General features: G+C 70.1%; 52 protein-coding genes (2 of these 52 running past the window's edge). 24 read left to right on the top strand and 28 right to left on the bottom strand.

The window, feature by feature from the left end:
- Positions 1-274: the beginning of a DUF6758 family protein gene (locus ACIN94_RS04915; RefSeq protein ID WP_400699761.1), read on the bottom strand. Its footprint begins 368 nt before the window's first position; only the first 274 of its 642 coding nucleotides appear in the window; its start codon is at positions 272-274; the stop codon falls past the left edge of the window.
- 89 nt (positions 275-363) lie between these two features.
- On the opposite strand from ACIN94_RS04915, the gene ACIN94_RS04910 reads away from it, so the two are divergent.
- The gene (locus ACIN94_RS04910; protein ID WP_400699759.1) at positions 364-768 is read left to right on the top strand and encodes an NUDIX hydrolase; all 405 of its coding nucleotides are present in this window, start codon (positions 364-366) and stop codon (positions 766-768) included.
- Here the strand turns inward: ACIN94_RS04910 and ACIN94_RS04905 are convergent.
- Together ACIN94_RS04905 and ACIN94_RS04900 are read right to left on the bottom strand one after the other, a co-directional pair.
- Positions 731-3769: a hypothetical protein gene (locus ACIN94_RS04905; protein WP_400699756.1), complete on the bottom strand. Its 3039-nt coding sequence runs from the start codon at positions 3767-3769 to the stop codon at positions 731-733. The genes ACIN94_RS04910 and ACIN94_RS04905 overlap by 38 nt on opposite strands.
- A gap of 352 nt (positions 3770-4121) precedes the next feature.
- On the bottom strand, positions 4122-5063 hold the full coding sequence (locus tag ACIN94_RS04900; RefSeq protein ID WP_400699753.1) for an HpcH/HpaI aldolase/citrate lyase family protein: 942 nt from the start codon (positions 5061-5063) through the stop codon (positions 4122-4124).
- Between the two features lie 159 nt (positions 5064-5222).
- Here ACIN94_RS04900 and ACIN94_RS04895 point away from each other — a divergent pair, with 159 nt between their 5' ends.
- Both ACIN94_RS04895 and ACIN94_RS04890 read left to right on the top strand, forming a co-directional pair.
- The gene (locus ACIN94_RS04895; RefSeq protein ID WP_400699750.1) at positions 5223-5792 is read left to right on the top strand and encodes a biotin transporter BioY; all 570 of its coding nucleotides are present in this window, start codon (positions 5223-5225) and stop codon (positions 5790-5792) included.
- A 63-nt stretch (positions 5793-5855) separates the two neighbouring features.
- A complete protein-coding gene (locus ACIN94_RS04890) occupies positions 5856-6221 on the top strand; it encodes a hypothetical protein (RefSeq protein ID WP_400699748.1) in 366 nt (121 codons plus the stop codon).
- On the opposite strand, the gene ACIN94_RS04885 is transcribed toward ACIN94_RS04890, so the two are convergent.
- Positions 6196-7143 (bottom strand): EamA family transporter, encoded by a 948-nt coding sequence (locus tag ACIN94_RS04885; protein WP_400699746.1) that lies wholly within the window; start codon positions 7141-7143, stop codon positions 6196-6198. The two genes, ACIN94_RS04890 and ACIN94_RS04885, sit on opposite strands and share 26 nt — an antisense overlap.
- Before the next feature lie 467 nt (positions 7144-7610).
- Here ACIN94_RS04885 and ACIN94_RS04880 point away from each other — a divergent pair, with 467 nt between their 5' ends.
- Entirely contained in the window at positions 7611-8753 is a 1143-nt protein-coding gene (locus tag ACIN94_RS04880; RefSeq protein WP_400699744.1) for an Mrp/NBP35 family ATP-binding protein, read from the top strand.
- A gap of 110 nt (positions 8754-8863) precedes the next feature.
- On the opposite strand, the gene ACIN94_RS04875 is transcribed toward ACIN94_RS04880, so the two are convergent.
- The 5 genes from ACIN94_RS04875 to sigE form a co-directional block, all read right to left on the bottom strand.
- Positions 8864-9223 carry a sec-independent translocase gene (locus ACIN94_RS04875; protein ID WP_400699742.1) on the bottom strand — a complete coding sequence of 120 codons (360 nt, stop codon included), beginning with the start codon at positions 9221-9223 and terminating at the stop codon, positions 8864-8866.
- Between the two features lie 105 nt (positions 9224-9328).
- The gene (locus ACIN94_RS04870) at positions 9329-10849 is read right to left on the bottom strand and encodes a S1C family serine protease (RefSeq protein ID WP_400699740.1); all 1521 of its coding nucleotides are present in this window, start codon (positions 10847-10849) and stop codon (positions 9329-9331) included.
- A 95-nt stretch (positions 10850-10944) separates the two neighbouring features.
- Positions 10945-11934 (bottom strand): sigma-E factor regulatory protein RseB domain-containing protein, encoded by a 990-nt coding sequence (locus ACIN94_RS04865; protein ID WP_400699738.1) that lies wholly within the window; start codon positions 11932-11934, stop codon positions 10945-10947.
- A gap of 35 nt (positions 11935-11969) precedes the next feature.
- Positions 11970-12500, bottom strand: coding sequence for an anti-sigma factor family protein (locus ACIN94_RS04860; RefSeq protein ID WP_400699736.1), 531 nt, complete (start codon positions 12498-12500; stop codon positions 11970-11972).
- 52 nt (positions 12501-12552) lie between these two features.
- Positions 12553-13185 carry an RNA polymerase sigma factor SigE gene (gene sigE, locus ACIN94_RS04855; RefSeq protein ID WP_400699733.1) on the bottom strand — a complete coding sequence of 211 codons (633 nt, stop codon included), beginning with the start codon at positions 13183-13185 and terminating at the stop codon, positions 12553-12555.
- Positions 13186-13356: 171 nt separating this feature from the next.
- Between sigE and ACIN94_RS04850 the strand changes: the two genes are divergently transcribed.
- Positions 13357-14007: an O-methyltransferase gene (locus ACIN94_RS04850; protein ID WP_400699730.1), complete on the top strand. Its 651-nt coding sequence runs from the start codon at positions 13357-13359 to the stop codon at positions 14005-14007.
- Here the strand turns inward: ACIN94_RS04850 and ACIN94_RS04845 are convergent.
- Both ACIN94_RS04845 and ACIN94_RS04840 read right to left on the bottom strand, forming a co-directional pair.
- The gene (locus ACIN94_RS04845; RefSeq protein ID WP_400699728.1) at positions 13997-15493 is read right to left on the bottom strand and encodes a leucyl aminopeptidase; all 1497 of its coding nucleotides are present in this window, start codon (positions 15491-15493) and stop codon (positions 13997-13999) included. The genes ACIN94_RS04850 and ACIN94_RS04845 overlap by 11 nt on opposite strands.
- A 176-nt stretch (positions 15494-15669) precedes the next feature.
- Complete coding sequence (locus ACIN94_RS04840) at positions 15670-15837, bottom strand: DUF3117 domain-containing protein (RefSeq protein WP_012894793.1); 168 nt, start codon at positions 15835-15837, stop codon at positions 15670-15672.
- A gap of 189 nt (positions 15838-16026) precedes the next feature.
- Between ACIN94_RS04840 and ACIN94_RS04835 the strand changes: the two genes are divergently transcribed.
- Both ACIN94_RS04835 and ACIN94_RS04830 read left to right on the top strand, forming a co-directional pair.
- Complete coding sequence (locus tag ACIN94_RS04835) at positions 16027-16809, top strand: PaaX family transcriptional regulator C-terminal domain-containing protein (RefSeq protein WP_400699725.1); 783 nt, start codon at positions 16027-16029, stop codon at positions 16807-16809.
- 12 nt (positions 16810-16821) lie between these two features.
- Positions 16822-17604: an enoyl-CoA hydratase-related protein gene (locus tag ACIN94_RS04830; protein ID WP_400699723.1), complete on the top strand. Its 783-nt coding sequence runs from the start codon at positions 16822-16824 to the stop codon at positions 17602-17604.
- 3 nt (positions 17605-17607) lie between these two features.
- Here the strand turns inward: ACIN94_RS04830 and ACIN94_RS04825 are convergent, their stop codons facing one another.
- Both ACIN94_RS04825 and ACIN94_RS04820 read right to left on the bottom strand, forming a co-directional pair.
- Entirely contained in the window at positions 17608-18171 is a 564-nt protein-coding gene (locus ACIN94_RS04825; RefSeq protein ID WP_400699721.1) for a DNA-3-methyladenine glycosylase I, read from the bottom strand.
- On the bottom strand, positions 18168-18581 hold the full coding sequence (locus ACIN94_RS04820) for a hypothetical protein (protein WP_400699718.1): 414 nt from the start codon (positions 18579-18581) through the stop codon (positions 18168-18170). Before ACIN94_RS04820 ends, ACIN94_RS04825 begins: the two co-directional genes overlap by 4 nt.
- A gap of 41 nt (positions 18582-18622) precedes the next feature.
- On the opposite strand from ACIN94_RS04820, the gene ACIN94_RS04815 reads away from it, so the two are divergent.
- Entirely contained in the window at positions 18623-18922 is a 300-nt protein-coding gene (locus ACIN94_RS04815) for a hypothetical protein (protein WP_400699716.1), read from the top strand.
- A gap of 15 nt (positions 18923-18937) precedes the next feature.
- Here ACIN94_RS04815 and ACIN94_RS04810 read toward each other — a convergent pair whose 3' ends face one another.
- Both ACIN94_RS04810 and dapE read right to left on the bottom strand, forming a co-directional pair.
- Positions 18938-19732, bottom strand: coding sequence for a TIGR00730 family Rossman fold protein (locus ACIN94_RS04810; RefSeq protein ID WP_400699714.1), 795 nt, complete (start codon positions 19730-19732; stop codon positions 18938-18940).
- A gap of 190 nt (positions 19733-19922) precedes the next feature.
- Positions 19923-20984 carry a succinyl-diaminopimelate desuccinylase gene (gene dapE / locus ACIN94_RS04805; RefSeq protein WP_400699712.1) on the bottom strand — a complete coding sequence of 354 codons (1062 nt, stop codon included), beginning with the start codon at positions 20982-20984 and terminating at the stop codon, positions 19923-19925.
- Between the two features lie 115 nt (positions 20985-21099).
- Between dapE and ACIN94_RS04800 the strand changes: the two genes are divergently transcribed.
- Positions 21100-21924: a hypothetical protein gene (locus ACIN94_RS04800; protein WP_400699709.1), complete on the top strand. Its 825-nt coding sequence runs from the start codon at positions 21100-21102 to the stop codon at positions 21922-21924.
- Here the strand turns inward: ACIN94_RS04800 and ACIN94_RS04795 are convergent.
- The 3 genes from ACIN94_RS04795 to fdxA form a co-directional block, all read right to left on the bottom strand.
- Positions 21921-22595, bottom strand: coding sequence for a DUF4178 domain-containing protein (locus ACIN94_RS04795; RefSeq protein ID WP_400699706.1), 675 nt, complete (start codon positions 22593-22595; stop codon positions 21921-21923). The genes ACIN94_RS04800 and ACIN94_RS04795 overlap by 4 nt on opposite strands.
- 11 nt (positions 22596-22606) lie before the next feature.
- Entirely contained in the window at positions 22607-23686 is a 1080-nt protein-coding gene (dapC, locus tag ACIN94_RS04790; RefSeq protein ID WP_400699704.1) for a succinyldiaminopimelate transaminase, read from the bottom strand.
- A 114-nt stretch (positions 23687-23800) separates the two neighbouring features.
- Complete coding sequence (gene fdxA / locus ACIN94_RS04785) at positions 23801-24127, bottom strand: ferredoxin (RefSeq protein WP_400699702.1); 327 nt, start codon at positions 24125-24127, stop codon at positions 23801-23803.
- Between the two features lie 426 nt (positions 24128-24553).
- Between fdxA and ACIN94_RS04780 the strand changes: the two genes are divergently transcribed.
- The 8 genes from ACIN94_RS04780 to ACIN94_RS04745 all read left to right on the top strand — a co-directional run bounded on the left by ACIN94_RS04780 (position 24554) and on the right by ACIN94_RS04745 (position 37174).
- The gene (locus tag ACIN94_RS04780) at positions 24554-25600 is read left to right on the top strand and encodes an ABC transporter substrate-binding protein (protein WP_400699700.1); all 1047 of its coding nucleotides are present in this window, start codon (positions 24554-24556) and stop codon (positions 25598-25600) included.
- 105 nt (positions 25601-25705) lie between these two features.
- Complete coding sequence (locus ACIN94_RS04775) at positions 25706-26482, top strand: class I SAM-dependent methyltransferase (protein WP_400699698.1); 777 nt, start codon at positions 25706-25708, stop codon at positions 26480-26482.
- Between the two features lie 110 nt (positions 26483-26592).
- Positions 26593-28473, top strand: coding sequence for a hypothetical protein (locus ACIN94_RS04770; RefSeq protein WP_400699696.1), 1881 nt, complete (start codon positions 26593-26595; stop codon positions 28471-28473).
- A 3-nt stretch (positions 28474-28476) separates the two neighbouring features.
- Complete coding sequence (locus ACIN94_RS04765) at positions 28477-30534, top strand: UvrD-helicase domain-containing protein (RefSeq protein WP_400699694.1); 2058 nt, start codon at positions 28477-28479, stop codon at positions 30532-30534.
- Between the two features lie 50 nt (positions 30535-30584).
- Positions 30585-32435, top strand: a complete 1851-nt coding sequence (locus tag ACIN94_RS04760; protein WP_400699692.1) for a sigma factor-like helix-turn-helix DNA-binding protein — start codon at positions 30585-30587, stop codon at positions 32433-32435.
- Positions 32436-32450: 15 nt separating this feature from the next.
- Entirely contained in the window at positions 32451-33836 is a 1386-nt protein-coding gene (gene cysS / locus ACIN94_RS04755; protein WP_400699690.1) for a cysteine--tRNA ligase, read from the top strand.
- 137 nt (positions 33837-33973) lie between these two features.
- Complete coding sequence (locus ACIN94_RS04750) at positions 33974-34450, top strand: GNAT family N-acetyltransferase (protein ID WP_400699688.1); 477 nt, start codon at positions 33974-33976, stop codon at positions 34448-34450.
- 201 nt (positions 34451-34651) lie between these two features.
- A complete protein-coding gene (locus ACIN94_RS04745) occupies positions 34652-37174 on the top strand; it encodes a penicillin acylase family protein (RefSeq protein WP_400699962.1) in 2523 nt (840 codons plus the stop codon).
- Here ACIN94_RS04745 and ACIN94_RS04740 read toward each other — a convergent pair.
- The 4 genes from ACIN94_RS04740 to mshB form a co-directional block, all read right to left on the bottom strand.
- Positions 37164-38135, bottom strand: a complete 972-nt coding sequence (locus ACIN94_RS04740; RefSeq protein WP_400699686.1) for an MBL fold metallo-hydrolase — start codon at positions 38133-38135, stop codon at positions 37164-37166. The genes ACIN94_RS04745 and ACIN94_RS04740 overlap by 11 nt on opposite strands.
- Positions 38136-38209: 74 nt before the next feature.
- Positions 38210-38644 carry a hypothetical protein gene (locus ACIN94_RS04735; RefSeq protein WP_400699684.1) on the bottom strand — a complete coding sequence of 145 codons (435 nt, stop codon included), beginning with the start codon at positions 38642-38644 and terminating at the stop codon, positions 38210-38212.
- Positions 38645-38658: 14 nt separating this feature from the next.
- A complete protein-coding gene (locus ACIN94_RS04730; RefSeq protein ID WP_400699682.1) occupies positions 38659-39138 on the bottom strand; it encodes a DUF6113 family protein in 480 nt (159 codons plus the stop codon).
- A 5-nt stretch (positions 39139-39143) separates the two neighbouring features.
- Positions 39144-40052 (bottom strand): N-acetyl-1-D-myo-inositol-2-amino-2-deoxy-alpha-D-glucopyranoside deacetylase, encoded by a 909-nt coding sequence (mshB, locus tag ACIN94_RS04725; protein ID WP_400699680.1) that lies wholly within the window; start codon positions 40050-40052, stop codon positions 39144-39146.
- A gap of 99 nt (positions 40053-40151) precedes the next feature.
- On the opposite strand from mshB, the gene ACIN94_RS04720 reads away from it, so the two are divergent.
- Positions 40152-42221: a prolyl oligopeptidase family serine peptidase gene (locus ACIN94_RS04720; protein ID WP_400699678.1), complete on the top strand. Its 2070-nt coding sequence runs from the start codon at positions 40152-40154 to the stop codon at positions 42219-42221.
- 63 nt (positions 42222-42284) lie between these two features.
- On the opposite strand, the gene ACIN94_RS04715 is transcribed toward ACIN94_RS04720, so the two are convergent.
- The 3 genes from ACIN94_RS04715 to ACIN94_RS04705 form a co-directional block, all read right to left on the bottom strand.
- Positions 42285-43694 (bottom strand): multicopper oxidase family protein, encoded by a 1410-nt coding sequence (locus ACIN94_RS04715; RefSeq protein ID WP_400699676.1) that lies wholly within the window; start codon positions 43692-43694, stop codon positions 42285-42287.
- Between the two features lie 199 nt (positions 43695-43893).
- Positions 43894-45639: an ABC transporter ATP-binding protein gene (locus ACIN94_RS04710; RefSeq protein ID WP_400699674.1), complete on the bottom strand. Its 1746-nt coding sequence runs from the start codon at positions 45637-45639 to the stop codon at positions 43894-43896.
- A complete protein-coding gene (locus tag ACIN94_RS04705; RefSeq protein ID WP_400699671.1) occupies positions 45636-47327 on the bottom strand; it encodes an ABC transporter ATP-binding protein in 1692 nt (563 codons plus the stop codon). Before ACIN94_RS04705 ends, ACIN94_RS04710 begins: the two co-directional genes overlap by 4 nt.
- A 108-nt stretch (positions 47328-47435) precedes the next feature.
- Here ACIN94_RS04705 and ACIN94_RS04700 point away from each other — a divergent pair, with 108 nt between their 5' ends.
- Together ACIN94_RS04700 and ACIN94_RS04695 are read left to right on the top strand one after the other, a co-directional pair.
- Positions 47436-47669 (top strand): RNA polymerase subunit sigma-70, encoded by a 234-nt coding sequence (locus ACIN94_RS04700; protein ID WP_400699668.1) that lies wholly within the window; start codon positions 47436-47438, stop codon positions 47667-47669.
- A gap of 2 nt (positions 47670-47671) precedes the next feature.
- Positions 47672-48250, top strand: a complete 579-nt coding sequence (locus tag ACIN94_RS04695) for a Clp protease N-terminal domain-containing protein (protein WP_400699666.1) — start codon at positions 47672-47674, stop codon at positions 48248-48250.
- Between the two features lie 84 nt (positions 48251-48334).
- Here the strand turns inward: ACIN94_RS04695 and ACIN94_RS04690 are convergent, their stop codons facing one another.
- Genes ACIN94_RS04690 through ACIN94_RS04680 form a run of 3 tightly spaced genes read right to left on the bottom strand, consistent with a single transcriptional unit; the run spans position 48335 to position 51803 of the window.
- Positions 48335-49072: a succinate dehydrogenase/fumarate reductase iron-sulfur subunit gene (locus ACIN94_RS04690; RefSeq protein WP_400699960.1), complete on the bottom strand. Its 738-nt coding sequence runs from the start codon at positions 49070-49072 to the stop codon at positions 48335-48337.
- Positions 49073-49116: 44 nt separating this feature from the next.
- Positions 49117-51039 (bottom strand): fumarate reductase/succinate dehydrogenase flavoprotein subunit, encoded by a 1923-nt coding sequence (locus ACIN94_RS04685; RefSeq protein ID WP_400699663.1) that lies wholly within the window; start codon positions 51037-51039, stop codon positions 49117-49119.
- A complete protein-coding gene (locus tag ACIN94_RS04680; RefSeq protein WP_400699660.1) occupies positions 51039-51803 on the bottom strand; it encodes a succinate dehydrogenase cytochrome b subunit in 765 nt (254 codons plus the stop codon). The genes ACIN94_RS04685 and ACIN94_RS04680 overlap by 1 nt, the downstream gene beginning before the upstream one ends.
- Before the next feature lie 197 nt (positions 51804-52000).
- Between ACIN94_RS04680 and ACIN94_RS04675 the strand changes: the two genes are divergently transcribed.
- The 4 genes from ACIN94_RS04675 to ACIN94_RS04660 all read left to right on the top strand — a co-directional run.
- Positions 52001-52933 (top strand): LysR family transcriptional regulator, encoded by a 933-nt coding sequence (locus tag ACIN94_RS04675; protein ID WP_400699657.1) that lies wholly within the window; start codon positions 52001-52003, stop codon positions 52931-52933.
- Between the two features lie 356 nt (positions 52934-53289).
- Positions 53290-54078: a hypothetical protein gene (locus ACIN94_RS04670; RefSeq protein WP_400699654.1), complete on the top strand. Its 789-nt coding sequence runs from the start codon at positions 53290-53292 to the stop codon at positions 54076-54078.
- A 9-nt stretch (positions 54079-54087) separates the two neighbouring features.
- The gene (locus ACIN94_RS04665) at positions 54088-55980 is read left to right on the top strand and encodes a fumarate reductase/succinate dehydrogenase flavoprotein subunit (RefSeq protein WP_400699652.1); all 1893 of its coding nucleotides are present in this window, start codon (positions 54088-54090) and stop codon (positions 55978-55980) included.
- A 2-nt stretch (positions 55981-55982) separates the two neighbouring features.
- Positions 55983-56156 carry the beginning of a succinate dehydrogenase/fumarate reductase iron-sulfur subunit gene (locus ACIN94_RS04660; protein WP_400699649.1) on the top strand. 588 nt of this gene lie beyond the right edge of the window, so 174 of the gene's 762 nt are visible here — the first part of the coding sequence; the start codon lies at positions 55983-55985; the stop codon falls past the right edge of the window.

Here is a 56156-nt window from a genome sequence, read left to right as displayed (position 1 = left end):
GACCGGAGACCGCGACCACGGTGGCCCTGATGCCGCTGCGCTCGTCACCCGCCTCGGCCAGCCCGGTGACCAGCCAGCCCTGGGGCAGGGGCCACGGCAACCAGACGGGGACAAGGGCGTCGCGGCTGATCGCTTCCACGGCGGTGACGGAGGGGCGTATCGGCGGCTGCAGTGGCAGGACGTCACCGTGCGGACCACATCGCCAGGCGCTTGACCAAGCGCTCGGCGGGCGGAGCGGGCCGAAACACCGCGGGCAGATAGGCGCGGCTCTCACGCCTACCTACGGTGCTTCGTCATCGGCCGGTCCGTCAAGGGCACACTGCGTTATCGAGCCGTAATCTTACCAATGTGCGCGTAAATTGTGTGGGAGCGATTGTCCGTGACGGCTCCGGCCGGTTACTCCTCGTCCGCCGTGGCCACCCGCCCGGCGAGGGTCTCTGGTCGCTCCCCGGCGGCCGGGTCGAGCCGGGTGAGCCGGACGCCGGAGCGGTGGCCCGCGAGGTGCTGGAGGAGACCGGCCTGACGGTCACGGCGGACCGTCTGGCCGGCACCGTCGAGCGTCCCGGCCCAGGCGGTGTCGTCTACGAGATCCGCGACTACCTGGCCGAGGTCTCCGGCGGCACGCTCTCCGCCGGAGACGACGCCGCCGACGCCCGGTGGTTCACCGGCGACGAGATCGCACGGCTCCCGCTCACCGCCGGGCTGCTGGACGCCCTCGTCGAATGGGCGGTCATCGAGCCGTGGTCAGAGTCGAGCGCCACAGCGTGAGATGGTCGGCGTTGTAGGTGGTGGACCTGCCCAGGGCCACCACCTGACCGCCGGAGACCGCGACCGCGCCGAGCCATTGGGCGCCGTCGCCGCCCAGGCTGCCCTGGGTGGGGGTGTGGGGCTGCCAGGCCCGGCCGTCCTCGGAGGTCCAGGCCACGCTGTCGCCCTCGCCGGGGAGTCCCTGCCAGCCGACCGCCACCACGCCCTCCGTGGTCGCGGCCAGATCCTGGACGGCAGCCGCGCCGTCCGCGGGGAACCAGGAGAACTCCCAGGTCGAGCCGTTGTCCGCCGACACCGCGCCGAAGGCCCGGAGCCCGTCTCCGGTCTGTGCGGTGCCGGCCGCGACGATGTGCCCGCCGTGCAGGACCACATGCCGCAGTCCGGCCGACGTCGCCCCCGGGGGCAGGACCGGCTTCCGCGCGGTCCATTCGACCCCGTCGGCCGAGACCCAGACCACGCCGGTCTCGTGTGCCGGACCACCGGTACCGCCGACGGCCACGTAGCCGGACGAGGTGACCGAGACGTCGTACAGCCGCACCCCGCCGCCGGCGGGAAGCTTCGCCGCCCTGGTGTAGTGCTTAAGGTCGGACGAGAACCACAGGACCGGGACGGTCCCGGCCGGGCCGCGGTCCTCACCGGCCAGGACATAGCCGGAGGGACCCGCGGCGACCGCGTGGGGGGCGAGGAAGTAATGCTCGGCGGCCGGAGCGAGCTGGCCCCCAATGGGCACTTTGCGCCAGTTCGTCCCATCGTCCGAGGTGACGAGCAGGGGCGACGTGGAGGAGGCGTTGGGCATGACGCTGCCCACGGCCAGCCAGCCTCGCCGGCCCTGCGCGACGTCGCCGAGCGACTGCCGCCACGGACCGCCGAGGACACGGGCCGGACCACTGGCCTTCCAGCTCTGGCCGTCCGCGCTGGTCCAGATCGCCGCGTCGCCGGACGCCGCGCCCACAGCGACGAACATGCCGTCCCCGGCGGCCACCCTGGCCGTCTCGCGGGCGGCCCTGGTGAGCCCGTCGATCCCGCCCAGGGGGACCGGACGCGCCTGTCCCCCCTTGGGCGCGGTGATGAGGACCAGGCGGTTGTCCACGTCGGCGGCGCGTTCGTCGCCGCCGACGACGAGCGTCCCCCCGTCCGAGACCGCGAGCGCCCGGAGCGAGCCTGGCACCTGCCCGAGGTCGGTGGTCCTGCTCCAACCGTGGCCGTCCTTACTGGTGTAGACGGAGTAGCGCTCGAAGCCCGACTCGGTGACGGCGGCCACTCCGTCCGAGGAGGAGGCCAGGCGCCTGACACCCGATCCGTCGGGGGCCAGGCCACCGATGGTGCCGCACCGGCTCCAGTCGTCGCCCTGGGACGAGCAGTAGACGGCGACCTCGCCCTTGTCGCTGCGCTGCTGGGTCGGGACGAGCACGAACCCGTCGGCCGCCACGGCCAGCGCACCCGGCTGGGGGATGACGCCGGCCAGCGCCGTACTGGTCCGCAGCCAGGTCTTCCCTCCATCGGCCGAGCGCAGGACCACCGAGGAGGAGCCGCTCCGGACCGAGTCGCCCAGCGCCACCACGGCGTCGCCCCTGGCGATGACCGCCTTGAGGCCCCGGACCTTGTCCGGCGGATCGATCTCCCCGCTGCTCAACCGGTTCCAGGCCCGCCCATCGGGTGAGATCCAGGCGACGGCACCGGCGCTACCGTCCGGAAGCACGCTCGTCCCCACGGCCACGAACCCCGAGGAGGTCCTGGCCAGGTCCATGATCTTGTCTCCGGCCGAGAACGCCTCCAGCGCGCCGGGATCCACCGCCTCCCAGCTGTAGCCGTCGGCACTCGCCCACAGGCCGTGTCCGGTGCCGAGGGTGTCGTTGCCCGCGGCCAGCCAGCGTCCGTCGCCGCCCGCCACCAGGCCCACGGTGGTCGGTCCCGCCTCGTAGCCCGCCGGTCCTGTCACCTTGCCCAGCTGCCAGGTCCCGCCCCCGTCCGGGGAGAACAGGAACAGCGGCCGGGGGACGGGGCTGGTGGTGTCGCTGCCGACCGCGACCATGGTGGAGCCCGCCGAGGCAACGGCGTTGAGCACCTGGCTCGATCCGTCACCGTCGGCGCCGGCCGGCGGCGCGAAGTTCGCGTCCCCGGAGCGCACCTCGCCGCCGACCAGCCGGAGGCCGGTGGTGAACGGCCCGCTCACCCACTCCCACAGCACCAGTCCGCCGCCGACCGCGACGGCCAGGACCAGGACCATCAGGAACGGGATGACCAGGCCACGGCCCCGCCCGCGCCTGGTCGGGCTGGAGCGGCGCGCGGCGGAGGGTGCGGGGGCCGCGCGGTGGTGCCGCCCGCCGTTCGGCCCCCGCCTGCCGGGCGGCCCCTGAGCGACCAGCAGGTCCGGGCGGGCGGGCCGGCCCCCGGGAGGGCGTCCCACCCGGCGCACCGGCTCGAAGTCGTCCTGAACCGGTGCGGCAGGCTCGGGCGTGGACTCCGGCGTCGCGGGAATCCGGGGTCCGGCCCCGGTCTCGTCTCCGGGCTCGTGCGGCGGCCCGGAGTCATCGGGAAGGCCAGGGCGCCGCTCCTCCCCGGGCTCGCGCGGCGGCCCGGAGGCGACCAGCAGGTCCGGCCGGTCCGCCATCCGCCGACGGGGTGAATGTTCGGACCCGGCGCTTCCGTCTCCGGCCTCGGGGGGCCGTCCGCGCGCGGGAGAAGGGGCGCCCGGGTCGTCGGGGGAGGAGGCGTAGGGCCGGCTGTGGTGGCGGCGCCGTTCGCCGCCCAGTCCCTCGGGACGGGCCTGCGGAGGGTCGCTCTCGTCCGGGGTGGGCGAGGCGAACGGGGGGAGCATCCACGGGGAGGCCAGCGGGAGCCCGCGGGGGCTGTCGTCGGAGGGTCCGGGCGGGAAATGCTGGATCGTGGGCGGAGACTCCTGAGTCTCCTGGGGCCCGGCTGCGGATGCCGCGCCGCCACGGACACCGTCGTTGTCCGCCGGCCACTCTCGCGAGCGCGGGTCGTGAGGGCCCGGGGCCACGCTCAGCACCTCCTGTAGGAAGCCCGTCTGCGCCCGGGGTCACCACCCCGGATCGTTCCAGTCAGCTCCGTGACACTCTGTCGCAACCCCCTACGGGAGCGGCAAATCGCACGCGACCCTACTCCTACCCCGTTCCGTTGAAACGATCACCTCCGGCGGAGGGGTGACCGAGGCCCGGTCTCCCACAGTCCAGAGCAACACGTCGGGACCTCGATGACGAGACCTCTCTAGTCAGATTTATCGATGCAGCGCCGGAATTATCAATGTTTTCTCCCATAATTCCGAAATTGCTGGCCAGCCGGAACCGGGCTCCGGCGGACCTCGGCGCCGTGGTTCTCCGCCGCGACCGGCGTCACGCCGTGGGCGGGGTGAAGGCGGAGGTGCGCCCGAGACCGGCCGCCCGGCCCTTGGCCGCCACCACCAGCGCCATCTTCCTGGACGCCTCATCGATCATCTCGTCGCCGAGCATGACCGCACCGCGCCGCTCGACCGTCGTGTAGTACTCATACGCGTCGAGGATCAGCTCAGCGTGGTCGTAGTCCTCCTGGGAGGGCGAGAACACCTCGTTGGCGGCCTCCACCTGGCTCGGGTGGAGCACCCACTTGCCGTCGAAACCGAGCGCCGCGGCCCGCCCGGCCACCCGGCGGTAGCCGTCCAGATCCTTGATCGCCAGGTACGGGCCGTCGATGGCCTGCAGGCCGTGCATGCGGGCGGCCATCAGAATCCGCATCAGGATGTAGTGGTAGGCGTCGCCCTCGGTGTAGCCGGGAGGCTGCTCGCCGACCACCAGGGTCCGCATGTTGATCGAGGCCATGAAGTCGGCCGGGCCGAAGACCAGCGTCTCCAGCCGCCGGGACGAGCCGCCGATGGCATCCACGTTGACCAGGCCCCGGGCGTTCTCGATCTGAGCCTCGATGCCGATCCTGCCGACCGGGAGGCCGTTGGCCTTCTCGATCTGGGTGAGCAGTGTGTCGAGCCAGACCACCTGCACCGGGTCCTCCACCTTGGGCAGCATCAGGCAGTCGAGGAACTCCCCCGCGCCCTCCACGACCTCGATGACGTCCCGGTAGGTCCACTGCGTGCTCAGGTCGTTGACCCGCACGACCCTCGTCCTGCCCGACCAGTCGCCCTCGCGCAGGGCGGCCACGATGTTCTTGCGCGCCCCCTCCTTGGCGAGCGGGGCGACGGAGTCCTCCAGGTCGAGGAAGACCTCGTCGGCGGGCAGTCCCTGGGCCTTCTCCAGGAAGCGGGGGTTGCTGCCGGGCACCGCCAGGCACGAACGTCGCGAGCGCATGGCCACACGCTATCGGCCGGTCCGGCCCCCCACGGCAGGCCGGGTCCGTCTATGGCGCCCATACAAAGAGGGGGACATGTTCTTGGCGCCGATCTCGTACGGCTCCTGGCCGGCGTATCCGAACAATGGGTATCAAGCATTGGTAAGGAGACATTCACGATGGTAAACGCATCCTCGGTGGCCCGGCCCGCCGTACTGTCCGACCTCATCCCGGGTTCCCGCGTCCGCGACATCGCGCTCGTGCTCGGCGGCGCCGCCCTGACGGGCCTGTCCGCGCAGCTCACCTTCCCCATGTGGCCCGTCCCGGTCACCGGCCAGACCTTCGCGGTCGTGCTGGTGGGCGCGGCGCTCGGGATGAACCGCGCGGCGCTGAGCATGGTCCTCTACACGCTCGTCGGCATCGCGGGCGTGCCGTGGTTCGCCGGCGGCGCCTCGGGCTTCGGCGGCGCCACCTTCGGCTACATCCTCGGCTTCATCGCGGCCGCCGCCCTGGTCGGCAAGCTCGCCGAGCACGGTGGTGACCGTACCGTCCTGCGCACGGTCGGCACGATGGTCTTCGGCAACCTGGTCATCTACGCGTTCGGCCTGCCGGTCCTGATCGCCGTGACCGGCCTGGACCTGGGCACCGCCCTCGTCGAGGGCGCGGGCAAGTTCCTGATCGGCGACGCTCTCAAGATCGCGGTCGCGGCCGGACTGCTGCCGGCGGCGTGGAAGCTCACCCGCCGCTGACCCCGGCACCGTGTACGGCCTGCGCCCTCCGGCATATGAGGACGCAGGCCGTACATTCGTCTCATGGGTGTGATCGAAGAGGGTGCCAAGAAGTCGGGGATCCTGTGGCTGTCACTGGACCGGCCCCGGCTGGCCTGGCACGCGTGGCACGACGGTGCGATCTACGTGGTCACCGGCGGCGGCGAGCAGTCGCTGCCCGGCCTCGCCGGCTCCGGCCAGGTCCAGGTGACGCTCCGGAGCAAGGACAACGGCGCACGGCTGATCACCTTCGAGGCCTCCGTCGAGGTGGTGGACCAGACGGAGGCCGCCGAGGCGGTGGCCGCGCTCGCCAAGGAGCGGCTCAACGCCGTCGACGGCGCGGGCCTGACGGAGCGCTGGGCCGCCCACTCGCAGGTGGTACGGCTCACGCCACGGGGACCGGCTCTCTGACCTCCGCCACCGCGGCGGGCGGCAGTCCGGCCGTGGCCCGCTGAGCCAGGTAGGCGCCGGACAGGACGATGAGGCCACCCGCGATCTGGAAAGGCCCGAGGGCCTCCCCCACCAGGACCCAGGCGACCACCGCACCGGCGATGACCTCCAGCGAGGCCACCGTGGAGCCGATCGCGGCCGACAGGCGGCGGACCGCGGTGACGCCGAGGATGTAGGCGAGGACCGTGGCGACCACGATCATCCAGATCACGGCCACCAGCGCCGGCAGCGCGAGACCACCACCGGGCGCCACGGTCCGGGTGAACGCCGTCCACGGGATGTTCCACGGCTGGGAGAACGGGACGAGCACCGCGGCCGCGCCCAGCAGACCCCAGGCGATCAGGCCGAGTGGATCGACGTCGTCCCCGAAACCGTCACTGAGCAGGAAGTATCCGGCGCAACACGCCGCCGCGCCGAAGGCGAGCAGCAGCCCCACCGGGTCCAGGGCCATGCCCGCCCAGACCTCGACCACGATGCCGAGCCCGATCACCGCGACCACGGCGCCGACGAAGGCCGCGCGCGGCAGCCGTACCCGGCGGACGAACCGCACCCAGAGCACGACCAGCACCGGCGAGGTGAATTCGATCAGCAGGGTGACGCCCACCGGCAGCCGGGTGATCGCCGCGAAGTACAGTGCCTGCACCCCGGCTACCGCGACCACCGCGTAGGCCAGGAAGAATGGCAGCCGTGCGCGCGGGATGCGCAGGGCCCGGGGCCTGACGGCCGCGAGAACGCCGATGAGCAGCAACCCGGCGCCCGCCATCCGCACCCAGACCGCCTCCAGCGGGGCCAGCCCTGCGGTGTCCAGATACTTGGCCATCGGCCCGGAGAAGGCGAAACACCAGGACGACGCGAACGCGATCAGCAGACCGGCGCGCCTCATAGAACACCCCCCTGTAATTACCGTTTAAGCGTTTTGATGCTGTCATGATAGGGCGGACCGGAGCAAGAGGGCGTCCGAAATGTGAGAGTGCCTTGAAGCGGTGATCCAGGCAGGCCACCTACTTCCAGCGGCTGCCGCGCGAACCTCCGTCCGCCCCGCTCGGCGGCATCCTGCCTGCCGGGGGTGAAGGCCCGCGTTCAGGTAGCCTTAGAACGTTGCACGCGCATCTACACAGCGAATTGTCCGGACTCTGCTCCGACAGCGAGGTTCCGGAATTCCTCGCGGGATCCCCGGGTTCTTACCATGGGGCCGTGACTCCTCCGCTCTCCCGTGGGGAGCGGCTTCTCGCTCAGCCACAGGGGCGCTGCGACGGACGAGCCCTGCCCGTAGAACGCCTGGACACATAGACAAGGAGGGACGGCATCCTCCCGTCGCCTCAGGGTGACGGTGCAGGTGCCGACACTTCGATGGCACCCACACCGGAACTGGTGACGGCCGCTCTGTCGACCGTCAACGACCCTGAGATCCGTCGGCCGATCACCGAGCTCGACATGGTCAAGAGCGTCGACATCTCCCCCGACGGGATGGTCCGCGTCGGGATCTTCCTCACGGTGTCGGGCTGTCCCATGAAGGACACCATCACCCGTGACATCACCACCGCGGTCTCCAAGATCGACGGAGTCAGCGGTGTCCAGGTCGAGATGGACGTGATGAGCACCGAGCAGCGCAAGGCGCTGCAGACCAAGCTGCGCGGCGCCAAGGGCCCCGAGAAGGAGATCCCCTTCGCCCAGGCCGGCTCGCTGACCCGCGTCTTCGCGGTCGCGTCCGGCAAGGGTGGCGTGGGCAAGTCCTCCGTCACCGTCAACCTGGCCGCCGCGATGGCCGTGGGCGGCCTCAAGGTCGGCGTCGTGGACGCCGACATCTACGGCCACAGCATCCCCCGCATGCTCGGCGTCTCCGAGCGCCCCACCAAGGTCGAGGACATGATCATGCCGCCGGTGGCGCATGACATCAAGGTCATCTCGGTCGGCATGTTCAAGCCGGAGGGCAACACCCCGGTCGTGTGGCGCGGCCCGATGCTGGACCGCGCGCTGCACCAGTTCCTCGCCGACGTCTACTGGGGCGACCTCGACGTCCTGCTGATGGACCTGCCTCCCGGCACCGGTGACATCGCGATCTCGGTGGCGCAGCGGATGCCGTCGGCGGAGATCCTCGTGGTGACCACCCCGCAGCAGGCCGCCGCCGAGGTGGCCGAGCGCGCCGGGTCGATCGCCGTGCAGACCCACCAGCAGATCGCGGGCGTCATCGAGAACATGTCCTGGCTGCCCTGCCCGCACTGCGACGAGCGGATCTCCGTCTTCGGTGAGGGCGGCGGCCAGACCGTGGCCGACGCGCTCACCCGCACCCTCGGCGCCCGGGTGCCGCTCCTCGGCCAGGTGCCGATCGACACGCGGCTGCGCGAGGGCGGCGACGAGGGCAAGCCCCTCGTGCTCACCGACCCCGACGCCCCGGCCGCCGCCGAGCTGAGCCGTATCGCCGCAGGTCTGAGCAAGAAGTCGGGCAGCCTCAGGGGCATGCAGCTCGGCATCTCCCCCACCAGGGGCCGCTAGGTCCCCGTCTTCTGGGACAACGGACGACAGGCGCCCTCCTCCACGGAGGGCGCCTGTCGTCATACAGCGTTCAGGCCCCTTCCGGGCCCTGTGGCGGAGTCTCGCGGGGGTCAGGTGGCTTCGGGGTCATAGGGCGGGATCTCGCCGTATCCGAGCTCACCGGCCGCCTCAGCCGCGTAGGAGTCGACATGGACCGGAGGGTCCGCCGAGTCGCGGTTCCAGTCGTCCTCCAGTGGACCGGTGAGGTGCTTGCGGACGAAGTTCTTCGGGTTGAGGTCGGCCGGGTCGAAGTCGGAGAACTCGGGGCCCAGGCCGGCCTGCAGGTCATTCTTGGCGTTGTTGGCCATCTGGCGGAGGTTCCGCAGTGTCTTGCCCGCCTGAGCGGCGGCCTGGGGAAGTTTCTCCGGACCGAAGACGAGCAGGGCGATGACCACCAGCGCCACGACCTCCAGCCAGCCGAGTCCGAACACGGTGATCTCCTACCGGGACAACGCTAGGGCGGCTCCCCGGGCGTACACCCGGAGAGCTTCCAGACTAATGCCCTCAACCCCAAGCATGCGCCCGCACATCGCGGGTCAGGAGGGCCTGGGCGTGGGCTGCGTGGGCGCGGCGCCCACGGTCACGGTGGCCGTCTGCTCCTGGCCACCCCGCTGGAACTTGATCGTCAGCTTCTCGCCCGGAGCCTTGTTCCGGATCAGCGCGATCAGTTCGGTGCTGTCCTGCACCACCGTCCCGTTGATCTCCAGGATGACGTCGCCGGGCTTCAGACCCGCCTTGTCGGCGGGGCCGCCCGGCTCGACCGGGCGGGTGCCCTGCTTGACCTCGCTGTCGATGCGGACCCCGGCGCCCTGGTAGGTCTGGTCGATGGTGACGCCGATCCGCGACTTCTTGGCGACCCCGGTGGTGACCAGTTCCTCGGCGATCCGGCGTACGTGGTTCACCGGGATGGCGAAGCCGAGACCGATGCTGCCGCTCTGGACGCCGACCGACCTGCCGAGCGTGGCGATCGCCGAGTTGACCCCGATGACCTCACCGGCGACGTTGACCAGCGGGCCGCCGGAGTTGCCGGGGTTGATGGCGGCGTCGGTCTGGATGGCGCTGAGCCAGGTGGTGTCGGAGCTGTTCTCCTCACCCGCCTGAACCGGGCGGTTCAGCGAGCTGACGATGCCGGAGGTGACGGTGCCGACGAGGCCGAGCGGGGAGCCGATGGCGACGACCGGGTCGCCCACGACCACGTTGTCGGAGTTGCCGAGGCTGATCTCCGGGGCGCCGAAGGTCTCGTCGGGCTTGACCACCGCGAGGTCGGACTCGGGGTCACGGCCGACGATCCGGGCCGCGGTGGACTTGCGGTTACTGAACTGGACCTTGATCTCACCGCCCGGCGCAGCGGCGGCGACCACGTGGTTGTTGGTCACCACGTAGCCTCCCTTGATCAGGAAGCCGGAGCCGGTGGCCGCGCTGGCACCGCCCTCGACGGCCAGCGACACCACGCTGGGCAGGACCTTGGCGGCCACTCCCGCTATCGAGTCCGGAGGCCGGGAGTTGGAGCCACTGGGCGGGTTCCCCAGCGCGAAGGAGGCATCGTGGCCGGAGACAGGCGGGCGGGTGAGCAGGTAGGTGCCGACGCTCCCCAGCGTCGAGGCCAGCAGCGCGATTATCACCGCGAGGAGGACCAGCGTTCTGGTATGCGGCCCGCGCGGAGCGGGAACGGCCATTCCCGGGAAGCCCCGGGGAGGGGGTGCCCAGCCGGTGCCCATGCCGAACGCCTGGGAGGGCGGAGGCGGCGGACCGGCCGGCGGACCGAAGACCACCGTGTCCTGCCGCACCCTGCCCGACGGATCGCCCCAGCCGCTCCCGCCGGGCTGCCCGGTGTCGTTCTGGTTCCCGGCCTGGCTCCACCGCCCCTGACCCGGCTGCTCGCCGAGCTGGCTCCAGCCGTCGTTCCGGGGCTGCTCACCGGGGAAGGGTGCCGCCTCGTCGGCGGGCAGGAAGTCCGGGCGGGAGGGGGGCGGGACATGGCCTCCGTCGTCGGTGAAATCCGACGGCGTACGCCCCTGCGCGCCCTGCGCCTCGTGGGTACGGATCTCGTCGGTCATCGAAAATTCACCACTCCCTGCCTCGTGCGAGGCCGCTCACTGGGATGCCCCGGCAATCTTCCTCTGCGCGGGATACGAGAGATGTAAAGCGCGCCTTACCTGAAGAAGCCGGCCCAGGCCAGAAGGCGACTCGCCCCTCGGCCGAGCCGTGTCCACAGATTGGGCGCGGGCTCGTGCGGCAGAACCGCGACGGCGGCGTCGACCATGTCGGCCGGAGCGTCCGCGAAGACGGTGTAGACATGACCTCCACTCGCCCAGATCGTCTCCTGCTCGGCTGAGTCCCGAATCCAGATCGTATGCCCGTTAAGCCGCCGAGCATGCCAACCACGGAGCCGCTCCTCATCAAGCACACCAGACTGAATGAAAAGGGACACGACTGAGAGGCCATCCGAATATCCCAGATACAAGTATCCAGGAGATGTGGCGTGCACGGCGAACAGCTCAAGGCGGCCGGGCAGCGTCTCGGGAAAACGCCAGCCCAGGGCACGCAGCCCGGGCATCTCACCCAGGTCGGACCCACCGGGGTCCGGCACGTGGGCGGAGGCCTCCCGCGCCGGATCGAGGGCCAGATCGACGAAGGCACCGGCGTGGACGACCTTGCCCTGACCGTCGAGGATCTCGCGGCGGAGCACCGGCCCCCCGGCCTCGTCGAGCCAGTAACGGGCGGCGACGGTGCCGTCCGGGCGCACGACGTCCACCAGACGGGCCGGCCGGCCGCAGGCACTCCCCTCACCCGCGGCCACGACCCGGTAGTTGCGGGCGAGCACCGTGAGCATCATCTCGGACGGGGCGGACATGCCGCCGGCGGGACTGCCGGGATCCACCAGCTGGACCTGACCCGACGGCTGGGCGCGCACGGTCAGCCCCTCACCGGGGACATTACGGACCTCCAGCACCGAGGAGACGGAGCCGGAACGGCCCCAGGCGGTGACGTACTGCGTGCCGGAGTATCCGCGGGTACGGCCCGCGACCGCCGCCTCGCGCAACAGGTGCAGGCCGGTGTCCTCGCTCTCGGACTCGTCCGGCGGCCCGGCGTGCGCCGGGCCGGCGGACGCCGGACTGCCCACCACCAGCCCCAGCAGCATGACAGCGACAAGAAGGACGGTGACGGGCAGCCGGATCACGGAGTGGGGAAGGAAGTCGGCGTCGCCGACCCTCCGTAAGGCGCGGTGTTCCTGTGCTGGTTGGCGAACATGTCGACCGGCGGCACGACACGCGGGCCGGGGTCGGAACCGCCCGCGACGAAAAGGGTGCCGATCGCCACGGCCGCTGAGGCGACGCTCACCGCGACGTAGCCCGCCTTCCTGGCCCGGCGGGGCCCTCCGGCACGCCCGCGGGGCCGGTTGTCCAGTGGCGCGACGCTGTGCATGCTCGGGATCGGCACCCCTCCGAACGTCCGCGAGGCCGGAAAGGGCCGCTCACGCGGCGGCAGCGGGCCGCCTGGCTCGGCCATCCGCAGCAACGACATCGTCAGGTCGGCGGGCATCACGGGGCCGTCCAGCGATCGCAGGCGGTTCTTCAACGCACGCATGGCGTCGACCTCGGCCCGGCAGCCGGCGCAGAAAGCCAGATGGGACAGGGCACGGTCGCGCTCGTGGTGGTTCAGCTCACCGTCGACCAGTGCGGAAACGCGCTCTCCGAGATGACTCATGCCCACTCCTTGCCAGACGGCGCGTCGTGACATTCGTCATGACTGTGGTTTCTCATGCGATTCCCTCCCCGCGGGTGATGGTCGGGGGGAATTGGTCGCCACGCGGCGCCCGGTGCTCCAGCGCGTCACGCAGCTGAGCCCGGCCGCGATGGATGCGGCTGCGGACCGTACCGAGCTTCACGCCCAGCGTGGCGGCGATCTCCTCGTAGGACAGCCCCTCGATGTCACACAGCACGACCGCCGCGCGGAACTCCGGCGCGAGCGCGTCGAGCGCCGCCTGGATGTCCGGCTCAAGGTGGGTGTCGTCGTACACCTGGGCGGGAGACGGCTCACGTCCGCGTAGCCGCTCGGCGGCGTCGTCGGCGAGCCCCTCGAACCTGATGCGCTGCTTGCGCCGCGCCATGTCGAGGAACAGGTTGGTGGTGATGCGATGCAGCCAGCCCTCGAACGTGCCGGGCGTGTAGTTCGACAGGGACCTGAAGACCCGGACGAAGACCTCCTGCGTGAGGTCCTCGGCATCGTGCACGTTGCCGGTCAGCCGATAGGCGAGCCGGTAAACACGCGCCGAGTGATTCCTGACCACCTCCTCCCAGGTGGGAGGCGTCCAGTCAGGCATGGGAGCTTCTACCTGGTGGTCGGACTCCTCCACCAGCACTCCTCTCTCCGGGACCACCGCTATCGCCATAGTGCCTGGTTTCGTCCCTTCGTGCGCGTTCACTGTCTTCAGGACCGGCAAAGGCCGCTTAAACCGTGCAACGCACCGGGCGCGACATGAGTTCCCGATCGGGCCTGCCTCCCTTAGGCTGCGACCCAGTGCCTATATGACTGTGTACGGAGAAAGCGGGAGGAGAGGCCGATGGCAGAGACGCCGACAAGTCCGTTGGAGGCCACTCTGGCCTATGCCGAGGAATTCCACACGGAGGACGAGATTCTGCTCACCGCGCGTCAGCACGGTGCGGAGGTGGGAGCGCCCCCGATCCTGCCCGGCGCCGGCGCCGCCCTCTGCTTCCTCGCCACGGCCATCAGCGCCCGTGCGGTTGTGGAGATCGGCACCGGCTGCGGAGTGTCAGGACTGTGGCTGCTCCGCGGCATGCGCCAGGATGGCACGCTGACCAGCGTGGACGTGGAACCGGAGCACCAGCGCCTGGCACGGCAGAGCTTCGCCCAGGCGGGTTTCTCCGGAGGCCGGACCAGGCTGATCACCGGCCGCGCCCTGGACGTCCTGCCCCGCCTGTCCGACGGCGGTTACGACCTGGTCTTCTGTGACGGGTCCACGCAGGAGTACGGCGACTATCTGGCCGAGGCCGTCCGCCTGCTACGCCCCGGTGGCATCGTGGTCTTCGACAACGCCCTGTGGCACAACCGGGTCGCCGACCCGGCGCAGCGCGACCCGGACACCGTCGCCATGCGGGAGCTGGGCAAGCTGGTCCGTTCCGACGAACGGCTCCGCCCGCTGATGATGCCCCTGGGCGACGGCATCCTGGCCGCCATCAAACTCACCGGCTAGAGAGCCATTCGAGCAGCAGGCGCACGCCGTAACCGGTGGCGCCCTTGCTGAAGATGCCCTCGTCCGCGCTGCTGCGGCCGACGCCGGCGATGTCCAGATGGGCCCACGGCCGCTTGCCGGTGAACTCACGCAGGAACAGCGCGGCGGTGATGGAACCGGCCCCGTAGGTCGAGCCGGCCTCGATGTTGGCCAGGTCGGCCACGGTGGAGTCGAGCGCCGGGGTGTAGTCGTCGATCAGCGGCATCCGCCAGATCCTCTCCCCGGTGCTCTCGGCCGCCTCGGCCAGCTCCGCGGCCAGATCGTCGTCGGAGGCGAAGACGGCGCCGAGGTCCTTGCCGAGGGCGATGCTGATCGCCCCGGTCAGCGTGGCGATGTCGACCATGACGTCCGGGTCCAGCTCGGCGTCGGCGTAGGCCAGCGCGTCGGCCATCACCAGACGGCCTTCGGCGTCGGTGTTGAGGACCTCGACGGTCCGGCCGCCGTACTGGGTGATCACATCGGAGGGACGCTGGGCCATACCGGAGAAGGAGTTCTCCGCGGCGGCGATCAGGCCGGTGACCCGGACCCGTACGCCGAGGGACGCCAGCGCGCCCAGGACCGCGATGACGACCGCGCCGCCGGCCATGTCGGTCTTCATGAACTTCATGCTGTCGCCCCGCTTGAGCGACAGACCGCCGGTGTCGTAGGTGATGCCCTTGCCGACCAGGACGACGTGCCTGGTCGCGCCCTCGGGCTCGTAGGAGAGCTGGATCAGCCGCGGCGGGCTCACCGACCCCTGGCCGACGGCCAGGATGCCGCCGAACTTCCCGGACCGCAGCTGTTCCTCGTCCCACACCTTCGCGGTGACACCCTGCTCGGCGGCGCGCTCGGCGAGCCAGGCGGGGGTCTTCACCGAGGAGGGCATGTTGGCCAGATCCCTGGCCAGCGCGACGGCCCTGGCGACCACGTCTCCCCTGGCGACCTCGGCCTCGGTCTCGGCACCGTCGCCGACGAACTCGATCACCGTCGGTGTGGACTTCGCCACGCCGACCCGGAAGGTGTAGGTGGCCAGCAGCGCGCCCTCCACGAACGCGGCCACCGGCCCCTCGGGCAACACGACCCTGATCGCGTCCTTGTCCTTGCCCCGCCTGGCCACCGCCGCGCCGGCCTTGCGCAGGTCCGTGGCCGAACCGTCTCCGACCCCGTAGAGCAGCACCCGGCCGACGGTGTCGCCGTTCGCCACGGGAACCTCGACGACCTCCCCTGCCGCGCCCGTGGCCGCGTAGTGGGCCAGCAGCCCGGCGGCGGGCAGCGGCAGGTCGATCTCGGGGGCGAGGTCGGCCCCGAAGGGGACCGCGAGCAGTTGGGCGTCCTGGGTGGCGGGTGCCGCCGTGGCCCCCGCACGGTCCGGAGAGGCCGGCTCGGCATCGGCCCGCGCGGGCGTCACAGCGGACAGGCCCTGCCCGTAGGACGCGCGGGGCAGGAGCAGATATGGAGATAGAGGCATGAGAACTCCAGTCATCATCCGGGGAGAACAAGCGCGGCCCTGGCGCGAGCCGCTGTCAGGCGGTCCAGCGGCCAGGGCCGTGTTCGTCGGTCGCGGTCGCAGCGGCCGCAGCGGTCGTCATGTTCTTCAACACGATCAGACGAGGCCCGGCTGCACCGCTGGATATCAGATCGGGGTCAGACGACGACCTTCTTCAATTCCTCACCGAGGGCGCTTGCCTCGTCCGCCGAGAGTTCGACGACGAGCCGGCCGCCACCCTCCAGGGGTACCCGCATGACGATTCCCCTGCCTTCCTTGACGACCTCCAGCGGACCATCACCGGTCCTCGGCTTCATAGCCGCCATGCGTGTATCCCTTCCTGCTTCGGGCTCCGGATCTCCGACTGACCCGAGGGTGGCCGACGCATTCACGTCTTCTGTGATGTCCTATTATCCCGTCTCCGCGCTCAGAATGGGAACGATCAGCCTCAGCATCGACTCATCGGGCAATCAAGACCGTTGTCCAACACCCTTCAGACGACCAAACTTGTCCTCGTGAACGCCCGTGCCGCTCTCTTCGATCTGTATGGGGACCATCTACGCTCCCGAGGCGGTCGCGCGTCCGTGGCCGCACTCGTCCACCTGCTCGCGCCGTTGGACATCGCGGCTCCCGCCGTCCGCACCGCTGTCTCGCGGATGGTACGCCAGGGCTGGCTGGCCCCTGTCCGGCTCCCCCGGGGACCGGGATACGAGGTCACCCCCAAGTGCGTCCGCCGTCTCGACGAGACGGCTCTGAGAATTTACCGAGCCGGGACGATCATCTGGACGGGCCGGTGGCATATGCTCGTGGTCGAGCCGGTGCGGGAGCGGTCCCGGCGGGAACGGCTCAAGGCCGACCTCGCCTTCCTCGGATACGCCCCGCTGTCGGAGACGACCTGGATAGGCCTGCGGGCCTCTCCCGAACTGGGCGCGATCCTCGCCGGCGAGAACATCCGCGCCGACCGGTTCGACGCGGTGTTCGACGGCGACGCCCGGGCGCTGGTCGCCAGAACCTGGGACCTGGACGGCATCGCCTCGGCCTACGAGGACTGGCTGGCCCAGACGGTGGACCTGATCGGAGGGCTGCCCGGTGACGCCGCCGACGACCAGGTGTTCGCCATCCGGAGCAGGTTGCTGCACGGCTGGCGCAACTTCCTGTTCCGCGATCCCGGGCTCCCCGCCGAACTGCTACCGCCGGACTGGCCGGGGGAGAGGGCCAGAGCCTACTTCGAGCAGGAGGCCGCCCGCCTGCTCCCCGCCGCCGCCGCGTTCGTCGACCGTCACCTCACCGAGCCGTAGAAGGAGCTTCCGTTGAACGACGTTCTCTACTCCGTCGACGACGCCGTCGCCACCATCGTCCTGGACCGGCCGGAGGCGATGAACTCGCTGACGGTGCGGATGAAGGTCGAACTGCTTGAGGCGCTGACCAGGGCCTCGCAGGCCTACGCCGTACGCGCGGTGCTGCTGACGGGGGCGGGCCGGGCGTTCTGCGTGGGCCAGGACCTGAACGAGCACGCCGCCGCCCTGGAGGCCGGCGCCGGCCTGAACGACACCGTGCGCACGCACTACAACCCGATCATCCGTACGGTCACCGAGATGGGCAAGCCGGTCATCGCGGCGGTGAACGGCGTCGCCGCGGGCGCGGGCGCCTCCCTGGCCTTCGCCTGCGACCTGCGGATCGCCGCCGACAGGGCGAAATTCATGATGGCCTTCGCCGGCATCGGCCTGGCGCCGGACTCCGGCGCCTCCTGGACGCTCCAGCGGCTGGTCGGCCCGGCCCGCGCGGCCGAACTCCTGCTGCTCGGCGAGCCCTGCGACGCGGCCCGCGCCCTGGAGCTCGGACTCGTCTCCAAGGTCGTCCCCGCCGACGAGCTGGCCGCCGAGGCCCGTGCCCTGGCCGTACGGCTGGCACAGGGCCCGACCAGCGCCTACGCGGCCACCAAGCGCGCCCTGGGGTTCGCCGCGAACAGTTCCCTGTCCGACGCCCTGGCCATGGAGGCCGACCTCCAGGATGCCTGCGCCAAGACCGCCGACCACCGGAACGCGACCTTCGCCTTCCTCAACAAGAAGCGCCCCGTCTTCGAGGGCCGGTAGTCCCTACCGGGCTGCCGGGGCAGAACGCACCCAGCAGTCGTTCAGGTGGTCGTTGACCAGGCCGATGGCCTGCATCAGCGCGTAGGCGGTGGTGGGGCCGACGAACCGGAAGCCGCGCGACCTGAGTTCCTTGGCGAGGGCCTTGGAGCCGGGTGTCTGGGCGGGCACGTCGGCCGGGGTCTTCGGGACGGGCGAGGCCGGGTCGGCGTGACGCCAGACGAGGTCGGACAGGCCGAGGTCGAGGGCGGCTCGCGCGTTGGCGATGGCGGCCTCGATCTTGGCCCGGTTGCGGACGATGCCCGCGTCACCCAGCAGGCGGTCCACGTCCGTCTGGTCGAACGCCGCCACGACCGGGATAGAGAACCCGGCGAAGGCGGCCCGGAAGTTCTCCCGCTTGCGCAGGATCGTGATCCACGACAGGCCGGACTGGAAGGCCTCCAGGGTGAGCCGCTCGAACACCCGGTCGTCACCCTCGACCCTGCGGCCCCACTCCTCGTCGTGATAGGCGATGTATTCGGGGGCCGAACTCACCCAGCCGCAGCGGATCGGCTGCGCGGGCCCGGTCATCTTCTCTGCTCCGCGTCCGGCACGTCCGGCACGTCCGGCGCGTCCGGCACGTCCGGCGCGTCCGGCCGGTCGCTCTCCAACGGGCTCGCGTAGATCTCGTGACGGGCCTGGAGCCTGCCGGCCAGCAGTTCCGTCATCCGCTGCTCCAGCACCGCGATCCTGGTGTCCCGCTCGCTCAGCGCGTTCATGACCCGGTTCAGCGTCTCGTCCACGCTGGGCGTGTGATAGCCGACGAGACTCACCGGGAGCTGCAGTGCCATGAAGTCGGCGGCGCCGAGCTGCCCGGCGTCGGGCAGGTTCAGCGGAGGAACATCGGGGGCGAACTCGCGCAGTTCGCCGCCCCAGCCCATGGCGACCACCACCACACCTGCGAGGATGGCCATGGCAGCGAGAACGAGTACGACCAGCACATACGAATCGTGCCACAACTCCCCTGATCTAGGATCACGGCATGACAGCTCTCGTGGTAATCGGCCCCGATGACCCGGGCGAACCCGGCTGGGCGGAGGCCCGCTCGATCGCCGAGGTCGAGGAGCTCGTCCGTGCCGGGCGCACCGTCGCGGTCACACCCGCCGTGCTCGCCGGAGACGGCGGGGAGGCCGCGGAACTCGCCGCGGCCTCTGTCTGCGCCTGGGCCGGTGCCCGGGTCTTCCGCACCACCCGCCCCGACCAGGTACGGCTGGCGGTCGAGATGACCGAGTCCCTGGCCGGGCGGCGGCCGCCCGCACTGACCCGCCGCGGCCTCGCCTAGGCGAGTGTCCGGGCCCTACTCCGCGTCGGCGACCACGTCGCGGACCGCCTGTTGTTCTTCCCTGATCCGCTCCACCCTGTTCCGGTCGGCGTCGGTGATGATGCGCACGGCCTCGTCCACGTCGTCGGTGACATGGATCAGATTCAGGTCCTGCGGGGAGATCTTGCCACTGGTCACGAGGGTGTTCCTGATCCAGTCGAGCAGCCCTCCCCAGAACTCCGTCCCCAGCAACACGACGGGGAAGGAGGTGACCTTGCGCGTCTGGACCAGGGTCAGCGCCTCGAACAGCTCGTCCATCGTGCCGAAGCCGCCCGGCAGCGCGACGAACCCGCAGGCGTACTTCACGAACATGGTCTTGCGGACGAAGAAGTAGCGGAACTCGATCCCGAGGTCCACGTACTCGTTCATGTGCTGCTCGAAAGGGAGCTCGATGCCCAGCCCGACGGAGACCCCGCCCGCCTCCCTGGCCCCCTTGTTGGCCGCCTCCATGCAACCGGGCCCGCCACCGGTGATCACGGCATAGCCCGCTCCGGAGAGTTTCCGGCCAAGCTGGACGCCCATCTCGTACTCGGACGCGTCAGCGGAGGTCCGCGCGGATCCGAAAACGGTCACCGCCTGAGGCAGTTCGGCGAGCTGCCCGAAGCCCTCCACGAACTCCGCCTGGATGCGCATCACTCGCCACGGGTCCATGTGCAGCCAGTCGGCGGGGCCCCTGCGATCGAGAAGCCGCTGGTCATGGGTGGATTCGGAGACGAGGTCGCCGCGGACCACGGCGCCTCCCTGACGGCGTTCCGGACGTGTCTTCTTCATGCCGGTCACCGTAGCGCCGTCTTTGGAAAAATCTTGGAAAATCTCCCGCAAACCACGGAACCGGATTTCCCAGGGTCCGCGTCTAACTGCCGAGGGTGCTGCTCGGGACTGAAAGCGGCTTTCCCCGCCAATGGCCGGCGAGGAAAGCCACTTTCATTTGTGCTCCTATCTACCGGGCCATCGGCCCAGGTCAACCCAGCCAGTCCAGCATTCTGCGCTCGCAGTCGGCGATCTTCTCCAGCGATACGTACTCCCCTTGCTGATGCGCCAGGTCGGGGTCACCGGGACCGTAGTTCACGGCGGGAACGCCGAGGCGGGAAAAGAGCGACACATCGGTCCAGCCGAGTTTCGCCCGGGGTGTGCCGCCGACGGCCTCAAGAAAGGCCGCCGCCACCGGATGGGTCAGGCCGGGCCGCGCCGCGGCGGCCCCGTCGGTGAAGCGGACCTCGAACCCGTCGAACACCTCGCTCACGTGTTCCCGGGCGGCCTCCAGCGACAGGTCGGGGGCGAAGCGGTAGTTGACGGTCACCACGCACTCGTCGGGGATCACGTTGCCCGCCACGCCGCCGGTGATCGCCACCGCGTTCAGGCCCTCGTGATACTCCAGGCCGTCCACCACCGGCTGCCTGGCCTGGTAGGCGTTCAGGATCGCGAGCACCGGCTGGGCGGCGTGGACGGCGTTGACCCCGAACCAGGACCTGGCGCTGTGCGCACGCCTGCCCCGGGTGATGATCTGGGCGCGGAGCGTGCCCTGGCAGCCGCCCTCGACGACACCGTCGGTGGGCTCCATGAGCACCGCGAAGTCACCCGCGAGCAACGTGGGGTGCCTGCGGCTGAGCCGGAGCAGGCCGTTGCGCTCGGCCTCGATCTCCTCGCAGTCGTAGAAGACGTAGGTCACGTCCCGGCTCGGAGCCCGGAGCGCGGCGGCCAGCTTCAGCGCGACCGCCACACCGGCCTTCATGTCCGAGGTGCCGCAGCCGTACAGCAGGCCGTCCTCGACCCGGCTGGGCAGGTTGCCGGCCACCGGGACGGTGTCGATGTGACCGGCGATCACCACCCGCTCGCCACGTCCGAGCTCGGTACGGGCGACGATCGCCTCACCGTCGCGGCACACGCTCAGGTGCGTCAGAGGCCGCAACGCTTCCTCTACCGCGTCAGCCAGGGCCTTCTCGTCGCCGCTGACCGACTCGACGTCCACGATCCGCGCGGTGAGCGCTCCGATGTCCTGTGTGAGATCCAGACGCGTACTCATGCTCGCGACCCTATCTCCGGCCGTGGCTCAGGCCGAGGCCGGCCACTCCACTTCAAGATCCCATGGGGAGTTCCGGGCGGTCCCCGCCGCGCCCAGGACCGGTAGGTTCTTCAGGATGCGACGGCGTTTCTCCAAAGGGATCATCACGATCCTCGTGATCGTGACCGTGCTCGCGGTGGGCCTCACCGCGGGTTTCCTCATCCTGCTCAACCGGGTCACCTCGTTCACCGCGGCAACGGAGGGCTGCAAGATCACCATCCCGACCGGTTCTCTGGAGCTGGAGATCGAGCAGGCCCAGGTGGCCGCGGTCATCGCGGCGGTGGCCGCCCGCAGGAAGCTGCCTGAGCGGGCCGTCGTGATCGCCTACGCCACCGCCATCCAGGAGTCCAAACTGCTGAACCTGCCGTTCGGCGACCGTGACTCGGTCGGCGTGTTCCAGCAGCGGCCCTCGCAGGGCTGGGGCAGGCCCGAGCAGCTGGTCGACCCGGTCTACTCCTCGGGGAAGTTCTTCTCCGCGCTGGTGAAGGTGAAGCACTACCAGAAGTTGCCGCTCCACGAGGCCGCCCAGAAGGTGCAGCGCTCGGCCGACGGGTCGGCCTACGCCCAGCATGAGGGCAATGCGGAGATCCTGGCCGCGGCGTTCACCGGGCGGGTGCCCAAGGCCGTGCACTGCTGGTTCCCGGCACCCACCGGCAAGACGCCCCTGCCGGGCGCCGCCGCCGCCAAGCATGAGCTCGCCCGCGCGCTCGGCTCCGGGACCACGCTCAACGCCACCTCGCAGAAGCACGGCTGGCTGATGTCCAGCTGGTCCGTCGCCCACGCCCAGGAGTTCGGGTTGCACCGGGTCCGCTACAGCGGCCAGGCCTGGACGCCGGAGAGTGCCGACCGCGGATGGCAGGCCGATGCCCAGGCCCCGGCGGGCCGCGTCGAGATCTCCTAGTCCTTCTTCTCGATCCCGATGGAGCCCGGGGGCAGCGCCTGGGCGTAGGAGGAGCTCCAAGGCTGGCCCTGGAGCCGTTCGAAGGAGAGCAGGCGGCCGTCGGCGGCCCGGTAGTCGGCGAAGTCGAGCAGGCCCCGCTCCGGCATCGAGGTGACGCCCTCCCCGCGGAAGGCCGCGGTGCCGCGGTCCACCGGAAAGAACTCGACCCCCTCGACGCTCAGCGTGGTCCTGGCCGGAATCATGCCCTGCGTGGGCACCGGCGTCCACAGCAGCACCTCGAGATGGGACGGGTCTCCGGGGTTCAGGCCTGGACGCGTCTCGACCGACAGCCACTGGTAGCAGCGGGTGCTGTCGTCGAGGAGGTACTCCGTCCACTGGTTGCCCTGCCACGACAGGTACATGGCGCCCAGGACGCGGGTCCGCACACCCTGGCAGTCGATCGTGTCGCCCACCTTGATCGTGCGAGGATCGGGGTAGTCGATGCCTACATGGCCCGTGCTCGGTTGAGGCGGCGGCGGTTGCGCCACCTCGGCCGGTGGGAGGGGGGTATCGCCGGGCCGCTCGGGCTCTGGCTGCCTCCTGTCCTGGCGCGTGGTCGCGTAGAACGCGCCAAGCAACAGGGCAAGCGTCACTGCACTCAGTCCGAGTATCGCGGCGACCTCAGGGGTCATGCCGCGCGATCCTACTGGAGGCGGCGGACCGCCGCACTGATGCGTTCGTCACCGGCGGTCATGGCGATCCGGATATGCGCGCCCCCGGCCTGTCCGTAGAAGTCACCGGGCGCGACCAGAATCCCCTTGCCGGCGAGCGTGTGCACCTGCTTCCAGCAGTCCGTGCCGTTGGACGCCCACAGATACAGGCCCGCGGTGGAGTGCTCGATCTCCCAGCCGGCCGCCTCCAGGGCGGGGCGCAGCGCGGCCCTGCGGGCGGCATAGCGGGCGCGCTGCTCCTCGGCGTGCTCGTCATCGTCCAGGGCCACTGCCATCGCCGCCTGGACGGGCGCCGGCATGATCATGCCCGCGTGCTTGCGGACCTCCAGCAGCCGCTGGATCAGCGTGGGGTCTCCCGCGACGAACCCGGCCCGATAACCCGCCAGGTTGGAACGCTTGGACAGCGAGTGCACCGCGAGCAGGCCCTCGTGCGAGCCGCCGCACACGTCCGGGTGCAGGATCGAGACGGGCTGCTCCTCCCAGCCCAGCTCGATGTAGCACTCGTCGGAGGCCACGACGGCGCCGTGCTCGCGCGCCCATGAGACGATCTTGCGCAGGTGCTCGACGGGCAGGACCCTGCCGGTCGGGTTGGACGGGGAGTTCACCCAGACCAGCGGCACCCGCTCGGGCCCGAGCGCCAGCAGGCCGTCCGTGGCGTACGGCTGGGCACCCGCGAGACGGGCTCCGACATCGTAGGTGGGGTAGGCCAGCTCAGGGAAGATCACCCGCTGGCCGGGCCCGATGCCGAGCATCGTCGGCAGCCAGGCCACGAACTCCTTGGAACCGATCAGCGGCAGTACGTTCGCCTGGTCCAGGACCACGCCGTGCCTGCGCCGCAGCCAGCCGGCGGCCGCCGAGCGGAGGCGTTCGGTGCCGTGGGTGAGCGGATAGCCCGGGCTGTCGGAGGCGTCAGCCAGCGCCTGCCGCACGATGGGCGGCACCGGGTCGACGGGGGTGCCGACCGAGAGGTCGACGATCCCGTCGGGATGCGACTGCGCCAGCTCCTTATGCGGCGTGAGCCGATCCCATGGAAAGTCCGGCAGGCCGATCACAGCTCTCCCCGCTGGGCATGTCCCCACCCGGGCCGAGCGGGGAAAGACGACTTCTGAGTGGGCCCGGCCGGGCAGGGGCGGCTCACTGCGCTCCCCCCTGCCCGGCACGTGCTCCTAGTGGCTCTCGGCCTGCGGAGGCAGGGCCGAGACGACCGGGTGGTCCTTCTGGATCTTGCCGACCTTGGAGGCACCGCCGGGCGACCCCAGGTCCTCGAAGAAGTCCACGTTGGCTTTGTAGAAGTCCTTCCACTGCTCGGGAAGGTCGTCCTCATAGAAGATCGCTTCAACGGGGCAGACGGGTTCGCACGCACCGCAGTCCACGCACTCGTCAGGGTGGATGTAGAGCATGCGCTCGCCCTCGTAGATGCAATCGACGGGGCACTCCTCGATGCACGCCTTGTCCAGAACGTCCACGCAAGGCTGCGCGATGACGTAGGTCACCTCGGGCTCCTTCTTCTTTACGCACCTAGGCACGACTTCGACCGCGGGTTGCTACGCCCTAGTATTGCCGTGCCCGCCATATGTCTGAAACGGGAGGGGGCAAAAGACGGTGACCCCAGGCCTCGGTGCTCGCCTCAATGTCACCATAACCCCTTCTGACGTGGGCAAAAGAGTAACCACACGGCGACGGGTTCCAGAAGGGTTCCGTGACGCGGTGGGGCATCTCGAATTCTGGCGGGACGGCGTGCTCGGCGTGCGCAAGCGCGACGGCACCCTGGTCGAGATCTCCCAGGACACGCTCGTGGCGGCGAAGGTCGTCTCGGGCTGACGGTGGCGCGCGCCACCCCCTTTTCCGGGCGTAAGCCGTTCACCAAAAAAGGCCGCGCCTCCTCGACCCGTCCAACTGTCACGTAGAGTATTGAAAGCGTGACCGTACGCATCAGCGCCGCCGCCGTGATTCTCACCGCCACGATCGCCGGATGTGGCGCGCCGGCTACCGAGAACAGACAACTTCCGCCGGTCAACCCTCGGGCCGCCTCCCTGCAGGAGGGGTTCTCGACGATGGAACGCCTCGCCGAGGCGGCTCGCAAGGAAGGCGCGCTCACCGTGATCGCGCTGCCGCGCGACTGGGTGAACTACGGCGAGATCATCGACACCTTCTCCGAGGAGTACGGGATCAAGGTCGAGCAGCTCCAACCGGACGCGAGCAGCCGGCAGGAGATCGAGGCCGCGGCCCGGCTCAGACCCGACGTGTTCGATCTGAGTCTGGAGGTCGCGGTGGCCAACGCCGCTTCCTTCGCCCCGTACAAGGTGCAGAACTGGCAGGACATCCCCGACAACCTCAAGGACTACCCCGGACGCTGGTACGCCGGCTACGGAGGTTACATGTCCATCGGCTACGACCCGCGCAAGGTCGCGGCCCCGGCTTCCTACGGCGACCTGCTCAAGCCCGGCTACAGCGTCTCACTGCCCGGCGACCCGCGGCAGACCGCCGCGGCCTTCAACGGGGTGATGGCGGCCTCGCTCAGCGGCGGCAAGGCCGAGGCGGGAAGGGGCGTGGAGTTCTTCGGCCGCCTGAAGAAGGCCGGCAACCTCGCGCCGTCGGAGCAGACGGCCTCGGTCGTCCTCGACTGGGACTACCAGAACGCCGGGCGGGCGGGCTGGAAGGTCGCCATCCCGGGCAAGACCGTGCTCAGCTCCTACTACGTCCAGGCCATCAACAAGAACGCCCCGCACCCGGCCGCCGCCCGGCTGTGGCAGGAGTTCCTGTTCTCCGACAGGGGCCAGAACCTGTTCCTCAAGGGTCACGCCCGCCCGGCCCGGATGGAGGCCCTCCAGATGCGCGGCACCCTGGACAAGGAGCTCGCAGCCAAGCTGCCCGTCACGAGTGCCCGGCCGGTGATGCTGACCATCCCGGAGACCGACGCCGCCAAGGCGTACCTCCAGCGGGAGTGGGACAGGAAGCTCGGATAAACCAGAGGCTGCTGGGACTGACATGTCACGACATCTCGGAGGCTCTAAAGTGTCTGGAGAGCACCGATAAGAGGCCGTGGCGTCTCAGAATGTGAGCTGATCGTCATGCGATACGACGTCCCCGGCCTGACGAGGTGGAACGCTCGCTCCCATGACAGCGGCTTCGGATACGTCTCCGCACACGGCGCCCCCCTGGTCGACCTGCTCGACCCCCAGCCGGGGGAACGCATCGTGGACCTCGGCTGCGGCACCGGGGTGCTGACCGCCGAGATCGCCTCCCGCGGAGCCCACGCCCTGGGGATCGACGGGTCCCCGGCGATGATCGAGAAAGCCCTGTCCCAGTATCCGGGGCTGGACTTCATCGTCGGTGACGGCCGCGACTTCACGGTCGCCCAGCCGTACGACGCGGTCTTCTCCAACGCGGCCCTGCACTGGCTGGGCCGCGAGCCGGACGCGGTGATAGCCAGCGTGCGTGAGGCGCTGACCCCCGGAGGACGGTTCGTGGCCGAGATGGGCGGCGCGGGCAACTGCGCCGCGCTGACGGCGGCGCTGTCCACCGCGTGGCGGGAGCACGGGCTACGCGAACCCGATCTACCGTGGTATTTCCCGACTCCGGCTGAATATGCCACCCGGCTGGAGAAGGGCGGATTCATCGTCCGGCTGCTGGAGTACTTCGACCGGCCGACCCCGCTGGACGAATGCCCCAACGGGGCAGCGGACTGGGTAAGGATGTTCGCCGGATCACTGCTCCGTGAAGTGCCCGGAGACCTGGCCGAATCCCTGCTGCGGCGGGTGAACGAGTTGGCCGCGCCCGCACTGCGCCGGGAGACTGGGTGGATGGCCGACTACGTGCGGCTCCGCTTCGCGGCCGTACGCCGCTGAACAGACCGATGCGCCGGGGGGATTTGCCAGACTAGGGTCTGTTCCATGAGTCTCTTTCCCCGGCGACGTGGAGTGACTCGGGCGGCTTGAGGGGCTGATGAAGGGAACGGATGAATTTCTGTCTGAGTGACCTCGTGCCGCCGCTGCGCTGGAGCGACGCGGCCACGATCCCACTCCTACGTGACCGGCCCGATCTTCCGGATGCCTGGTGGCGCAGCCTGCCGATGGCCCGGTTGCTCACCGTGCTGGACCCGGAGGAACTGGCCGAGATCCTCACTCGGATCGCCATGGAACACTGGCCGGCCGCCGCCGTGGGCGACGTGCTCCCCGCCCTGTACGTCCTGGACCCCGACGAGGCCGACGAACCCTGCACGGCCATCGCCCTCGACCGCACCGGCTCCTGGGCGGGCCTGCTCTCCCTCACCGGCCATGACCTGCGCGACCAGCCCTTCATCCAGCCCTTCCCCCTGCTGAGCGTCCTGTTCGCCGCGGTCTTCCACCGCGTGGCCCACCTCGCCCCCGGCTCCGGCTCCCCGGCGATGACACCCGCCGGCGCCTCGGGCTCCCAGGTCCCGGCGGCGGCGGCCGAGGCCGGGCCGGAGGCCGTCGCGGAAGGCGGCGCCGGATACGCTGCCCCCGCTCCGGCCCCCGAGACCGGATCCGAGCCCGTGCCGGAGCCCGAGACCGGGTCCCGGCCCGGCCGGGATGCCGGAGCCTTCTCCGTCCCCGCCGCACGGGGGGACAGGCGCGTGGCCGTGCCCGCCGCCGAGGAGGCGGAGCCCGCCACGGACGGCGAGGAGGCGCGGCAGCCGACGAGCCTTCACACGCTGGTGGACGGAGCCTTCGTCAACCTGGAGGACAAGAGCTGGGCCGTCGCGCAGAACAGGCTGTTCAGTGACGAACCGGCGACCGTGGAGGCGCTGGCCAAGCTTTTCGCGGTGACCCCTGAGATGATCAAGGACGTGGAGGGCGACCTCCGCCGGCGGTTCAAGGCGTGGCTCATCTCGGAGGCGGCGGCGCCGTACCGAGAACACCTGGCCGGACTCAAGAAGATCCTCGGCAAGGCGGCGCCCAAGTCGCGCCTGATCGCCGCGGCCGACTGGCACGCCCTTGAGCTCCACTCCCTCGACATACCCGCCTGGCAGTTCGTGCTGGCCAGCCTCCCCGAATACCACCTGGTCGACGAGTGGCTGGTGGAAGGGGACATCACCGAGCTGCGCCACCACACCCGCGACGTGATCAGTAGCGCCAAGCCCCCGCTGACCATGACCAAGGCCCTCGCCCTGGTCACCTCCCTCGGCATCCACCCCGAGGTCTCGAAGGAGTGGCTGGAGAACGTCCCCCAGCTCCGCATCCTGGCCACCGGCCAGCGGGCGAACAGCTCGGCGCCCACGCCCAAGCCGAGGTCCGCCGAGAGGCCCGTGGCCGGCGCCCCCGGCAGGGAACCGGAGGGGGAACCGGGCAAGACCCCGTACCAGCCCCTCAAGGACGTCTCGCTGACCCGGCGCTGCTTCCGGCAGCCGGACGGCCGATGGTGGCTCAGAATCGACATCACGCCCGAGCACATCCAGGGATCCGAGTGCCCGCTGCCCAGCGGGTTCGCCGCCTACCTCGGCATGTCGCCCGGCGACAGCCGTACGGTCAACAGCGCGGTGGGCGAGCTCACCCTGAGCTGGCAGAACCGGCCCGTGGTGGAGTCGCTCAGAATGCTCCTTTCCGATGTGGGCGCCAAGCCGGGGAGCCACCTGTTCCTGACGCTGTCCGACGAGGGGGTCCTACGTGCCAGGCACCTGCCGGCCGCGGACGCGGGGATCGAACCGACCGTGCAGGCCCTGCGGCTGGTCGGCTACACCGCGCCGGGCGGCACCCCCGAGCAGGCCGGCCGGGTCATCGCCACCCGGGTCGGCATGAGCGGCCCGGTGAGCCTCCCCGACCTCCTCGTCCGGTTACGAGAGCGCGGGGACCGCGACCTGCTGTCCCTGCTGGCCTAGCCGATGCCGCAGCTCGCGATCGCCCCTGAGTTCCCGGTGGAACTCGGCGCCCTGGACCAGCCGGTGCGCCGGGACATCGTCGTCTCGGTGCGCCGTTTCATGCAGAACGTGGCGGGCGCGCCGCACCCGGAGCGGGTCAGGGGGGCCAGGGACCCCCGGATCGCCACCCTCCGGCTGGCTGACCGCCACCGCGGCGTCGTGGTCAGGCAGCGGGACGTCTACTGGCTGCTGACCGTGCTGCCGGACGCGGAGGCATGGGCCTACGCGCAGCGCTACAGGTTCGGCGTCAACACGGCCCTGGGTGTGATCGAGATGTGGGACGCCGCGGCGCTCGACCGGGTGGGACCCGCGGTGTACAGGGCCTCCGAGTCCTCCCCGGCACGGCTGTTCGCCGACATCTGCGACACCGACCTGGCGGAGCTGGGCATCGGCAGGAGGTTCCTGCCGCTCGTCCGGCAGATCACCGACGAGCTGATGCTGGAGGCACTGGAGCCGCTGCTGCCCCCGACGCAGTACGCACCACTGGCCGCGCTGGCCGGCGGCGAGTCCATGGCCGGGGCCTGGCGGGAACTGGAGTCCTGCCGCGCGGTCGCCGCCACCCGGGATCCGGTCGATCCCGAGAACTTCGCCGCCGCGCTCCTGCGCAGCCCGGACCGCGCCTTCTTCGTCGGCAGCCCGCGCGAGCTGAACCACGTGCTCGACGTGCCCGGCTGGTGCGTGTTCCTGTATCCGGCACAGAACCGGCTGGCCCGCCGGGAGTCCTACGGACAGCCGGTTCTGGTCACCGGCGGCGCGGGCACCGGCAAGACACTCGTCGCCCTTCACCGGGCGGCCTTCCTGGCGAGGCGTGCCACCGGCCGGATCCTGCTCGTCACCTTCTCCCAGGGGCTGAGCGCCGACCTCGCCGCCCGGCTCGACCTGCTGATCGAGGATCGGACGGCCCGCGGTCGGGTCGAGGTCGACAACATCGACCGGCTGGCCCAGCGCATCGTCGCCGAGGCGGAGGGACGGCCCCCCACGCTGGTCGGCGCCGCCGAGCTGACCGCGCTCTGGCAGGAGACGGAGAGCGGCCACAGCCCGGCGTTCCTGCTGCGCGAGTGGGAACAGGTGGTGCTGGCACAGAACCTCCAGACCCTGGAGGAGTATCTGAACGCGCCGCGCCCCGGCCGCGGCGTCGAACTCACCGGCCCGGAGCGGACCGCCGTCTGGCGGGCCGTCGAGCACGTCACCGGGCGACTGCGGGAGCGCGGCAAGCGCACCCTGCTCCAGCTGGCGGCCGAGGCGTCGGCGCTGCTGAGCCAGACGACCGGGGACCTGCTGGAGGAGACCGCGCCGAAGCAGGAGCCGTACCGGCACATCGTGGTGGACGAGGCTCAGGACCTGCACTCCGCGCAGTGGCGGCTGCTGCGCGCGGCCGTACCGCACGCCCCCGACGACCTGTTCATCGTGGGCGACCCGCACCAGCGCATCTTCGACGCGCGGGTGGCGCTGTCCTCCGTCGGGATCGAGGCGATCCAGCAGCGGTTTCAGGTGTCGTACCGGCTTCCTCTGGAGATCCTCTCCTGGAGCGTACGGCTGCGCGGCGGCGGACCCGCCGACGGGCTGGTCGACGGGGCCCAGGAGCTGTACGGCTTCCGCGCCACCCGGCACGGGCACCGGCCGATGGTCCGAGCTTACGATTCACCGGAGGAAGAACTGACCGGTCTGGTCACACAAGTGGGACAGTGGGTGGAGGAAGGCGTGCCACCACAGGAGATCGGGGTGGCCGCCAGGACCGCCGGCCTCGTACGTGATGCCCGGTCCGTCCTGCGCGAGCTGGGAGTGAGAGTGACGACGTTGCACGGCATGAAGGGACTGGAGTTCCGGCGGGTCGCCGTGATCGGCGTGGCCGACGGCATCGTGCCGCCCCTGGACTCACTCACCCCCGCCGACGAGGACCCCTCCGCCCGGGCACACGACCTCCAGCGCGAGCGCGGCCTGCTCTACATGGCCTGCACCCGGGCCGGCGAACTCCTCTACGTCTCCTACTCCGGGCGAGCCAGTCCGTTCCTTCCTACCTGAATCACATACTCTGAACTGCGGATATATTCCCCTTTGCCGGTTGGACCTCAATGAACCTCAGTCTGAGCGACATCGCGCCACCTCTGCGCTGGACCTCTCCCGGTCAGGTAGCGCCGATCGCAACCGACCCCCGTCTCTCCGAGGCGTGGTGGCAGGCGCTTCCGCTCGACCGAGCCTGCTCCACCATCGGGACCTCGGAGGTCGCCGGACGTCTCGCCGATCTCGCCCTGGCGTGCTGGGGGCATCTGATGCTCGGCGACATCCTGCCCCTGCTCAGGTTCGCCGATCCGGCTTCGAGCGTCCGCACGCCCGAGGGACTCGGCCGCGAAGGAGTCCACCGGCTGTTCACCGGCGTGCTGGATCGACTGCTCGAACCCGTCACCGAGGAGAGCGTCGCCCAGATGCGTCCCTCCCGGCCCGACCGGCCGCTGCCCGAGCTGATCGACGAGGTCTTCACCACCCTGGACGAGCGGCAGCGCACCATCGCCAGGGACCGTCTCTACGCCTCCCAGCGGGCCACGCTCGACGACCTGGCACAGCGGTTCTCGGTTACCCGGGAGCGCATCCGGCAGATCGAGCGTGACCTGCGCGACCACATCGAGGCCTGGCTGGCGAGCGAGGACGCGGCGCCGCTGGTCGCCCACGTGTCCTGGCTGCGAGGCAGGCTCGGCTCCGCCGTACCGGCCGACGACCTGGCCGCGGCGGTGCCCTGGCACCGCACCGACATGGCCACGCTCGGCATCCCGGCCTGGCGGTTCGTGCGGACCCTGCTGACCGGCTACGACCAGGTGGACGGCTGGCTGGTCGCGGGCGGCGCCGACGAGCTGCGGGAGAAGACCAGGCAGCTGTTCACCGACGGGCCGCGCCCCCTGGGGGAGGCCGTCACGCTGGTCAGCCAGCTCGGTATCCGTGAGGACGTGGCCGAGCGCTGGCTCATCGCCGTGCCGCAGCTCCGGGTTTTCGAGGGCCACGTGGTGCCGTGGCCGCGCAGCGTCAACGACAAGGCCGAGGCCGTGCTCGCGGTGGCCGGCCACGCGCTGATGCCGGAGGAGATCCAGGAACGGATCGGTGAGGACTACAGCCTCGTCGGCATCCGCAACCAGCTCACCGCCGACGACCGGTTCCTGCGGCTGGACCGGAACAAGTACGGACTGTCTCGCTGGGGCGGCGAGCAGTACCTGGGCATCAGGGAGATGATCGTCAGGGAGATCGAACGGTCCAACGGCGAGGCGTCGGTCAACACGATCGTGACGAACCTGACCGCGCGCTACGACGTGAGCGAGAGCTCGGTCCGTGCCTACGCGGGCGGCCCCGGTTTCGAGCGCACCCAGCGCGGATGGATCCGGGTGGCCGGGACCGAGCAGGCCGACTACCAACCGCGCCGTGACGTCTCGGCGACCCGCCGCTGCTTCCGCAGCCGCGACGGCCGCTGGTGGCACCGGGTGGACGTCAACGCCGAGCACCTGCGCGGGTCGGGCTCCCCTCTGCCGACCGGCTTCGCCGCGCACCTGGGCATGGCCCCCGGCGGCCAGCTCACCACCTCCACCCCGTCGGGCGACGTGGTGATCAGCTGGCATAACCAGCCGACCATGGGCTCCATCCGCCCGATGCTGGTCACCGCCAACGCCTCCGAGGGCGACCACGTCTTCCTGACGGTCTCCGACGGCGGCGAACTCCTGACCCGCTACCTGCCCGCCTCGGCCCCGAGCCTTCCGCCGCTGAACCGGGCTCTCTACCTGATCGGCTACACCGCCCCGGTCGCCTCCGAGGCCGAGGGCATCCGCCTGATCGGCGCCCGGATCGGTCTCGCCGACGGCTGTACCCGCGAAGAGGTCGTCGCCCGCCTGCGCGACCGCGGCGACCGCGAGATCCTCGCCTTCCTGGAGGGCCCCGGCGGCTGAGCATAGGCTCGATGCATGTTGCGGCTGTATGACACCCGGAATCGCCAGGTCGGACCGGTCCTCCCCGAGGGGGCCCGGTCGATGCGGATGTACACCTGCGGGCCGACCGTCTATCGCTACCCCCACCTCGGCAATTTCAGGACATACGTTCTTTCGGACCTGATCAGGCGGGTCAGCGAGCGCCAGCGGATCCGGGTCGTCGCCTGCCGGAACATCACCGACGTCGGGCACCTGGTGGACGACGCCGAGATCGACCCGGGCGGCGAGGACAAGATCCTGGCCCAGGCCAGGTCCGAGGGGCGGACCGGGCTGGAGATCGCGCGGTTCTACGAGGCCGCCTTCCTGTCCGACGCGGCCGCGCTGAACATCCGGCCGCCCGAGCACTCCCCCAGGGCGACCGAGACGATCGACCTGATGATCGAGATGATCGCCAAGCTGCTCGAAAAGGGGAACGCCTACACGGCCCCCGACGGGTCGGTCTTCTTCGACGCGGCCTCCTTCCCGGCCTACGGCGAGATCTCCGGCAACCGGCTCGACCGGCTCAGGCCCGGCCACCGCGTGGAGGGCGTCGACCCCCGCAAGCGGTTCCACGCCGACTGGGCCCTGTGGAAGCCCGCGGATCGCGAGATGACGTGGGAGGCGCCCTGGGGCCGCGGCTTCCCCGGCTGGCACATCGAGTGCTCGGCCATGTCGCTGCGGTTCCTCGGCGAGCACATCGATCTGCACACCGGCGGGATCGACCTGCGCTTCCCGCACCACGAGGACGAGCGCGCCCAGTCCGACTCCGCCGCCGGGCACGAGGTGGTCAGGCACTGGGTCCACGGCGAGCACCTGCTCTTCGACGGGCGCAAGATGGCCAAGTCCACCGGCAACCTCGTCCTGCTCGGCGACGTGGTGGACGCCGGCCTGGATCCGCTGGCCGTACGGCTGGCGCTGCTGGAGCACCGCTACCGCCAGCAGATGAACCTCACCTGGGACACGCTCCGGGCCGCCGACAGGACCCTGCGGCGCTGGCGCTCCCGCGTCGCCGAGTGGTCGGAGTCACCGAGCCGCCCGATGCCCGCCGAACGGATCTCGGCGATCGAGGCAGCCTTCGACGACGACCTCGACACCCCGCTGGCGCTGCGCCTCCTGCGCGAGCTGGAGCGCGACGACGCGGTCGCCCCCGGCTCCCGGTTCGAGGCGTTCCTGCACCTGGACCAGATCTTCGGCCTGGACCTGTCGATCGACATCGGCAGGACCAGGAGCCTGCCACCTGGCGCCGCCGAGCTGCTCCAGCAGCGCCTGCGGGCCCGTGACGCCCGCGACTGGGCCGTCTCCGACCGCCTCCGCGACGAACTGGCCGCCCTCGGCGTCCAGGTAGCCGACACCCCCGACGGCCAGACCTGGGCGGTCGCCTGAGAGAACAGGTGGTCTTCTCCAGCCGTGACCGATGGATCGGCGGCGACGTTGTCGATCAAACAGGGAATGGTCATGTTTCCGCAGGGCGTGGTAGCAGATCGCGTCTAATGTCGGTGGCGGCGGATAGCGTCCCGATCATGAGTGAGACCGGCGTTGTCGTACGGACTGCCACGGTTGCCGACCTGGAGGGGGTTGTCGCCTGCAGTTCCGCGCTGTTCGCCGAGGACGCCGGGACCCGCGACCCCACCGTCAACGTGAACTGGCCCGCCGAGCGCGGCCTGGCCCAGTTCCGGGACGCGCTGAGCGACCCGTACCGCCTGGTGATGGTCGCCGAGGACGGCGGTCAGATCATCGGCCATCTGACCGGCACGCTGTCCGGGCCCACCTCGATGCGGCCGGTCATGGTGGCGACACTGGGCAGTGTCTACGTGCGGCCCGCCCACCGGGGGCAGAAGATCGGAACCGACCTGGTGGAGGAGTTCAGAGCCTGGGCCCGCCACCACGGGGCGCAGTACGCCGGGGTGACGGCATACGCGGGCAACGAGGCGGCAGTGCGCTTCTACGAGCGCAACGGCTTCGCCATGCGCTCGGTGGTCCTGGAGACCGTGCTCTAGACCCACTCCCGCGGTAGGCGGAGGCCCTAAGGGACAGGGCCTGACCGCGGACACGCGTACGGCGGGGCATTACTGGCCTCGCGACCTCCATATGTCGCGGTGCGACGGACAGGAAAGCGGCACTTCCCCTCCGGGGGGCTGCCAAACTTGTTCGAGCTCGTCGCATAGGAGGTCTTTGTGAGGTTCCGGCCGTATGCCTGGATGCCCAGGCCGCTCAGGTGGCTCGCACGGGTGTTCACCGTCCTCGTGGTGCTCGCAGTGGTCCTCGCCGGGGTAGGAGTATGGACCGTACGCGCCTCGTTCCCCCAGCTCGCTGGCGAGCTCAAGGTGGACGGCCTAACAGGGAAAGTCACCGTATATCGCGATAAGACGGGTATCCCGCATATCTACGCGGACTCCGCCGACGACCTGTTCCTCGCCCAGGGCTACGTGCACGCACAGGACCGGTTCTTCGAGATGGACTTCCGCCGCCACGTGACGGCCGGGCGGCTGTCGGAGATGTTCGGCTCGGCGACACTCCCCCAGGACAGGGTCATCCGGACCATGGGCTGGCGCAGGGTGGCCGAGGCGGAGCTGCCGCTGCTCAGCGAGCAGACCCGGCGCTACCTGGACGCCTACGCCAAGGGCGTGAACTCCTGGATGGACCAGCATACGGGCTTCACCCCCAAGAGCCTGGAGTACGCGGTCCTCAAGCTCACCAACTTCAGCTACACACCCGAGCCGTGGAACCCGGTGGACTCGCTCGCCTGGCTCAAGGCCATGGCCTGGGACCTGCGCTCCAACCTGTCGGACGAGATCGGCCGGGCGCTCGCGGCGAGCAGGCTGCCCCGCGAGCGGGTGGAGCAGCTCTGGCCCGGCTACCCCTTCGACACCCACCAGCCGATCGTCACCAAGGGCTCGATCGCCCAGAGCCGGTTCGACCAGGACACGGAGCCGGGCAGCGACGTCCAGCCGCCGGCCACGGGCGCGCTGATCCGGACGGCAGAGGCCATGCGGACGGTGCCGGCCCTGATGGGCGACCCCAAGGGCGGCAGCGGCATCGGCTCGAACTCCTGGGTGGTCGGCGGCAGGCACACCGCGTCGGGTAAGCCGCTGCTCTCCAACGACCCGCACCTGGCGGCCGGCATGCCCTCGATCTGGTACCAGGCCGGACTGCACTGCCGTACCAGGAACGCCCAGTGCCCGTTCGACGTCACCGGGTTCACCTTCTCCGGCGTGCCCGGCGTGATCATCGGCCACAACAACACGATCTCCTGGGGTTTCACCAATCTCGGCCCCGATGTCGCGGACCTGTATATGGAGCGGGTGAAGGACGACTCCTACCTCTTCATGGGCACCTGGAAGCCGCTCACCACCAGAACCGAGACGATCAAGGTGGCCGGCGGCGACCCGGTCAAGCTCAAGGTCCGGGAGACCATGCACGGCCCGATCCTCTCCGACGTCATGGGGAGCGTGAAGGACACGTTGCCCGGCGTCGCCACGGCCCTCCAGGAACAGGCCGACGCGGTCGCGCTGAAGTGGACGGCGCTGGAACCCGGCAGGACCGGTGATGCGATCTTCGCGCTGAACACCGCGCAGGACTGGCAGCAGTTCCGGACGGCGGCGAGCAAGTTCGACGTGCCCGCGCAGAACCTGATCTACGCCGACACCAAGGGAAACATCGGTTACCAGGCGCCGGGCCGGATCCCGGTGCGGACCCGGGGCGACGGCACCTGGCCGGTGCCGGGCTGGACCGGTGAGTACTCCTGGCAGTCCGCCATCCCCTTCGACGAACTGCCCAGCGCCTACAACCCCCCCGAGGGCTACATCGTGACCGCCAACAACGCGGTCATCGACCCCGAGCGCTACCCGCACATGCTCACCAAGGACTGGTCGTACGGCTACCGCTCCCAGCGCATCCTGGACCGTCTCCAGGCCGAGCTGAAGGACGGCAAGGTGGACGCGGCGGCGATGAGCAGGATCCAGCAGGACACCCACAACGGCTTCGCCCGGTCCCTGGTGCCCAAGCTGCTGGACCTCAAGGTGGTCGGGCCTGCCCGGAACGCCCGTGAGCTGCTGCGTACCTGGGACTACTCGCAGAGTGCGGGGTCGAGCCCGGCGGCGTACTTCAACTCAGTCTGGCGGCACCTGCTCATCGAGACCTTCAACGACGACCTGCCGGAGGGTGCCTGGCCGACCGGCGGCGACCGCTGGTTCGAGGTGGTCCGCCTCATGCTCGACAACCCCACCGACCCGTTCTGGGACGACGGGCGGACCGAGGCGAAGGAGACCCGCGACGACATGCTGCGGCGGGCCATGGCGATGGCGTACGACGAGCTGAGCGCCCAGCTCGGCCCGGACCCCAAGTCCTGGCACTGGGGTGACCTGCACTCGCTGACGCTCACCAACCAGACCTTCGGCACCTCGGGGATCGCCCCGATCGAGTGGCTGTTCAACCGGGGGCCGTTCCCGGTGGGCGGCGGCGGCGACGCGGTCAACGCCACCGGCTGGGACGCCCAGTGGGACTACACGGTGAACTGGCTGCCGTCCATGCGGATGGTCGTCGACCTGTCGGACCTGGACAGGTCCCAGTGGATCAACCTGACCGGCGCGTCGGGCCACGCCTTCCACGACAACTACGCCGACCAGGCCCCGCTCTGGCTGGACGGGAGGACCATTCCCATGCTCGGCCGGGAGGAGTCGGTCAAGAAGGCGGCCAGGAACGTCCTGATCCTCAGGCCTTGAGGAGGCGGGACTCGCCGATGGCGAGATCCCACAGGTCCGCGCGGTCCCGGCCGGTCTCGGCCCAGGCCGCGCGGGCCTGTTCCACCGGCGCGAGCAGCCGCTCGCCCGACAGCACGAACGTGCCCCAGTGCATGGTGGCCATCCGCCGCGCCCCGACATCGTCACACGCCTGTACGGCCTCCGCCGGATCGACGTGCGCGGCCCTCATGAACCAGCGGGGCTCGAACGCCCCGACCGGCATCAACGCCAGGTCGATACCCTCCGGGTAGTTTGCCCCGATCTGGGCGAAGCGCTCGCCGTATCCGCTGTCCCCGGCGAAGTAGATCGTCTGCTCGGTGCTTCTGATCACCCAGCCGCCCCACAGCGACCTGCAGGTGTCCCAGGCCGAGCGACGGCTCCAGTGGTGGGCGGGTACGAAGTCGAAGACGACCTCGCCGATCTTGCTGCTCTCCCACCAGTCGAGCTCGGTGACGTCGCGGAACCCCCGGCGGGTGAACCAGGACCTCAGCCCGGCCGGGACGAGGATCGGGGTCGTCCTGGGCAGTCGCCGTACCGTCGGCGCGTCCAGGTGGTCGTAGTGGTTGTGGCTGATCACTACGGCGTCCACCCCGGGCAGGTCCGTCCACGCGACGCCGGGTGGGGTGAGCCGCTGCCGGATCCCCGGAATCTTTCTCGCCCAGACCGGGTCGGTGAGGATCGTCAAGCCGCCGATCTGCAGGACATAGGTCGCGTGACCCACCCAGGTGAGGATCGTCTCGGTCCCCGTCGCCAGGGGCAGCCCGTCACGGTGGACCGGAATCTGGTCGGCATCCCCGATGTCGGGACGGAAACCGCCGTGCCATGCCACCGACACGAGTTCTCGGAACGCGGGGAGCGGGGAGGTCAGCCGATCCTTGAAATCCCGTGGCCAGGTCCGGTCGGGCACGCGTGGCGACGTCCCGGACTGGATGGTCTGCGACATGAACGGCCCCTCTCGGTAACGATCCACGCTTCCCCAAAGATCGCTCTTTAAGCGGATTCATTCCTGTGCTGTCACTATGCAGAGCTTGCGGTGTCCTTCCGCCGCCACCACGGTGATTTATATGGGTAATTCCCGTCTTCCAGGTCCGCCAGTCGCTCGAAGACGTTCCATGAGGCCTGGTGACCGCAGATCAGGATGGAGACGACCATCGCGACGCCGTACAGCGGGAGCATCGGCAGGCCGGCGCAGACCATGTACTGGGAGGCGTGCCGGCCCTCGTGTCTGAGCAGGCCACCGGTCAGATAGCCCTCCTCGTGCCTGGTCAGCACCACGTTGCCGACGGTGAAGGCACCCGCGACCGGGAAGGGGAAGCGATAGCCGTAGGCGAGGATCAACCCGTCGGGGCCCGCCGTCACCCGGGCCCGGCCGAGACGTGCCACCAGCAGCCCCAGCGGCGTCGACAGGTTCACGTAGTTGAGCGCCCGCCGTATCCGATGCAAGCGTCGCATACCCGGATTGTGCGCTATCCGGCCGACCCAGGGTAGCGGTCATCTCCCCGCGGCTGAGACGGATCCCGCGGCGCCCCGTACGGAGGCCGTGCGAGCAACCACGCCCCGCCGTCCGAGGGCGAGAGCAGGACACCGGCCAGGACCGCGATCAGACCGCCATAGAGGTAGACGTAACCGGACAGGTCATTGGCGATGATCAGGTCACCCTCCGGCCGGCCGCCCAGCCAGATCAGCGTGATCGCTATCCAGCCCGCGCCGGGCGCCAGGGCGGCCAGCCTGCCCCGCATCGCCCGTCCGGCGCCGTAACAGGCCGCGAACAGCAGGACCAGCCAGCCGATGGCCGAGATGGGGACCGGCCAGAGGTACCACGAGTGCTGGAAACCTCCGACGACCCCCATCACGAGGCCGAGCAGTCCCAGCATGGCGTACGCCGCCACGCCGACCACCGCGGCCGGGGGCTTCTCCACTGTCTGGTCCTGCTCCATCACAACCATCGAGGCTAGTGGATTCCGGCGAAGAGGTCCGCTTCGCGTTTGTACGGCTCGCCGAGCCCTCCGGCTTCGGCCGGCACCCCCGGCCCCGCGGGCCCGATCACCCCGGCGTGCAGGATGAAGTGCTCCACCGCGAGCGCCTCCTGGCCGATGTTGTTGGACAGGGCGAACCAGGGCGGGTCAACACTGATCTGGGTGGCGTGCGCCCGCATCGCGTCGAGCTTCCGGCCGACATGGGCGCGGCCGTCGATCTCGCTGGTGATGTCCTCGTCGGCGCAGCCGAAGGGCAGATCCTCGACGGCGTCGTCGGTGAAGAACCGCACGTCGGCCTCGCGGATCGCCTCGGCCACCCGGAGCATCGTGGACCTGGCCATCGCGGTGAGGTAGAACTTGGCGATCTGCCACGGCTCCCCCTCACCGAACGCCGGATCGGCGGCCAGCTCGAAGGCCCGCAGAGAGACGCGGTGGGCCTGGATGTGGTCGGGGTGACCGTAGAAGCCGTTCTCGTCGTAGGTGACGAGAACCTGGGGCCGCACCTCGCGGATGACCTTGACCAGCTCCCCCGCGGCCTCGTCCAGGTCGGCCTGCCAGAAGGCGTTGCCTCGGTGGTTGGAGGCGACGCCCATCATGCCGGAGTCGCGCCAGCGGCCCGGACCGCCGAGGAAGCGGTGGTCGGTGACGCCGAGAGCCGCGCAGGCCGCGGCGAGCTCACCGATCCGGTGTCCGCCCAGGGCGTCATCCCGATCGGCGGTCAGATGCGCCAGCTCCGGCGGGATGACCTCACCCTCCTCGCCGAGCGTGCAGGTCACCAGCGTGACGTGGGCACCCTCCGCGGCGTATTTGGCCATGGTCGCCCCACTGCCGATCGTTTCGTCGTCGGGGTGGGCGTGCACGAGCAGCAGGCGCCGGTCATTCATGGTTTCGAGGGTATCCGGGACTCCGCGATAAAGGGGCGGTGAGCGGCATCGAACGCCCAGGACCTCGGTACGCATCGGGGAGCTGGCAAGATGACTGACATGAGTGAAAGTTTCCCTCGTCTGCACGCCAGGACCCGCCGCTTCACCCTCGGGGTGCCACGCGGCTTCACCATCGCTCCGGGCGGCGAGCGCGTCGTCTTCCTGCGGACGAAGGGCGGTTCCGACCCGGTTACCTGCCTGTGGGAGTACGACGTCGCCAGCGGCAGGGAGCGGCTGATCGCCGACCCGCGCGCCCTGGCCGTGGACGAGCACGACCTGCCGCCCGAGGAGCGGGCGCGCCGTGAGCGCAGCCGGGAGCAGGCGGGCGGCATCGTCGGCTACAGCACCGACGCCGCAGTGACCACGGCGGCCTTCGCGCTCTCCGGCGGCCTCTACGTCGCCGACCTGAAGACCAAGAGCGTGCGGAAGCTGAAGACGCCCGGCCCGGTGATCGATCCGAGGATCTCTCCGACCGGCGAGCACGTCGGCTACGTGACCGGCGGCGCGCTCCACGTCCAGGATCTTGAGGACGAGGTCGACCACGCGCTGGCCCGCCCCGAGTCTCCCGAGGTGACGTACGGCCTGGCCGAGTTCATCGCCGCCGAGGAGATGGAACGCATGCGGGGCTACTGGTGGTCCCCGTCCGGCGGCGCGGTGCTGGCCGCGCGGGTCGACGAGTCGCCGGTCGAGAGATGGCACATCGCCGACCCGGCCAACCCCTCCCGTCCCGCCACCGAGCAGCGCTACCCCGCCGCCGGCACGGCGAACGCCAAGGTCGAGCTCTCCGTTCTGCCCCTGGGCGGCCCCCGCGTCCCCGTCCCCTTCGAGGACGAATACCTGGTCACCGCCTCCTGGGACGCCCACGCCCTGACGATCGTCACCATGGCACGCGACCAGCGGACCATGCGCCTGTTCAAGGTCGACCCGGCCACGGGGAGCTCCACGCTCATCCGCGAGGACACCGACCCCGCCTGGGTGGACATCGTCACCGGCGTGCCCGGCCACCTGTCCGACGGCACCCTGGTCTGGGCCGCGAACGTCGACGGGGGACACCGTCTGATCATCGGTGACGAGCCCGTCACGCCGGCCACGCTCCAGGTCCGGGAGATCCTCGACATCGACGGCGACGCCGTGCTCTTCCGGGCCAGCGGCGAGCCCACCGAGATCGCCCTGTGGGCCTACAAGGACGGCCGGATCACCCTGGTCAGCCCGGCCGAGAGCGGCGTCTACAACGGTCACACGGCCGGCGGCACGCTGGTGGTCACCGGCCAGACCCTCGGCGACGAGGGGTCGGTGACCCGCGTCCTCCACCACGGCAAGGCGCGCGGTCACATCACCTCCCACGCCGAGCGGCACGGCCTGGACCTGCGGGTCTCCCTGATCCGCGCGGGCGGACGCGACCTGTCCACCGCCGTGCTCTTCCCCTCGGGTCACGTGCCCGGCTCGGCGAGGCTGCCGGTCCTCATGGACCCCTACGGCGGGCCGCACGCCCAGCGCGTGCTGGCCGCCTCCGGCGCCTACCTGACCAGCCAGTGGTTCGCCGACCAGGGCTTCGCGGTGATCGTGGCCGACGGCCGCGGCACCCCCGGCCGCGGCCCGGAGTTCGAGCGGGCCATCCTGCACGACCTGGCCACCCCGGCCCTGGATGACCAGGTGGACGCCCTGCAGGGCGCCGCCGCGCGGTTCCCCGACGACCTGGACCTGTCCCGGGTCGCCATCCGCGGCTGGTCCTTCGGCGGTTTCCTGGCCGCCCTGGCCGTGCTCCGCCGCCCGGACGTCTTCCACGCGGCGATCGCCGGAGCCCCGGTGACCGACTGGCGCCTCTACGACACCTGCTACACCGAGCGCTACCTCGGTCTGCCCGGCGAGGGACACTACGACTCCTCGTCCCTGTTCGCCGACGCCGAGAAGCTGGACCGGCCCCTGCTGCTGATCCACGGGCTGGCCGACGACAACGTGGTCGCCGCCCACACCCTCCGCCTGTCCTCGGCCCTCCTGGCGGCGGGCCGCCCGCACAACGTCCTGCCGCTGTCCGGCGTCACCCACATGACCCCCCAGGAGGTCGTGGCCGAGAACCTGCTCCTGCTCCAGGTCGACTTCCTCAAGAAGTCCCTGGGCACCCCCTCATAGTCCGTTCCCACGGCCACGGCTCGGGCGAGACCCATCGCCCAGCCGTGGCCGGCCGGCGGGCAGTCATTTGACGATCTCCAGGACGGCCATCATGCCCGCGTCCTCGTGGTTGAGGATGTGGCAGTGCAGGACGGTCCTACCGGTGTAGTCGGTGAAGTGAATCCGGATGACGATCTGCCCCTTGGGGAGAACGTTCGCGGTGTCCTGCCAGCCGTGGCCCTGATGGGGCCGGCCGTTGATGCTCATCAGCTGGAAATCGTTGGTGTGGATGTGGAAGGAGTGTTCCTCGTTGCTGTCGTTGCGGACGGTCCACTCCTCGACCGTGTTCAGCTTCGACCGGACGTCCACCCTGTTCATGTCGAACTGCTTGCCGTTGATGTAGAACTTGGTGCCTGCTCTGTTCTCGGAGAACACGATGGTGTGCCGCGCGGCGATGGCCGCGTGGCTCAGGTCCTGTGTCCGCGCGAAGGTCGTGGGCAGCGCCGGCGGATGCATCGGCGCGCCTCCGGAGACCAGGGTGGCCAGGGTCGCCTGCGGGAACTTGTTGCCGGCGGGCCCGGTGTTGTACGGGAGCGTCTGCAGTTGGGTGCGGCCGGGCGGACCGCCCCGTACGAGCACGTCGAACCGGGTGCCGGCCGCGAGGAGGAGCGAGTCCGCCGCCCAGATACGGTCGACGGGATTGGCATCGTGAGCGATCACCCGGAATCGCTGCCCCTGCAGGTGGACCCTGTAGTAGATGTTGGCGCTGATGTTGGAGAGCCGCCACAGCTGGATCTCACCTGGCCGGATGTGGATGGTCGGGTTCAGCTGGCCGTTGACCGTGCGGGTGGTGGGTGCGCTGATGCGCAGATCCTTGGTCTTGACCGCGTTGCCCTGAACCTGGAAGTCCTTGAGCGCGATGACGTGCTCGGTGATGGTGCGCAAGGCCGGTGGCAGATACCGCTTCAGCCCGTCGACGACGATGACCCCCGACATTCCCCCGGCGACCTGCGGCCCGGAGATCGGGTGCGCGTGTGAGTGGTACCAGTAGGTGCCGGGCGCGAGGTTGCTCGGGAATCGGTAGGAGTAGTGGAAGGTCTGGCCGGGATGGATGTGGATGAAGACGTTGTCGGAGTTGCCGCTCGGTGACACGTGTAACCCGTGCACGTGCAGGTTGGTGGGCGTATCCAGCCGGTTCTCCATCGCCAGCTCCAGCCTGTCTCCCGGCCGGATCCGCAGCGTGGGTGGCATGTAGTGGCCGTCATAGGTCAGGGCCCACAGCTTGCGGCCGGCCACGTCCACCTGCCGCCTCTCCACGACGATCCGCACCCGTAAGAGCCCGTTGTGGCTCACCAGCTGCGGCGGGTCCCGCAGCGGGGATCCCTCTCGCACCGCCGGTGGCGGCGACGGACCGCCGGCGAAGCCGCCCGCCACGGTGGCGACGGCAAGGGTCACGGCTGCGGCGAGAGAGGCCGGACTGGATCGAGACCGCATCACACCCCCCGATGTGGATGCCGTACGTCAAGCACCGCGCCCCGGCGGGGTCCCCGGGGCGTGAGCACCCGGTCCTGTTCAGCCTATTCGGGCACCGGTAAGGAACGTGTCAGCACACCGTGAAAGCACTGCCTGCCCGGACAAATATGGAGGATCACCACCCTGACACTGCCCCGGCGTGCGAGAACGGGCGGCCCGTTCAGTTCGTGGTGCCGTGCCAGCTGCTCCACAGGGCCGCGTAGGAGCCTTCGGTGGCGACGAGCTCGTGGTGGGAGCCGAGCTCGCTGATCCGGCCGTCCTCGACCACCGCGACCCGGTCGGCGTCGTGCGCCGTGTAGAGACGGTGGGCGATGGCGATCACGGTGCGGCCGTCGAGGACGGCGGCCAGCGACCGCTCCAGATTGCGCGCGGCCCGGGGGTCGATGAGCGAGGTGGCCTCGTCCAGGACCAGGGTGTGCGGGTCGGCCAGGACCAGCCGGGCGAGGGCGAGCTGCTGCGCCTGGGCGGGCGAGACCGTCTCACCGCCGGAGCCGACGACCGTGTCCAGGCCGCCGGACAGGGCCGCGACCCACTCCCAGGCGTCCACGGCCTCCAATGCCGTACGGACCTGGGGGTCGTCGGCCTCCGGGCGGGCGATCAGCACGTTGTCGCGCAGGGTGCCCCGGAACACGTGGTGCTCCTGGGTCACCAGGGCGACGTGGCCGCGCAGGTCGTTCAGCGGGAGCTCGACCAGCGAGGTGCCGCCGACCGTGACCGCGCCGGTGCGGGGGCCGTGGATGCCCGCGAGCAGGCGGCCCAGCGTGGACTTGCCCGCGCCGGACGGGCCGACCATGGCCAGCCGCTCCCCCGGCTTGACTACCAGGTCGATGCCGTGCAGCACGTCGTGGCCCTCACGGTAGGCGTAGCGGACGTCGGCGGCCCGCAGCTCCTCCCCCTCGGGGACGGCCGAGCCGGCCTCGCGGTCGTCGGGCACCTCGGCGACTCCCAGCAGGCGGGCCATGGAGGCCCCGCCGACCTGGAGCTCGTCGACCCACATGAGCAGCCGGTCGAGCGGGTCGATGAGCTGCTGCACGTACAGCGTGGCCGCGGTCACCTGGGCCAGCGAGACCCAGTCCTGGATGTAGAAGGCGCCGCCGATGACCAGCGTGGCCACGATCGGGATCACGTAGCCGAGCTCGACCGCCGGGAACCAGACCGTGCGCAGCCCGAGGGTGTAGCGCTCGGCCGCCCACGACCGGGCGATGTCGGTGTCGGTCCGGTGGTGCCGCCGGCCCTGCAGGCCCAGCGCCTCCACGGCGCGGGCGCCGGAGACCGTCTCGGCCAGGCCGTCGGTCATGTCCGCGTAGGCGGCGCTCTCGCGCAGGTAGCCGTCACGGGCCCGCTTGAGGTACCACCGGGTGGAGATCAACAGGATCGGTACGGCCAGCAAGGACGGCAGCACGAGCAGCGGCCCCACGAGCAGCAGCGCGCCGATGGTGATCGTGCAGGTGACCAGCGCGATCATCGTCTCGGGCACGGCGCGCCGTACGGTGCGGGACAGTGAGTCCACGTCCCGCGAGGTCCGGGTGATCAGGTCTCCCGAGCCGGCGCGCTCGACCGTGGAGAGCGGCAGGTCGAGCACGCGGGCGACGAACTCCTCGCGCAGCTCGGCGAGGACCTTCTCGCCGAGCCTGGAGGAGGCGTAGACCGCGAACCTGATCAGCACCGCCTGGGCGACCAGGAAACCGCCGATGCCCAGCGCCACCGCCGTGACGTCGATCCCGGTGTTGTCCTGGACGCCCTGGACCAGCTGGCCCAGCAGCCAGGGCACCGCCAGGCCCGCGACGGCGGAGAGACCGTGCAGGCCGAGCGCGCGTGTCAGGTCCCAGGGGTACTTCAGGGTGAGCCTGCGGGCATACGCCCGGACCTGCGCCTCGTCGGCGACGGGAAGAATCTGCCTGCTCACGAGTCTTCTCCCCTGGTGACGAGGGCGGTGTAGGCCGGCACGGTGGCCAGCAGTTCCCGGTGCGTTCCCTGGGCGCGCACGATGCCGTCCTCGACGTAGATCACCTGGTCGGTGCGGTCGAGCACCAGCGGGCTGGTCGTGCAGACCAGCGTGGTCCTGCCCGCGCGGGCCTTGGCCAGCCGGTCGGCGATGCGTGCCTCGCTGTGGGCGTCCACCGCGCTGGTCGGCTCGATGAGGATGAGCACCTCCGGGTCGGCGGTCAGCGCCCTGGCGAGCCTGAGCCGCTGCTGCTGGCCGCCGGAGAACTCCCGGCCCGATTCGGCGACGTGCCCGTCGAGACCGTCGGGCAGCGCCTCGACGATGTCCTCCGCGCACGCGGTGTAAAGCGCGTTGGCGAGGTCCTCGTCGGAGGCCTCACCGGAGATGTCCAGCTCGTCCCTGAGCACGCCGGCGAACAGCTTCGCGCCGTTGTCGGCGACCAGGATCCTGCGGCGGACCTCGGCGATCGGCAGGGTCTCCAGCGGCACGTCACCGAAGTCCACGTCGCCGTCGCTGTAGCGGCCGAGCCGGTCGGCGATCGCGATGGCATCCTCGGTCGTGGACGCCGCGACGGCGGTGAACACGCCGGGGTGGATCGCGACCCCGGAGGCCACGTCACGGAGCAGTCCCCCGTCGGAGTGGCCGGTGCCGCCGTGGACCTCCGGTTCGAGGGTGAGGATCCGCACCACCCGGCGGGCGGCGACGTGTCCCTTGGTCAGCTTGTCGGCGGCCTCGGTGAGCGTCCGCATGGGGGCGACCAGGAAGACCGCGTAGCCGTAGAAGGCGACGAGCTGGCCGGCGGTGATCTCGCCCCGGGTCGCGAAGGTCGCACCGAGCCAGGTCACCCCGGCGATCAGCAGGCCGGGCAGCAGGATCTGCGCGCCCTCCAGCATCGACTCGACCGAGGCGACGCGCACGCCCGCGTGCCGTACCTTCTGGGACTCCTCGGTGTAGCGGTCGGCGAAGACCTGCTCGCCGCCGATGCCGCGCAGCACCCGCAGGCCGGTGACGATGTCGGCGCCGCGGGTGGCCAGGTCGCCCTGGAGGTCGCGGTGGGCGTGCTGGCGCCTGTTCAGCGGCCGGAGCAGGGGGAAGACGGCGGCGGCCATGACCGGTACGCCGATGAGCACCATCAGGCCGAGCGGCAGCGAGGTCCTGAGCAGGATGACGGTCACCGTGCCGATGGCGACGATCGCGCCGCTGCCGCGGAGCAGGATGTCCATCGCGTTGCCGATGTGGGCGATGTCGGAGTTGCCGACGCTGACCACCTCGCCGGTGGACATGCGCTTGGGCAGGGTCGCGCCCAGCCGGGTGGCCTGCCTGACGGTGACCTGGACGGTCCGGTAGGCGGCGCTCAGCCAGTTGTAGACGGCCATCCGGTGCCGGAGGATGCCGGTGGCCGCCTGCACGATCCCCAGGCCGGACAGCACCGCGCCCCAGGTGACGAGAGCGGGCATGTCCCTGGCCGTGATGGCGTCGATGCCCTTGCCCATCGCCGCGGGCACGAGGGCCATCGCGAGCCACCACAGGATGGCGTAGCCGATCCCGACGAGCAGGGGGCCCGCCTGCATACGGGCTGTCCAGCACAGGTAGCGGACCGGGCTGCGGGCATCGGGAACGCCGGGGTCGGCGACAGGTAGGGAGCGCATAACTGTTCCAGCCTGACAAAGGCCGCCCTCACCAGGCAAACCATTTTCCGGCCACGGCGACGTCAATCAAAGTTGACACGGACGCGATGTCAACCTAAATTGACATACATGAGTGATACGGCGCAGCTGGCCTCCGACGCCGGCAGCCGCGACCCGGCGGTGGGCCTGCGGGCCGTGCGGGCGCTGCGGATGCTGGTGGATCGGCTGGAGGCCCTTCAAGTGGAGAACGCCAGGGAGCAGGGCTGGTCCTGGCAGGAGATCGCGCACTGCCTGGAGGTCAGCCGGCAGGCGGTGCACAAGAAGTACGCAGGGGGTCGTGGCCTGCTGAGACGGGAGAGATAGTCATGTTCGAACAGTTCACGGATCAGGCCCGGGAGACGGTGAAGCTCGCCCAGGAGAGCGCCCGGAGGCTGAACCACCGCTCCATCGGCACCGAGCACCTGCTGCTGGGCCTGCTGGGCCAGTCGCAGGCCGTCTCGACCGGGATTCTCGGACGGCACGGCCTGGATCACGAGCGGGCCTACCAGGCCGTGGTGCGCCTCGTCCCCCGCCCGCCGAAGGACACGCTCGACGCGGACGCACTGGAGACGATCGGCATCGACCTGTCCGCCATCAGGGAGAAGGTCGAGGCCACCTTCGGCCCCGGCTCCCTGGACCGGCCGCCGCAGCGGAACCACCGCGGCGGCCTGCTCAGCGGCCGCCACATCCCCTTCTCCTCCCGCGCGAAGAAGACCCTGGAGCTGTCCCTGCGGGAGGCCCTCGCCCTCAAGCACAAGTACATCGGCGACGGCCACATCCTGCTGGGGCTGCTCCGCGAGGGGGAAGGGCTGGCCTCGCGCGTCATCGCCGACGCGGGCATCGACGCCGCGGCGCTCCGCCGGGAGATCGTCGCGGAGCTCGGCACTCGGCGGACGGCCGGGTAGGGCACGTACCGGAGAGAGCCGGCCGCCCCCGGTGCCCAGCCGTTGTGGCCGGGCACCGGGGGCGGTGCGGGACTGCCGCGGGACCTACTTGGAGGCCCTGAGGTAGTCGCGGTTCATCTGGGCGATGGTGTCCAGCGGGATGCCCTTGGGGCAGACCGCGGTGCACTCGCCGGTGTTGGTGCAGCCGCCGAAGCCCTCGGCGTCCATCTGCTCGACCATGGCCTTGGCGCGGGAGTCGCGCTCGGGCTGGCCCTGCGGGAGGAGGCTGAGGTGGGTGATCTTGGCGGCGGTGAAGAGGGAGGCCGAGCCGTTCGGGCAGGCGGCCACGCAGGCGCCGCAGCCGATGCAGGTGGCCGCGTCGAACGCCGCGTCGGCGTCGACCTTTTTCACCGGGACGCTGTGCGCGTCGGGGGCGGACCCGGCCGGGACGGAGATGAAACCGCCCGCCTGGATGATCCGGTCGAACGCGGAGCGGTCCACGACCAGGTCCTTCACCACCGGGAAGGGCGCGGCGCGCCACGGCTCGATGGTGATGACCGCGTTGTCCTCGAAGTGCCGCATGTGGAGCTGGCAGGTGGTGGTGGCCACCTGCTCGCCGTGCGCGACACCGTTGATGACCATGCCGCACATGCCGCAGATGCCCTCGCGGCAGTCGTGGTCGAAGGCGACCGGGTCGTCGCCCTCCAGGATGAGACGCTCGTTGAGCACGTCGAGCATCTCCAGGAAGGACATGTCGGGAGACACGTCCTCGACGCGGTAGGTGACCATGCGGCCCTTGTCCTCGGGGCCCTTCTGGCGCCAGACCTTGAGAGTGAGGTTCATGCCCATGGCCGCTTACCGCTCCTCATTCGCTACGCGGGGTGCGCTCACTTGTAGCTCCGCTGGCTCATCTTGACGTACTCGTAGTCGAGGTCTTCCTTGTGCAGGACGGGGCCCTGCTCGCCGTACTCCCAGGCCGCGACGTAGGCGAAGTTCTCGTCGTCGCGCAGGGCCTCGCCGTCGGCGTCCTGCGACTCGGCGCGGAAGTGACCGCCGCACGACTCGGTGCGGTGCAGCGCGTCGATGCACATCAGCTCGGCCAGGTCGAAGAAGTCCCCGACCCGTCCGGCCCGCTCCAGCGCCTGGTTCAGCTCGTCGGCCTCGCCGGACACCTTCACGTTCTGCCAGAACTCCTCGCGGAGCTCCGGAATCCGCTCCAGCGCCTTGCGCAGCGATTCCTCGGTGCGCTCCATGCCGCAGTACTCCCACATGAGCCTGCCCAGCTCACGGTGGTAGGAGTCCGCGGTGCGGGTGCCGTTGTTGGACAGCAGCTTGTTGATCTTCTCGCGCACCGCGGCCTCGGCCTCGGTCACGGCCTCCTCGTCGACCTCCCCGTAGGGGCCGTCGGCGAGGTAGTCGCCGATCGTGGTCGGCAGCACGAAGTAGCCGTCGGACAGGCCCTGCATCAGCGCGGACGCGCCGAGGCGGTTGGCGCCGTGGTCGGAGAAGTTGGCCTCGCCGATCACGAACAGGCCGGGGATCGTGGACTGCAGGTCGTAGTCCACCCACAGGCCGCCCATCGTGTAGTGCACGGCGGGGTAGATGCGCATCGGCTGGGTGTAGGGGTCCTCGCCGGTGATGCGCTCGTACATCTCGAAGAGGTTGCCGTACTTCTTCTCCACCGCGTCGCGTCCCAGGCGGCGGATCGCGTCGGCGAAGTCGAGGTAGACGCCCAGGCCGCCGGGGCCGACCCCGCGGCCCTCGTCGCAGACGTTCTTGGCGGCACGGGAGGCGATGTCACGCGGGACCAGGTTGCCGAACGCCGGGTAGATGCGCTCCAGGTAGTAGTCGCGCTCGTCCTCGGGGATCTGCGAGACGGGCCGGTCGTCGCCCGCCTTGACCGGCACCCAGACGCGGCCGTCGTTGCGCAGCGACTCCGACATCAGGGTCAGCTTGGACTGGTGGTCGCCGCTGACCGGGATGCAGGTCGGGTGGATCTGGGTGTAGCAGGGGTTGGCGAACATCGCGCCGCGCCGGTGCGCCCGCCAGATCGCCGTGGTGTTGCAGCCCTTGGCGTTGGTGGACAGGAAGAACACGTTGCCGTAGCCACCGCTGGCCAGCACGACCGCGTCGGCGAGGTGCCGCTCGATCTCGCCGGTGACCATGTCGCGGACGATGACGCCGCGCGCCCGGCCGTCGGAGACGATCAGGTCGAGCATCTCGTGGCGGGTGTGCATCTTCACGGTCCCGGCCGCGATCTGCCGCTCCAGGGCCTGGTAGGCGCCGAGCAGCAGCTGCTGGCCCGTCTGGCCCCGGGCGTAGAAGGTCCGGGAGACCTGCGCGCCGCCGAAGGAGCGGGTGTCGAGCAGGCCGCCGTACTCGCGGGCGAACGGCACGCCCTGGGCCACGGCCTGGTCGATGATGTTCACGCTGACCTGGGCGAGCCGGTAGACGTTCGACTCGCGGGCGCGGAAGTCACCGCCCTTGACGGTGTCGTAGAACAGCCGGTAGATCGAGTCGCCGTCCCCGCGGTAGTTCTTGGCAGCGTTGATGCCACCCTGGGCCGCGATGGAGTGCGCGCGCCGGGGCGAGTCCTGGTAGCAGAACGACGTGACGTTGTAGCCGAGCTCGCCGAGCGTCGCGGCGGCCGAGCCACCCGCGAGACCGGTGCCGACGACGATGACGTTGAGCTTGCGCTTGTTGGCCGGGTTGACCAGCTTGGCGCTGAACTTCCGCTTCTCCCAGCGGTCCTCGATCGGACCCTCCGGAGCCTTGGTGTCGCGGATCGGCTCGCCTTCGGTGTACTGCATTACTTGATCACTCCGATCATGACCGCGACGGGGACCGCGAGGAAGCCGACGACCAGCACGGTGGAGATCACGGCGGCGGTGATCTGAAGGGAACGGTAGCCACGGCCGCCGGCCAGACCGAGCGTCTGGAACACGCTCCACAGACCGTGCCGCAGGTGCAGCCCGATCATGACCATGGCGACCACGTAGAAGAGCGTGACCCACCAGCGCGACGGGTCGAAGCCCTGCACCAGCCGCTCGTACGGCGTGCCGTCCCAGCCGGCGGGGTTGACCGCGCCGAACGTGAGGTCCAGCAGGTGCCAGATGACGAAGAGCAGGATGGTGAGGCCACCCCAGCGCATGATGTGGGTGGTGTACCCGGACGCCTGGGACTTCGGCCTGGCCGCGTACTTCACCGGCCGGGCCTTCCGCGCGCGGCGGGCCAGGGAGACCGCCGCCCACATGTGCAGGCCGACCGATACGGCCAGCACGGCCTCGACGGTGGTCAGCAGGACACGGCGCGGGAAGATCGGCTCGCCCATGGTCCGCAGGAACTCGGCGTAGGCGTTGAAGCTCTCGGCGCCGAGGAAGCTCTTGAGGTTCCCGGCCATGTGGCCGATGAGAAAGAGCACCAGGATGGCGCCCGTGACGGCCATCACCGCCTTCTTCCCATTGGAGGAACCCAGCAAGCCCTGGGGCCTCTTGGGTTTCGTCGTCTTCGCGGCGGCGCCCGCGGGGGAATTGACCCGCGCGGTGGCGGATCCGCGCTCAATCGTGGCAGTCACATCTGTGACGCTAGGTAGCGAGGTTTCCCTCCGTCCAAGTCATCGCGGATGTGGTTTCCATAGCCTGGGGCTATCACCTCTGCTTCCGGGCGCCTTCACGGCGCCGTCTCCGGGACCGGTGCGAGTAATCTCACATCGTCTCCGACAACGGGGGCCGCCCCGGATCCGCCGCCGGCACCTCCGTACGCTAGGGAAACGTGCAGCTCCAGCAACTCGCCTACTTCGTGGCGGTCGCCGAGGCTCGGCACTTCACACAGGCCGCCGAATGGATGCGCGTCGCCCAGCCGTCGCTCAGCAAGCAGATCAAGGTCCTGGAGGCCGAACTCGGCGCGCCGCTGTTCAGCCGCGCCCGCGGCAACGTCACCCTCACCCCCGCCGGGGAGGCCCTGCTACCGCTGGCCCGGCGGATGCTGGCCGACGCCGAGACCGCGCGGCGCGAGGTGGGCGAGCTGGCCGGGCTGCGCCGCGGCCGGGTACGGCTGGGCGCCACGCCCTCGCTCTGTGCCGGGCTGCTGGCCGACGCGCTGGCCAGGTTCCACCGGAGCTATCCCGGCATCGAGCTGTTCGTCGAGGAAGGGGGCTCCCGCGACCTGGTCCGCACCCTCGCCCGCGGCCAGCTCGACCTGGCACTGATCATCATGCCCCTGCAGAGCGACGACCCCGCCCTGGTCACCGAGGAGATCCTCCGGGAGAACCTGGTCGTCGTCTCCCCCTCCATCTCCCGCGCCCGAAGGCGGTACATACGGATACAGGAGCTGCGTGGGCAGCCGATGGTGATGTTCCGGCGCGGCTACGACCTGCGGGAGGCCACCCTCAACGCCTGCCGCCAGGCCGGGTTCGAGCCGAAACTGGCGGTGGAGGGCGGCGAGATGGACGCCGTGCTCCGGTTCGTGGAGGCGGGGCTGGGCATCGCCCTGGTCCCCTCGATGGTCCTGGACGGCCGCCCCGGCCTGACCGGAACGCCGCTGGCCCCTCCCGGACTCCAGCGCACCGTGGCCATCGCCCACCGCAAGGACGTCGAACCCACCCGCGCCGCTCACGCCTTCCGCGACACGTTGCTGTTCTTCCTGGCCGAGGCCGCCCACGACGGTAGTCTTCCCGAAGGCCTGGAGCTGATCATCACCCCATAAGTGCTGCCGTATGGCGTTGACGCGGTTCACCGAGGCCCATCTCCACCTCGCGCCCGTCGGGGTGGGCGGCGCGCCACTGCCGGCCGGGCTGGCCGATGATCTACCCGAAGGCCTGATCAGCCCGTGGAACCTGGCAGGTTCGTGGCCCTTTCCTGACCAACGTGACAGGAATCACATCCCGTCAGTGAAAATGCGAGTGACCCTTCTCACATAACCCCCGGGCTCCGTCGTAACGTATCCCCCACCAACATGCGCGCGCACGTGTGAGCCGGCGCGACCATGGCCCAGCGCGCGGCACAACTGAAACGACCCGGACCCCCGGCGAGCAGGGTCCGTGGGAGGTGGAGAGGTCTCCGATGACCCAGACAACGACCGACAGCCCGGTCAGAAGACAGCGTGCGCAGATCAAGGAGCGCACCCTGCGGACCGATCAGTGGTGGCGTTATCCACTGGTCACTTTCATCATCTTCATGGCGTTCCTCGTCTACGCCACGTGGGCGATCTTCGATAAGAGCTTTTTCGTTTCCCCATATCACGCCCCGTTCGCGTCCCCGTGCCTGGCAGCGGCGAGCTGCCCGGAGGAGGCGCGGCTGTTCGGTTTCGCGCCCTTCGGGGACTGGTACACCCTGCCGCCGGGCCTGCTCATCCTGGGCCTTCCCGCCGGCTTCCGCTTCACCTGCTACTACTACCGCAAGGCCTACTACCGGGGCTTCTGGCTGTCGCCCCCGGCCTGCGCGGTGAACGAGCCGCACAGCAAGTACACCGGCGAGTCCCGCTTCCCGCTGATCCTGCAGAACGTCCACCGCTACTTCTTCTACGCGGCGATCGTGATCGGCCTGGTCCTCGCCGTCGACGCGGTGAAGGCGCTCATCGGCAACCCCACGGGGCTCGGGACGTGGATCCTCATCGCCAACGCCGTCCTGATCAACCTGTACACGCTGTCGTGCCACTCCTGCCGCCACATCACGGCCGGACGTCTGAACCACTTCTCCAAGCACCCGGTCCGCTACCGGGCGTGGGGCATCGTCTCCAAGCTCAACGCCAAGCACCAGGAGCTGGCGCTGATCTCGATGTTCTCCGTCATGGGGGCCGACCTCTACGTCCGGCTGGTCGCCAAGGGCATCATCAACTTCCCGTTCGCATAAGGATCAGCTGTGGAAATCGAGCGTCACGAATACGACGTCGTCGTCATCGGCGCCGGCGGGGCAGGACTGCGGGCGGCCATCGAGGCCCGCCAGCAGGGCAAGCGGACGGCCATCGTCTGCAAGTCGCTGTTCGGAAAGGCCCACACGGTCATGGCCGAGGGCGGCGCCGCCGCCGCCATGGGCAACGTCAACAGCGACGACAACTGGATGGTGCACTTCCGCGACACCATGCGCGGCGGCAAGTTCCTCAACAACTGGCGGATGGCCGAGCTGCACGCCAAGGAGGCCCCGGACCGGGTCTGGGAGCTGGAGGCGTGGGGCGCGCTGTTCGACCGCACCAAGGACGGCAAGATCAGCCAGCGCAACTTCGGCGGGCACGAGTACCCCCGGCTGGCCCACGTCGGCGACCGTACCGGCCTGGAGCTGATCCGCACCCTGCAGCAGCGCGTGGTCGCGCTCCAGCAGGAGGACGAGAAACTGCACGGCGACGCCGAGGCCTACATCAAGGTCTTCCAGGAATGTACGGTGACCCGCCTGCTGAAGGACGGGGACGCGATCTCCGGCGCCTTCGGCTACTGGCGGGAGAACGGCAAGCTGATCCTGTTCGACGCTCCCGCGATCGTGCTGGCCACCGGCGGCATCGGCAAGTCCTACGTGGTGACCTCCAACTCCTGGGAGTACACCGGCGACGGCCACGCGCTGGCACTGCTGGCCGGGGCGAAGCTGATCAACATGGAGTTCATCCAGTTCCATCCCACCGGGATGGTCTGGCCCCCGTCGGTCCGCGGCATCCTCGTCACCGAGTCCGTCCGAGGTGACGGCGGGGTGCTGAAGAACTCCGAGGGCAGGCGCTTCATGTTCGACTACATCCCCGAGGTGTTCAAGGACAAGTACGCCACCACCGAGGAGGAGGGCGACCGCTGGTACACCGACCAGGCCAACAACCGCCGTCCCCCGGAGCTGCTCCCCCGTGACGAGGTGGCGCGGGCCATCAACTCCGAGGTGAAGGCCGGGCGAGGATCCCCGCAGGGCGGCGTCTACCTGGACGTCTCCTCCCGGCTCCCGGCCGCCGAGATCATCAGGCGGCTGCCGTCGATGCACCACCAGTTCAAGGAGCTGGCCGACGTCGACATCACCAAGGAGCCCATGCAGGTCGGCCCGACCTGCCACTACATCATGGGCGGCGTCGAGGTGGACGCCGACACCGGCGCGGCCGACGTCCCCGGCCTGTTCGCCGCCGGTGAGGTCTCCGGCGGGATGCACGGCTCCAACCGGCTCGGCGGGAACTCGCTGTCCGACCTGCTGGTGTTCGGCCGCCGGGCGGGTGCCGGAGCGGCCTCGTACGTGGACGGGCTCGCGGCCCGCCCGAAGATCTCCGAGGACTCGGTGGAGTCCGCGAGGGCCGAAGCGCTCGCTCCGCTGGACCGTCCGGGTGAGAACCCCTACGAGGTCCACCACGAGCTGCAGCGGACGATGAACGAGCTGGTCGGCATCATCCGCAAGGCCGAGGAGGTCACCGAGGCCATGGAGGCGGTGGAGAAGCTCAAGGAGCGCGCCCAGAGGGTCGGCGCGGTCGGCAGCCGGATCTACAATCCCGGCTGGCACCTCGCCCTCGACCTGCGCAACATGCTCCTGGTCTCCGAGTGCGTGGCCAGGGCGGCGCTGCTCCGCCAGGAGAGCCGCGGCGGTCACACCCGTGACGACTTCCCGGACATGTCGCCCCAGTGGCGTCGCAAGATCCTGCTCTGCGGTCTCTCCCCGGACGGCTCCGGCGTGACCGTCGAGGAGAAGGTCCAGCCCCCCATGCGTGAGGACCTGATCACGTTGTTCGAGCGGGACGAGCTGAAGAAGTACATCACCAAGGAAGAGCTGGCCGACTTCGACGCGTTGGTCAAGGAGTAGCCATGAGTTACAAGGCGAAGTTCCGCGTGTGGCGGGGCGAGGGCGGCGAGGGCAAGCTTGAGGACTTCACCGTCGAGGTGAACGAGGGCGAGGTCGTCCTCGACATCATCCACAGGCTCCAGGCCACCCAGGCCCCCGACCTCGCGGTCCGCTGGAACTGCAAGGCCGGCAAGTGC

The organism is Streptosporangium sp. NPDC087985 (genome assembly GCF_044741965.1).
In the GTDB taxonomy this organism is placed as follows: Bacteria; Actinomycetota; Actinomycetes; order Streptosporangiales; family Streptosporangiaceae; genus Streptosporangium.
Note: the sequence above shows the minus strand (reverse complement) of the source record. Positions and strands in the feature narration are given on the sequence as shown.

What these genes read in the sequence shown, in the direction of transcription:
- ACIN94_RS04800 (WP_400699709.1), top strand. Translation starts at nt 21,100, where the DNA reads ATGCGACGGCGTTTCTCCAAAGGGATCATCACGATCCTCGTGATCGTG.
- ACIN94_RS04705 (WP_400699671.1), bottom strand. Translation starts at nt 47,327, where the DNA reads ATGCGCTCCCTACCTGTCGCCGACCCCGGCGTTCCCGATGCCCGCAGC.
- ACIN94_RS04850 (WP_400699730.1), top strand. Translation starts at nt 13,357, where the DNA reads ATGGCAGAGACGCCGACAAGTCCGTTGGAGGCCACTCTGGCCTATGCC.
- ACIN94_RS04735 (WP_400699684.1), bottom strand. Translation starts at nt 38,644, where the DNA reads ATGCGACGCTTGCATCGGATACGGCGGGCGCTCAACTACGTGAACCTG.
- mshB (WP_400699680.1), bottom strand. Translation starts at nt 40,052, where the DNA reads ATGAATGACCGGCGCCTGCTGCTCGTGCACGCCCACCCCGACGACGAA.
- ACIN94_RS04750 (WP_400699688.1), top strand. Translation starts at nt 33,974, where the DNA reads ATGAGTGAGACCGGCGTTGTCGTACGGACTGCCACGGTTGCCGACCTG.
- ACIN94_RS04745 (WP_400699962.1), top strand. Translation starts at nt 34,652, where the DNA reads ATGCCCAGGCCGCTCAGGTGGCTCGCACGGGTGTTCACCGTCCTCGTG.
- cysS (WP_400699690.1), top strand. Translation starts at nt 32,451, where the DNA reads ATGTTGCGGCTGTATGACACCCGGAATCGCCAGGTCGGACCGGTCCTC.
- ACIN94_RS04865 (WP_400699738.1), bottom strand. Translation starts at nt 11,934, where the DNA reads ATGCTGCTGGGGCTGGTGGTGGGCAGTCCGGCGTCCGCCGGCCCGGCG.
- ACIN94_RS04900 (WP_400699753.1), bottom strand. Translation starts at nt 5,063, where the DNA reads ATGCGCTCGCGACGTTCGTGCCTGGCGGTGCCCGGCAGCAACCCCCGC.
- ACIN94_RS04825 (WP_400699721.1), bottom strand. Translation starts at nt 18,171, where the DNA reads ATGACCGGGCCCGCGCAGCCGATCCGCTGCGGCTGGGTGAGTTCGGCC.
- ACIN94_RS04770 (WP_400699696.1), top strand. Translation starts at nt 26,593, where the DNA reads ATGAATTTCTGTCTGAGTGACCTCGTGCCGCCGCTGCGCTGGAGCGAC.
- ACIN94_RS04870 (WP_400699740.1), bottom strand. Translation starts at nt 10,849, where the DNA reads ATGACCGACGAGATCCGTACCCACGAGGCGCAGGGCGCGCAGGGGCGT.
- ACIN94_RS04775 (WP_400699698.1), top strand. Translation starts at nt 25,706, where the DNA reads ATGCGATACGACGTCCCCGGCCTGACGAGGTGGAACGCTCGCTCCCAT.
- ACIN94_RS04860 (WP_400699736.1), bottom strand. Translation starts at nt 12,500, where the DNA reads ATGAGTCATCTCGGAGAGCGCGTTTCCGCACTGGTCGACGGTGAGCTG.
- sigE (WP_400699733.1), bottom strand. Translation starts at nt 13,185, where the DNA reads ATGGCGATAGCGGTGGTCCCGGAGAGAGGAGTGCTGGTGGAGGAGTCC.
- ACIN94_RS04840 (WP_012894793.1), bottom strand. Translation starts at nt 15,837, where the DNA reads ATGGCGGCTATGAAGCCGAGGACCGGTGATGGTCCGCTGGAGGTCGTC.
- ACIN94_RS04740 (WP_400699686.1), bottom strand. Translation starts at nt 38,135, where the DNA reads ATGTCGCAGACCATCCAGTCCGGGACGTCGCCACGCGTGCCCGACCGG.
- ACIN94_RS04685 (WP_400699663.1), bottom strand. Translation starts at nt 51,039, where the DNA reads ATGCAGTACACCGAAGGCGAGCCGATCCGCGACACCAAGGCTCCGGAG.
- dapE (WP_400699712.1), bottom strand. Translation starts at nt 20,984, where the DNA reads ATGAGTACGCGTCTGGATCTCACACAGGACATCGGAGCGCTCACCGCG.
- ACIN94_RS04715 (WP_400699676.1), bottom strand. Translation starts at nt 43,694, where the DNA reads ATGCGGTCTCGATCCAGTCCGGCCTCTCTCGCCGCAGCCGTGACCCTT.
- ACIN94_RS04810 (WP_400699714.1), bottom strand. Translation starts at nt 19,732, where the DNA reads ATGAAGAAGACACGTCCGGAACGCCGTCAGGGAGGCGCCGTGGTCCGC.
- ACIN94_RS04845 (WP_400699728.1), bottom strand. Translation starts at nt 15,493, where the DNA reads ATGCCTCTATCTCCATATCTGCTCCTGCCCCGCGCGTCCTACGGGCAG.
- ACIN94_RS04765 (WP_400699694.1), top strand. Translation starts at nt 28,477, where the DNA reads ATGCCGCAGCTCGCGATCGCCCCTGAGTTCCCGGTGGAACTCGGCGCC.
- ACIN94_RS04890 (WP_400699748.1), top strand. Translation starts at nt 5,856, where the DNA reads ATGGGTGTGATCGAAGAGGGTGCCAAGAAGTCGGGGATCCTGTGGCTG.
- ACIN94_RS04895 (WP_400699750.1), top strand. Translation starts at nt 5,223, where the DNA reads ATGGTAAACGCATCCTCGGTGGCCCGGCCCGCCGTACTGTCCGACCTC.
- ACIN94_RS04720 (WP_400699678.1), top strand. Translation starts at nt 40,152, where the DNA reads ATGAGTGAAAGTTTCCCTCGTCTGCACGCCAGGACCCGCCGCTTCACC.
- ACIN94_RS04670 (WP_400699654.1), top strand. Translation starts at nt 53,290, where the DNA reads ATGACCCAGACAACGACCGACAGCCCGGTCAGAAGACAGCGTGCGCAG.
- ACIN94_RS04695 (WP_400699666.1), top strand. Translation starts at nt 47,672, where the DNA reads ATGTTCGAACAGTTCACGGATCAGGCCCGGGAGACGGTGAAGCTCGCC.
- ACIN94_RS04700 (WP_400699668.1), top strand. Translation starts at nt 47,436, where the DNA reads ATGAGTGATACGGCGCAGCTGGCCTCCGACGCCGGCAGCCGCGACCCG.
- ACIN94_RS04880 (WP_400699744.1), top strand. Translation starts at nt 7,611, where the DNA reads ATGGCACCCACACCGGAACTGGTGACGGCCGCTCTGTCGACCGTCAAC.
- ACIN94_RS04815 (WP_400699716.1), top strand. Translation starts at nt 18,623, where the DNA reads ATGACAGCTCTCGTGGTAATCGGCCCCGATGACCCGGGCGAACCCGGC.
- ACIN94_RS04885 (WP_400699746.1), bottom strand. Translation starts at nt 7,143, where the DNA reads ATGAGGCGCGCCGGTCTGCTGATCGCGTTCGCGTCGTCCTGGTGTTTC.
- ACIN94_RS04760 (WP_400699692.1), top strand. Translation starts at nt 30,585, where the DNA reads ATGAACCTCAGTCTGAGCGACATCGCGCCACCTCTGCGCTGGACCTCT.
- ACIN94_RS04690 (WP_400699960.1), bottom strand. Translation starts at nt 49,072, where the DNA reads ATGAACCTCACTCTCAAGGTCTGGCGCCAGAAGGGCCCCGAGGACAAG.
- ACIN94_RS04795 (WP_400699706.1), bottom strand. Translation starts at nt 22,595, where the DNA reads ATGACCCCTGAGGTCGCCGCGATACTCGGACTGAGTGCAGTGACGCTT.
- ACIN94_RS04730 (WP_400699682.1), bottom strand. Translation starts at nt 39,138, where the DNA reads ATGGTTGTGATGGAGCAGGACCAGACAGTGGAGAAGCCCCCGGCCGCG.